The sequence below is a fragment of the Bradyrhizobium manausense genome, assembly GCF_018129685.1.
GTDB lineage: Bacteria > Pseudomonadota > Alphaproteobacteria > Rhizobiales > Xanthobacteraceae > Bradyrhizobium > Bradyrhizobium manausense_D.
In genome coordinates this window covers 1,064,045-1,120,317 of sequence record NZ_JAFCLG010000001.1, presented here as the reverse complement: position 1 = coordinate 1,120,317, position 56,273 = coordinate 1,064,045, and the positions used below count along the sequence as shown (strand labels likewise).

Sequence of the window (56,273 nt, the reverse complement as noted above, 5' to 3'; positions counted from 1 at the left end):
CGGTCGCCGGCAGCACGGTGACGGCGACGCCGGCCTTCGCCAGTTGCGCCGTGGCGGCCTTCAGCCGCTCCGGCGGCAAGGCCGAGAGTTTTGTGACGTGACCGATCGCCACACGCCCCCCGTAATTGCGCTGCTCGGTCTGCCGGCAGACCTCCTGGAGATGCGACCAGGAGGGATCGAGATCGAAGTCGAGATGGAGATCGACGTCGAGGTCGAACTGCCGCGCGAGGTCGAAAATGCGCGCCAGATGCGCGTTGGGATCGGTGTCGGTATAGGGGCAACCGCCGATCGCGTCCGCGCCATCGCGCAGGGCCTCGACCAGCAGCTCCTCCGCTCCGGGATCGTTGGTGAGGCCTTCCTGCGGGAAGACGCACAGCGACAGATCGATCGCCCAGGCGTAATCGCGCTTAAGCTGCTTGATCGCCTCGAAGCTGCGCAGCCCGATGCGCGGGTCGATCTCGACATGGGTGCGCATCCGCGTCGTGCCGTGCACGATGGCGCGTTCGAGCACTTTGGCGCCGCGCGCATAGACATCCTCGCTGGTGAAATCCCGCTTCATCGCCGAGACGGCGCGGATGGCATCACCGAGCGTTCCGTGGATGTGGCCGCAGCGCTCGAGCAGGCAGGCCTTGTCGAGATGGATGTGGCTGTCGACGAAGCCGGGCAGCGCCAGCCGCCCCGCGACGTCGATCTCGACGGCCTCGCAGGCAAGCCTTGGGTCGAGCCTTGGGTCAAGCCTTGGCTCAAGCCTTGGCTCGATCGCGGCAATGCGTCCGTTCCTCACGCCGATATCGACGGGTGCGGCGGACGATCGCAACAGGGCGTTGCGGAAGATCAGGTCGAAGGCAGGCGGGGCGGCCATGGCACGGAATCTGGTTGGCGGGCTCATCGCAGTCGGCGAGGTCCTGATTGGGCGGCAATGTAGCGGAAACGAAGGGACGGCCGCCATATCGAAAGCCGCGATAGCTGGTAGACGCGGGCTGGTCTGGCGGCTGGCGCACGCCTGGGCTATCACGCCTCGATTGCGCCCGGCATGGCGGCGCCCCCCTTTTCAGGAGCTCCCGATGCGTCTGGCTGCCGTTCCGCCGGCAAGGGTGTGATGGCGCTGGTCGACAGCGACACGCTGAACGTCGAAGGTTATTTCGAAGAGACCAAGCTCGCGCGCATCCGCGTCGGCGACAAGGTGCAGGTTCGCCTGATGGGCGAGAGAGGCACGCTGTCGGGCCATGTCGAGAGCATCGCCGCCGGCATCGAGGACCGCGACAGTGCCGAGGGCGCAAGCCTGCTCGCCAACGTCAACCCGACCTTCAGCTGGGTGCGGCTCGCCCAGCGCGTGCCCGTGCGCATCGCGCTGGATCGGGTGCCGGACAACGTGTCGCTCGTCGCAGGGCGCTCGGCGACCGTGGAAGTGCTGAACTAGGCTGTGCACTCATTAAGGAGCTGGCCGCCTGATGTCCGCTCAACCCCTGACAGCGGCGGGAAAGCGGACGTCTGCCGAGGTCGCTGAAGGGCCACTACTGAACTCATGCGCAGCAGCAAACCACATCTCTATTCGATCACCGCGTCCGCCCGACTGAGGAGCGTCGTGGGAATAGTTAGGCCGATCTCGTTCGCTATTTTCAGATTGATTACCAACTCAAATTTAGTTGGCTGCATGACCGGCAAATCAGAGGCCTTTTCACCTTTAAGTATACGACCGACATAAATGGCCGCCTGACGCCAAGTGTCTGTCTTGTCGGGGCCGTAGCTAATCAATCCTCCGGTGTCTACCTCCTCGCGCCCAGTGTAGATACCCGGAATTTTGTAGTGCAGGGCTTGGCTGGCAATTCGGTCATGGCCAACAAAGCCAAAGAACGGGTCGGTGCTCACGATGAAGGCTTCGATCTTCAACTGCGCCATGGTCTCAAATGCCACATCCACGTCGCTGATGGTGCTGGTATTGAGTACGTGAAGATGTTGCTCCAGGGCCGTTGCCGCTGCCTTGCCTTCCTCGATCTGGCGCTCCGCAAGTGTGCCCTGGGGATTAACCAGCAGCGCCACCTCAGTTGCCCGCGGCAATATCTCTCTTATTATCTCCATTCGCTTCGCGAGCAACGCGGCACCTATAAAGGTGGCGCCTGTGACGTTTCCACCGGGGTGATTAAGGCTATCGACAAGGCCGTCTGCGACTGGATCTCCGCCATAAGCAAAGACGATGGGTATGGTCGTGGTCGCCGCTTTGGCGAGGCGTGCCGGGACCGGTGATCCCGTCGCAAAGATGGCGTCCACCTGGCTCCTGACCAGACTTTCCGCGAGCGCAGGCAGCCGGTCGAACTGGCCGTTGGCTGAGCGTTCGACGATGGTGAGATTGCGGCCATCCTCGTAACCGGCCTCCTTGAGACCGGCATGGATTGCATTCATTACCCAAGCTGGTCGCGCCAATGCCAGCAATCCCATCACTGGCATTGCTGTTTGTCCGGCGCGTGCCGCAATCGACCAGGCGGCGGTGCCTCCTGCTAGTGCAATGAATTTCCGCCGCCTCATGCGGTACCTCATTCGCGTAGGTCAGCCTTGCTGGCGGGACGTTACATCATTCACTTGCGATTGACATCCGTTCCAAGCCATCTATGCGGCCGCTTCGGGTCAAACTCGACAAACTCAGCGTGAGCATAATGTGTCCGCTTTCGCGCACATCGCGGCCGTCCCGTCGGCTGGCTCGGCGCTAGTGAGTCCGCGCCCTGGTTGTCTCTACGCGTTCGAATATTTCTTCAGCTCAAACCGCGCGATCTGGTTCCGGTGCACTTCGTCCGGCCCGTCGGCGAGGCGAAGCAGGCGTGCGGTGGCGTAGGCTTGCGTCAGGCCGAAATCGTTGGACGTGCCGCCGCCGCCATGCGCCTGGATGGCCCAGTCGATGATCTGGCAGGCCATGTTGGGCACGGCGACCTTGATCATCGCGATCTCGGCTTTCGCCACCTTGTTGCCGACCGTGTCCATCGCGTAAGCGGCATTCAGCGTCAGCAGCCGGGCCTGCTCGATCATGATGCGGGATTCGGCGATGCGCTCCTGCGTCACGGTCTGCTCGGACACCGGCTTGCCGAAGGCGACGCGGCTGCGCACGCGCCGGCACATCTTTTCCAGCGTGCGTTCGGCAAGCCCGATCAGCCGCATGCAATGATGGATGCGGCCGGGGCCGAGGCGGCCCTGCGCGATCTCGAAGCCGCGGCCTTCGCCGAGCAGCATGTTCTGTTTCGGCACGCGCACATTGGTGAAGATGACTTCGGAGGCGCGGTCGGGCACGCCGTAGAAGCCGAACACGGGCAGGGGCCGTTTCACTTCGATGCCGGGCGTGTCCATCGGCACCAGGATCATGGATTGCTGCTTGTGGCGGTCCGGATTGTCGGGATCGGTCTTGCCCATGAAGATGCAGATCTTGCAGCGCGGGTCGGTTGCGTTGGTCGTGTACCATTTGCGACCGTTGACGACGTAATGGTCGCCGTCGCGCACGATCGAACTCTCGATGTTGGTCGCATCCGACGATGCGACCGCAGGTTCGGTCATGGCGAAGCAGGAACGGATTTCGCCCGCGAGCAGCGGCTTCAGCCAGCGCTCCTTGTCTTCCGTCGTACCGTAACGCTCCAGCACCTCCATGTTGCCGGTATCGGGCGCCGAGCAGTTGAACACTTCGGGCGCGAGATGCGACCGCCCCATCACCTCGCAGAGCGGGGCGTATTCGAGATTGGTGAGGCCTGCGCCATGGGTGGACTCCGGAAGGAACAGGTTCCAGAGACCTTCGGCTCGCGCCAGCGGCTTCAGCTCCTCGACCACGGGATAGACCTTCCACGGCCCGAGCTCTTCGGCCTCTCGGTAGAACCGCTCCTCGTTCGGATAGATGTGCCGGTCCATGAAGCTCTCGAGCCTGCGCTTGAGCTCGACCACCTTCGGCGACATCGGGTAGAGCATGTGTCGTCTCCTCGATCGACGGGCAGCGTGACGGCTTTGTCCTGAGCAGGACCGGCCTAGCCGACGCGATACCCTTTGAACTTTTCGCGCAGCGCCGATTTGAGCACCTTGCCGGTGCCTGTCATCGGGAATTCGTCCAGGAATTCGACCGCATCCGGCATCCACCAACTCGCGATCTTCGGACGCATGTGGTCGAGCAGGGTTTTCGCGTCGACGGTTGCGCCCTTCTTGCGGACGACCAGGAGGAGGGGGCGTTCCTGCCACTTCTCATGCGCAATCGCGACCACTGCGGCTTGCAGCACGTCGGGGTGGGACAGGGCGATGTCCTCGAGCTGGATCGAGGAGATCCATTCGCCGCCGGACTTGATCACGTCCTTGGAGCGGTCGGTGAGCGTGACATGACCGTACTGGTCGATCACGGCCATGTCGCCGGTGATCAGCCAGCCATCCTTGTCGAGCCCTTCATCGAGCTTCATATAGCCGGAGGCGACCCAGGGGCCGCGCGCGCGCAAGTGCCCGACCGTCTTGCCGTCGCGGGGCAGTTCAACGCCGGCGTCGTCGACGATACGCAAGGTCGTGCCGAAGCAGGCGCGGCCCGAGACCTGGCGCCGGTCGAAGATCTCGGTCTCGCTGAGATGCTCCGAACCCGGACGCAGGCCCGGCATCGAGCAGCCCAGCGCCTCGGTCATGCCCCAGGCCTGGACATAGTCGATCTTGTAGTCGCGCTTGAGCTTCTCGATCATCGCGCGCGGGGGCGCCGAGCCCGACGACAATGTTGCGCGCAGGGTCGAGAATCTGTTGCCGGTGCGGCCCAGCCAGTCGAGCAGGATCAGCCAGAAGCTCGGCACGCCGGCCGACACCGTCACCTTCTCGCCCTCGAGCAGTTCGTAAAGCTTGTCGGGCTCGTAGTTGCGGCCGGGCAGCACCAGCTTCGAGCCGGTGTAGGGCGCGGTGAAGGGCATGTTCCAGCCATTGCCGTGGAACAAGGGTGCCATCGGCATCATGACCTCGCGCACGCCTTCCATGTGGCCCGGCAGGAAGTCGAGGCCGGAGCAAACCATGGTCTGAAGCAGGGCGGCGCGGTGCGAATAGATCACACCCTTGGGATTCCCCGTCGTGCCCGAGGTGTAGCAGATGGTCGATGCGGCTTTCTCGTCGAACAGCGGCCAGGCAAAGCCCGCGTCGTTCTCCCTTTCAAGAAGATCCTCGTAGCAATGCACGTTCGCAAGCTTCGTCTCCGGCATGCGCTCGCGCGATGACATGATCACGTAGGCCTCGACCGTCGTCAGTTGCGACGCGATCGCTTCGACGATCGGCAGCGTCGCGCGGTCGACGAAGAGAAGGCGGTCTTCGGCATGGTTGATGATGTAGACGAGCTGCTCCGGAAACAGCCGCGGATTGACGGTGTGCAGCACATAGCCCATGCCCGGCGCTGCGTAGAACATCTCGAAATGGCGATGCGTGTTCCAGGCCAGCGTGCCGACGCGGTCGCCTTGATTGAGGCCGAGCCGCTTGAGCGCCAGCGCCATGCGCTTGATGCGTGGGTGAGCATCGGCATAGGTATAGCGATGGATGTCGCCTTCGATCTCGCGCGCGACGATCTCGGCCTCGCCGTGGTAGTCGGCGGCATACTGGATCAGGCCGCTGATCAAGAGCGGCATGTCCATCATCAATCCCTGCATCGTCCCCTCCGAAAAGTCGTTCGCTTCAGTTCATGTCGTTGCGTGACGCATGTGCGATTGCATTCAAGGTAGCGGAACGCCGCGTTACGTCCACGCAAAAAACTGGTGACGCGATTGCATGCGTCACTTTTTCAGGGCTAACTGGCACGAATTGACGGTCGAAGCAGTGCCGCGGTGGAGGAGATCGATGTCAGCGGAAAGACACAAGACCGGCGCAGCCGGTGCGCCTAGCGTCGACATCGAGGCCTTGCGCGCGCGCTATCGCGATGAGCGCGACCTGCGTCTGCGCTCCGAGGGCAAGGCGCAATATGTCGAGGTGGCCGGCGGCTTTGCCCGCTATCTCGACGATCCCTGGGCCGATCCCGGATTTGCGCGCGCGCCCCTCAGCGAAGAAACCGAGGTCGTCATCGTCGGCGGCGGCTTCGGAGGCCTGCTCTGCGGCGCGCGTCTTCGCGCGGCCGGCATCGCCGATTTCCGTATCGTGGAAAAGGCCGCCGACTTCGGCGGCACCTGGTACTGGAATCGCTATCCAGGAGCGGCCTGCGATACCGAGAGCTACATCTATCTGCCGCTGCTGGAAGAGACCGGCTACATGCCGGTGCGCAAATATGCGCGTGCGCCAGAGATCTACGAGCACTCCCGTCGCATCGGCCGTCACTTCGCGCTTTACGATCGCGCGCTGTTTCAGACCGTGATCTCGCGCATGCAATGGGACGAGGCCGAGGGACGCTGGCTGGTCGAGACCGATCGCGGCGATCGCATCCGCGCGCGCTTCGTCATTCTCGCCGGAGGCCCGCTCAGTCGTCCGAAGCTGCCGGGCATCCCCGGCATCGAAACGTTCAAAGGCCACAGCTTCCACACCAGCCGCTGGGATTATGCCTATACGGGCGGCACTGCCGAGGGCAATCTCGATGGTCTGGCCGACAAGCGCGTCGGCATCATCGGCACCGGCGCCACGGCAGTGCAATGCGTGCCGCATCTCGGTCGATCGGCGAAGGAGCTCTACGTGTTCCAGCGCACGCCGTCCGCGATCGGCGTGCGCGCCGACCGCCCGACGGATACCGCCTGGGCGGAAAGCCTCAAGCCCGGCTGGCAGCGCGAGCGGATGGACAATTTCACCGCCGTGATTTCAGGCGAGCCGTTCGAGCAGGATCTGGTGCAGGACGGCTGGACCGGCCTGCTCGGCGAGATATTGCTGGCGCCGCGCCGCCAGCCACAGCCGGTGACCTCGATGGAAGAGGCGCTGAAGGTGATCGAGCAGGCCGACTATCGCAAGATGGAGGAGATCCGGGCCCGGGTCGATGCGATCGTGAAGGACGGGGCGGCCGCGGCGGCGCTCAAGCCCTGGTACAAGGCGTTCTGCAAGCGGCCGTGTTTTCACGACGAATACCTCGACACATTCAATCGGCCCAATGTGCATCTCGTCGACACCAAAGGCAGGGGCGTCGAGCGCATCACCGAGAATGCGGTCGTCGTCGACGGCAAAGCCTATGAGCTGGACTGCCTGATCTACGCCAGCGGTTTCGAAGTCGGCACCGACTATGCGCGCCGCATGGGTTTTGAGGTTTACGGCCGCGACGGCATGAGCCTGTCCGAGCGCTGGCGCGATGGCGTCAAGACGATGCATGGCTTTTACAGCCGCGGCTTTCCGAACTGCTTCCTGATCGTGACGGTGCAGGCCGGCCAGAGCGCCAACTTCCCGCACATCATCGACGAGCAGTCGCAGCACATTGCCTATGTGATCGCAGAGGCGCGCAAGCGCGGTGCAAGGACCCTGGAGCCGACCCTCGCTGCGGAGAACGCCTGGGTCGACGAAGTCGTCAAGGCCGCGGTCGGCCGCCAGACCTATCTCGCCGAATGTACGCCCGGCTACTATAACAATGAAGGCGTGTTCGATCCGATCGCCGCGCGCAACAGCCAGTATTGGCGCGGGCCGATGGCGTTCCTGCGGCTGCTGGCCAATTGGCGCAAGGAAGGCCGTCTGGACGGACTGGAATTGACCTATGGGGCGGACGCTGGCGGCACGCCTGTCCCGGCGTGATGTGATGATTTCGGCCCCGTCAGGCGCAACGCGGCTCTACGTGATCGTTGGCGATCCCATTGCCCAGGTGCGTTCGCCCGCGGGGGTGTCGGCCGAGTTTGCCGCGCGCGGTCACGACGGCATGCTGGTGCCTGTCCAGGTCGGGGTTGCGGACCTGCCGGATTTTCTCTCGGTGGCGAGCCGGTTGAAGAATCTCGACGGCATCGTTGTGACGATCCCGCACAAATTCGCCTGCTACCAGATCTGCACCAGCGCGACCGATCGCGCGCATTTCCTGCGTACCGTCAACCTGATGCGCCGGCGCGCCGACGGTTCGTGGCATGGCGACATGGTGGACGGGCTCGGCTTTCTCGGCGCCGCACGGGCGAAGGGCGTAGATCCCAGGGGGATGCGGGCGCTGCTGGTCGGCGCCGGCGGTGCCGGCTCGGCCATCGCGCTTGGACTGGTCGAGGCCGGCGTCCGGGAGCTCGCGATCCATGACAGTTCGGCAGAGCGGCGGGATGCGCTGATCGGCCGGCTCGATCAACTCGGCAAAGCACCCGTGCGGGTGGGCAGTATCGACCCCGCCGGCTTCGATTTCGTTGCCAATGCGACGCCTGCCGGGATGAACGACGGCGACGCGCCGCCGGTCGATGTGAGCGGGCTGGCGCCCTCGACCTATTGTGGCTGCGTCATCACAAAGCCCGAGATTTCGCCTTTCATCGCGGAGGCCCGGAAGCTTGGCTGCGTCACAGCGACGGGAACCGACATGTACCAGCAGCACCAGAGCATCATGGTGGACTTCCTGCTCGGGATCGACGGCGAACGATGAGCCTTTGATTCATGTCAAGCGCATTGCTTGCCTTGATTGCACCGGTCGGGGCTTGAGCAGGCGCGGCTGACGTAGGATCATGCCCGGGCGCGAGCCGGTCGCGCAGTTTGAGAAGAGGATACGCAGGAATGACCAAGGGCAGGACCGTTGCGACGGCGATGATCGGCGCGGCTGCGCTGTTGTTGTCCTTGGTGCCCAGCGTCCATGCCGCGCAATGCGGCAACGGGCCCGGCGGGTTCGAGGCCTGGAAGCGCGAGTTCAGCGCGGAGGCGCAGGGCAAGGGCATCGGCCAGACCGCGATCTCGGCGTTGATGCAGACCAATTACGCCAGCGCGACCATCAATGCCGACCGCAGCCAGCACAGTTTTTCGCTGTCGCTCGACCAGTTCCTGGCCAAGCGCGGCGCGACCACCATCGTGGCGCGCGGCCGGTCGCTGAAGCAGTCGCAGGCCGCGATGTTCGCTTCGATCGAGCAGCGCTACGGCGTACCGCCGGGCCCGCTGATCGCGATCTGGGGCATGGAAACCGGTTTCGGCAGCCAGCGCGGCAACCAGAACATGCTCTCGTCGATCGCGACGCTGGCCTATGACTGCCGCCGCCCTGAATTCTTCACCGAGCAGCTCTATGCGGCACTGAAGCTGATCGACCGCGGTTCGCTGTCGGGCTCGACCCGCGGCTCCATGCATGGCGAGGTCGGCCAGACCCAGTTCATGCCCAAGAACATCCTCGCCTACGGCACCGGCAATCTCGATGTCGCCGCCAACGCGCTGAGCTCGACGGCGAATTTCCTGAAAGCCAATGGCTGGCGTGCGGGAGCCGGTTACCAGCCCGGCGAGCCGAATTTCGCCGCCATCCAGGCGTGGAATGCAGCCGGCGTCTACCAGAAGGCCATCGCGCTGATGGGCCGGCAAATCGATGGGGGTGGCGGGGCGGCAGCAGCGCGCTGAGGCGCTCCGCAAGGCGTGACTGGACCGTGCGTGAGAAAGTTGTAGCAATCAGGAACTGACGGCACGAGGTTTGCTTAGATCAAGTTCAGGGCTGGGCATGAGGAGAACTCAACATGGCTACCCAGATCGTGATGGATCAGACGGGCGATACGCGCCACGAGTTTGATCCCGAAAATGCCGAAGCGTTGGCGCGGGCCGAACAACGCTTTCGGGAGTTGACCGGCGCGGGCTTTACCGCCGCGTACCGGACCGGGCCGGGCGAAGTCACGCGTATCAAATCGTTCGACCCGACGGCGCGGGAAACGCTGTTCTATCCCCGCCTGGTCGGCGGTTGATCTGAACGGCCCATGATCGCGGTCTTCAGGCTCCGCGCGCCCGCGCGGGCGCGTTTGCACGCGCTCCGCGAGCTCTACCGGCGCTTCTTCGGCGAGAATACGCCGGAAGCGCGGGGAAGGCGGCTGCTGTCCGAATGGCTGTCCGATGAGCAGCGCGCTCAGTTCGAGCAGCACCGGCATTTCGACGTCATCGGTTGCGACAGCGGCAAGCGCTATCGCATCCATTACGGCACCGCCGCCAACGTCCACGAGGTCGACGCATCAGGCAATGCTACGATGGGGTGGTGCTTCGTCCCGTCAGGTTTCCTCGTGCCCGGCGACGTGATGCTGGCGCAGAAGATTGCGCTCGAGACGGACGAGAAGGGGGCCTTAGCGCTCGCCAACCGGTTTCCGCCGGCGACGCATTCGGAGCACTTCTACCGGCGGCCGTTCTAGCGACGCGCGTTGACTAGTGCGTGGTGCGATAGGCATCCAGCGCATGCGCCGCAAAGACGGCAATGCTGCAAAGCGCGAGCAGGACAGAGATGAATTCGATCATCGTTCGTCCTCCCCAAGCGGCTGGGCGACGAGATGCTGGCAGCAGGCATATTCGTAGATCAGGTCGAGGAAGAATTGCATGACGCACGTCCCTGTATGATTTTGACGGTTAGATAACCGTCCATCTGTTTCAGGCGTGTTTCGTCGAACTGGGAAACGGGTTTCGCGGGGAACCGGGATCTAGCCCGCGAGCGGCCGAGCCGCTACATCCCAAATCCAATCCATCCCCTTAGCCGTGCGCAACGCGCGGGCGGCACGTCACATTTCGAGGCAAAATCATGGCACAGGTCGCCTGGTTCGACGATCTCACCGTCGGCATGCGTTTCAAATCCCCCGAGGTTGTGGTGAGCGAGGCCGACATCAAGCGGTTTGCCGCCGAATTCGACCCGCAGCCAATGCATCTGGATCACGAGGCCGCCAAGGACACCTTGTTCAAGGGCCTGGCGGCCTCGGGTTGGCACACCGCCGCGATTGCCATGAACCTCGCAATCCAGACCCGTCCCTTCGGGCCGCACCCGCTGATCGGTGCCGGCGTCGACGGGCTGCGCTGGACGCTTCCGGTGCGACCGAACGACCGCGTGCACCTGGTCGGCGAAGTCATGAGCCTGACGCCATCGAAGTCGAAGCCGCAGGGCATCGCCTTGGTGAAATGGACGATGTTCAACCAGAACGGCGAGGAGGTTTACACCTTCACCCCGATCGCGATTGTGCCGCGGCAGCCCTAGGCGATTTACGCCGTTGAGCTCCGGCCGGGGGGACCGGCCGAAGCTCTTGCGGCGTGCCGGGAGAGGTGATCAGTTTGGCCCCGGGGAAAACGCTGGAGGCCGACATGAAAAGATTCCGTCTTGCCGCTGCGCTGCTTGTGGGCGCCTTGAGTGCCGCGCCTGCGGTCGCGCAACAATCCAAGGTCGGTGACTGGACCATCGAGAAGCGCACGCAGGACACTCACTGCAACGCCAGCCGCGGCTACAAGGACAAGGACAAGGACGACGAGAACCGCGACTACGTCATCGTCATCACCTATTCCGACAAGGCCATCGTGATCGTGATGATCTATGACGGCTGGGAGTGGGACAAGGTCGGCGAGATCCTGAAAGCCGACGTCGGCACCGACGATGCCGACATCATGTCGAAGGCGAAGTGGGAAGTCATGGACAAGACCACGGTGCGCGGCATCTTCGAGTACGACCAGTCGATCATGGATCGCCTGTCGAAAGCCAAGCGTCTCACGCTGGACTTCGAGGACGATGACGACGACAGCATCGAGATGCAGATCCCGCGCGCGGGCGAGGCGCTCGCCGCGCTGAAATTCTGCGAGGAGAACCGGAAATAGCTGTCGGTCGCCGGCGCCGCACGGCTTCATGCCGGCGAGGGTCCGCAGCAGCACATCCAACACCGGCGTCAGGAACAGACCGAACACGGTGACGCCGATCATGCCGGAGAACACGGCAAAGCCAATGGCGCGGCGCATTTCTGAGCCGGCGCCGCTGGATAGCACCGGTGGCAGTACGCCCATGATGAACGCCATCGACGGCATCTGGATCGGGCGCGCGAAGCCGAGGCGTAGTCGAAGCCCGCATAAGGCGCCAAGACTGGACGAGCCACCGTCCGCCGGACAAAGTGACATCCATGTTCACCCTGACATTTCTCGGCACCTCGGCCAGCGTTCCATCCGCAGAGCGCAACCATCCTGCGCTTCTTCTTGAGGTCGCGGGCCAGCGCATGCTCATCGACTGCGGTGAAGGCACGCAGCGCCAGCTGCTGCGGAGCGGCGCCGGCTTTCGCCGACTTGATCGCATCCTGCTCACGCATGGTCATCTCGATCACGTGCTCGGCATCCCCGGCCTGTTCTCGACATTGGGACTACGGCAGACGTCCGAAATGATGACGATGCATGGCGGGCCCGGCACGCTCGATCTCGTCATCCGCATGCTGGCAGGCCTGTGGGGCGAGGGCCGGGCGCCGATTCCCGTACGGTTCGCGCCGCTGTCCGAAGGGCAGGTCGTCGACGCCGGCGATTTCACCATCGCCTGTTTTCCGGTCCGCCATCGCGACACCGACAGTTTTGGCTTCGTCTTCCAAACTCCCGCGCGCCGCCACCTCTTGCCCGATCGACTGTCTGCGCTTGGTGTGCCTGATGGTCCCATGCGCGGTGAGCTTGCCGCAGGGCGGCCCATCACCATTGAAGGCGGCCGGACGATCGATCCTCAGGATGTTCTGGGGCCGCCGAGCGGCGGCAAGAAGCTGGTCGTGATCGGCGACATCGAGACCACCGAGGGTCTGTCAAAACACCTGGAAGATGCCGATCTGCTGGTCATCGAGGCGACGTTTTTGGATCGGGATGCGTCGACAGCACGGGACTATGGCCATCTCACTGCGGCAGAGGCGGCCCGGCTTGCTGCGTCGAACAATGTGCAGCAGCTCGTGCTCACGCATCTGTCGGGCCGCTATGAGGACGACGAGATCCTGGCCGAGGCGGCAGCGATTTTTCCGAAGGTCCGGATCGCCGCAGACTTCGATCGTATCGTTGTTTAGGCAGTCCGTTGCATGGCCATTAATGTTACCTGTCAAGGTTGACGCGACTTCATTCCCGCAGCCCTGCGCCTGCACGATATTTTCGAGGATCAGAAATCGGCTTGTATTGAGAGTAGTTATGTCCCGTTCCGTTGAATTGATCGTAGAAGGCTATGTGAGGCTGAATGATCGCGACGCGCTGGAAGATATTCTGGCGCACCGTCAGGATCTGCTTCGGCAGCTGGTCACTGTGACCGGCGTCGATCCCAAGCAGACCATCGCCCAGGTGAGTGAGGAAATCACCATCATCGAGACCGGACTTGCATCGCTCGTGCCGGAATAGAAGTCGGGCTGCGTTCGACTGGAGAGGCGATCAGCTCAACAAGCCTGACTTGATCGCGAGCTCCTGCACCTTGTTCGTCAGCTGCATCAGTTTCGGCAGCGCCTGGTCGCGAAAAGTCGGCATGTCCATGCGGATTGCGTCCACCGTGACGCTCAATCCTGCGATCACGGAACCCTGCGCGTCGAGGATGGGCGTCGCCAGGGTGCGGAGGCCGTAGGCGTTCTCGCCGTCGGAGACGGCATGGCCCTTCTTCTTCACCTGATCGAGCCGGGTGAGCAGGGCGTCGAGGTCGGTCAGCGTCCGCTCCGACAGCTTGACGCGCGGCCGAGATTCCAGCCGCTGGATTTGATCCTCGCGCTGAAGATGCGCCAGCATGGCGTGGCCGAGCGCCGCGCTGTAGGCGGGGATGCGCGTGCCCGGCCTGCGGTCCATCTTGTAGCGATCGAGGCCTGCACTGACGCGCGCGAGATAGATGACGTCGCCACCATCGAGGATGCCAAGCGAGGCTGCATCGCCGGCCACAGGCACGAGATCGCGCAGCAGAGGCTCGACGATGGCGCGCAGAGAGCCGTGCGACAGCACGGTGTAGCCAAGGTCGAGGCAGGCGACGCCGAGGCGGAACCGGCGGCTCTGCGGCACCGCCTGGAGATAGCCGAGCTCGATCAGGGTCTGGATCAGCCGGAACGCCGTGCCGCGGTCGAGATCCGCGCGGGCGGCAACTTCACTCAGCGTGAGTTCGAAGGCCTCGCTGGTGAAACTCTCGAGCACGGCAAAGGCCTTGCCGACAGAGGCGACGTAATTCTTCGGATTATTCTTGGGATTCCTGCTCTCGGGGGCTTTCAGAGCCGCTTCCGATGATAGCTTCGCTGCCTTCTTTTCGACCTTGGCCATGTCTGTATGCCCTGCCATGACAGCCGCAGCCCTTGACGCCGTGGCAGCCTGATCTTACCAACGGGACAGATTATAACAAATGTTCGCATTCCGAACAACATCGATCTGACGATCGGAGGAAGCCTTGTCGATATCGTCGCTCCACCCCCAATCCTTGCATCCAAATGGCGTGTTCTCCGCTGCGCTGACGCCGCTCGATGCCGAGCTCGCGCCCGATCATGCGCGCTTCCTCGCGCATTGCCGTTACCTGCTGGACGAAGGCTGCGACGGCATCGCCATGCTCGGCACAACGGGGGAGGCGAACTCCTTTTCGGCCTCCGAGCGCACCGCGCTGCTGGAGGCCGTGATCGCCGGCGGCATCAAGCCGAACCAACTGCTGCCGGGCACCGGCGTCGTTGCGTTCACCGAGACCATCGCGTTGACGCGCCACGCCCTGTCGGTCGGCGTCGAGACCGTGGTCATGCTGCCGCCGTTCTACTACAAGAACGTCAGCGACGACGGCGTCTATGCTGCCTATAGCGAGATCATCCAGCGTATCGGCAATGCCAGGCTGAAAATCGTGCTCTATCACATCCCGCAGATGTCGATGCAGCCGATCTCGCATGCGCTGATCGAGCGACTGCGCAAGGCCTATCCGTCCACCATCGTCGGTATCAAGGATTCCTCCGGCGACTTCGCCAACATGACCGCGATGGTCGAGCGCTTCCCCGGCTTCTCGGTTCTGACCGGCGCCGACCCTCTGCTGCTGCCGCTGTTGCGCAAGGGCGGCGCGGGCTGCATCACCGCGACTTCGAACCTCGTAGCGCGCGATCTCGCCTATGTCTTCAAGCATTTCCGCGACAGCGACGACGACGCGGCGCTCAAGGCGGCGCAGGCGCGGATCGTGAAGGCGCGTGAATTGGTCTCGCGTTTTGCGCAGATGCCTTCGCTGAAGGCCCTGATGGCCGAGCGGACCGGTCACGCTGGCTGGCAGCGTCTGCGGCCGCCCCTGGAGAACTTGCCGGCGGCTCAGGTGAAAGAGCTGCTTGCGAATGCTGGGGCACTCGCGGCTGCCGCGTAGGGCGGACGGGAACCGCATGACGATGACCACCGTCCGCTTGCTTGCCGACGACCTCACTGGCGCGCTCGACACCGCGGCGGAGTTCGTCGGCCTGTGCGGACCGTTCGACGTTATCTGGTCGGACGCGCCGGCGGCGTCCGCTTCCCGGAGCCTTGCCATCGACAGCGGTACAAGGGAGCGTTCGAAGGCTGAAAGCGTCGAGATCGTCGCCCGGCTGGCGCCGCTGCTTCGTGATGGCACGATCGCCTACAAGAAAGTCGACAGCCTGCTCCGCGGCGCCTGGACCGCCGAGCTTGGGGCGTGCTTGAGCACCCGCCATTGGGCGTCCTGCGTGGTCGCGCCTGCCTTTGACTATCAGGGGCGTCGCACCGTCGGCGGTCAACAATTTGCGCGGACGCAACAGGGCGATTGGCATCGGGTCGGCGGCAATCTCGTCGATCAACTGAAGCAGGACGGCATCGAGGCGCAACTGGCGGGCGCCGATACGCTGGCGCAGGGCGGCGTCCAGGTGTTCGATGCCGAAAGCGACTTCTGTCTCGACCGCGTCGTCGAGATGGGACGGCGCATGCCGGGACCCGTGCTGTGGTGCGGTAGCGGCGGTTTGGCCGGCGCGCTCGCCCGCAATCATCGGGCTGATACGTCGCCCGATTTGAAACGGCCGGTGCTCGGGCTGTTCGGCTCCGACCAGGCGGCCACCGCGTCGCAGCTTGCGGCCTGCGGCGAGGCGACGGTCGCGCTGGCCGAGGGTGAAGACGGCGTGGCCGTTCGGCGCAAGCTGGCAGACGACAATGTGGCCCTGGTAAAATTCACGCTTTCCGAGGGCCTTCCACGTTCCGAGGCGGCGCGGCGCATCGCGCATGAATTGACAATGCTGACCGCGGCGCTCGATCCGCCGGGAACGCTGATCGTTGCCGGCGGCGAGACGCTGAAGGCCGTATGCCTTGCCCTCGGCGCGCAAGCGCTGCAGGTCACGGGACGCATCGTGCCGGGTCTGCCGCGTTCGACGCTGCAAGGCGGCCGCTGGGCCGGCGTCGATGTCATCTCGAAATCCGGCGCGTTCGGCGCGCGCGGGCTGTGGCGCGATCTGCTGCGCGACAATCATCTGCTCAACATGGAGAGTCCGTCATGACCTCTCGTCATCTTGCCATCACCATGGGCGATCCCGCAGGGATCGGGCCGGAGATCATCGTCAAGGCCTGCGTCGGCCTGAAGGAGCGGATCGCGAGCGGCGATCTGCGAATCCTGATCATTGGCAGCGGCGCGGCGCTGGACGGTGCGAAGGCCGCGCTTGGCGCCGACATTGCCATCCCGCAAGTGACAGCCGACGATCGCGATTGGCCCAATCTCTGCTACCTGCAAGCCGACGCCGAGGGAGATCCGATCAAGCCCGGGCTGCTCAGCGCCGATGGTGGCCGCTTTGCCTACAAGGCGATCGAGCAGGGCGTCCGTCTCACGCAGGCTGGCCGCACGGCAGCGATCGTCACGGCACCGCTCAACAAGGAAGCGCTCAACAAGGCCGGCTATCACTTTCCCGGCCATACCGAGATGCTGGCGCATCTCACCGGCGTGCGTGGCTCGGTGATGTTGCTCGCCCATGGCAATATGCGCGTCAGCCATGTTTCGACGCACGTGGCGCTGGAGGACGTGCCGAAGCGCTTGACGCCGGAGCGGCTGCGCATGGTGATCGATCTCACCAACGACGCGTTGCACCAGCTCGGCATTGCCAAGCCCAAGATCGCGATCGCCGCGCTCAACCCGCATGCCGGCGAGGGCGGACTGTTCGGCCGGCAGGACATCGACGTCTCCATGCCGACGATTGCGAAGGCTGTCGCCGACGGTCTCGACGTCGTCGGCCCCGTGCCCGGCGACACCATCTTCGTCAAGCTGCGCGCCGGCCAGTACGATGCCGCGGTCGCGATGTATCACGACCAGGGGCACATTCCCGTCAAGCTGCTGGGCTTCCAGGTCGATCCCGCCACCGGCCGCTGGCAGGAGCTTTCCGGTGTCAACATCACGCTGGGCCTGCCGATCATCCGCACCTCCGTCGATCACGGCACCGCTTTCGATATCGCCGGCAAGGGCATCGCCAACGAGCACAGCCTGATCGAGGCGATCGACTATGCCGAGCGGCTTGCTGCCGGCGCTTCCAAGTCACGAGATAGGTAACGGGATCGAGCCAGAGATGACCAACGCCTTCACGCCCATCGAAATCCTCCGCCCCACCATCCTCGAATTCGGCAACGGCACGATCACATCAGCTGCGCGTTTTGCCGAGCGGATCGGTGCCAGGCGGCCACTCGTGATCTCCGATCCGTTCAACGCGCGCCGCGTCGACACGTTGGCGCTGCCGGGTGCAGTGAAGGTGTTCGGCGAGGTCAAGCCGGAGCCGGACCTGCCCAATCTCGAGAAGGCGGTGGCGATGGCGAAACAGGTCAAGCCCGATCTCGTCGTCGGCTTCGGCGGCGGCAGTGCGATGGACCTCGCCAAGCTGGTTGCCGTGATGTGCACGTCCGACGTCGCCTTTGCCGACCTCGTCGGGCCGGAAAAGGTCGCCGGCCGCAGCGTTTCGCTGATGCAGATCCCGACCACCTCGGGCACCGGCAGCGAGGCCGGCACCCGCGCGCTGGTGACCGATCCCGTGAGCCAGAACAAGCAGGCGGTGCAGAGCCGCTTCATGCTGGCCGACATCGCCATCGTCGACCCCGATCTGACGGTGACGGTGCCGAAGGAGATCACGGCGGCCACCGGCGTCGATGCGCTGGCGCATTGCGTCGAGGCCTATACCAGCCGCAAGGCGCATCCGACGATCGACCTCTATGCGCTCGAAGGCGCACGGCTGGTCGGCCGCTATCTCGAGCGCGCGGTGGCCGATGGAGACGATCGCGAGGCCCGCGCCGGTCTTTCGCTGGCGTCGCTCTACGGCGGCTATTGCCTGGGTCCGGTGAACACCACCGCCGGTCACGCCGTGGCCTATCCGCTCGGCACGCGGCACCACATCGCCCATGGTCTTGCTTGCGCGATGATCTTCCCGCACACGCTGGCGTTCAACATGCCGGCGGTCGCGGAGAAGACGATCGCCGTGCTCGGCGCGCTCGGTTTGCCCGAGCGGAACGATCCGATGCACGCATTCGAGGCGACCTACGCATTCTGCAAGAATCTCGGCGTCGAGATGCGGTTGTCGGCGCTTGGCGTGCCCAAGAGCGATCTCGGCGTGATGGCCGACGAGGCGCACGCGATCAGGCGCCTGCTCGACAATAACCCGCGCGATCTCGGCCGCGATGCGATCCTGAACATGTACGAGGCGGCGTTCTAGCCGTCTTCCGCCACTGCGGTGCTTCCTTGCGGAAGGTGAGCGAGCCGCCGAACATCCCGACGGAGGGGGCAGCTGCACGTCCGAGCGCTGTGGAAATCGAAGGTTTGATCGATCCACCGCCGCGCTTGCCAGCCCAGGGCTGAGCAGGTAGAAGGCTGCCACGCCTGAGCCGTGATTTGCGCTATCAGCGCTTCCGGCCGCAGTCGGACAAGTCAGTAAGATATTGAATTTGTTCGACTATTCCGTTGGGGAATGGTGTAACGGTAGCACAACAGACTCTGACTCTGTTTGTCTTGGTTCGAATCCAGGTTCCCCAGCCAATTTCAGGTGGTCCCAACAGGTCAGGATGCCCTCGGATCCATCCGGCCGGCGCTTCACCGCTCGCGACGGTTTGCCTCACGCAAAAAACGCGTCTTCGCGCGTCGGATCGGCGCGCGCATCATCGTCCTTGGGAGACCCAACCCAAGGAGATCCGTGATGCCTTATGTCGATGGTTTCGTGCTCGCCGTGCCGAAGGACAAGATCGAGGCCTACAAGGCGCTGGCGCGAACGGCGTGCGCGGTGTGGATGGAGCATGGCGCGCTCGATTACGTCGAATGTATCGGCGATGACGTGCCCTATGGCGAACTCACGTCGTTTCCGCGCGCCGTGATGGCGAAGGAGGATGAGCTCGTGGTGTTCTCCTGGATCATCTATCCGGACCGGAAGACCCGCGATGCGGTCAACGCCAAGGTGATGGCCGACGAGCGGTTCAAGAGCTTTGGCATGCCGTTTGATGGCAAACGCCTGATCTATGGCGGCTTCACGATGCTGCTGCGCGCGAGTGACATGGCCGGCTGAGCGCACGCTTTGTCCGTTGCCCGAGGACTCTTCGCTGTTGCATCCAGCCCCAATCGAGGAACGCTCGTCCTACCTGCAATTTCTCCATCTGGGCGAGGCCGGGCTCGCCGGGCCGATGAACGCCGTCATTGTCGGGCGCCAAATGGCGCCCGGAGCCGAGCGAGACGTCCGCGTGACCCGCTGGGCACGCGAGACATTCGACCGTCGGCTGGCCTTGGTGATCCGCCGCCTCGCGGATTGCCCTTATCTTGCCGGCGACCGGTTCACTGCCGCCGATATCTCGGTGAGCTACGCCCTCCTGCTTGGCCTGCGGACCGGCAATTATGTCCCCGGTTCGATCGAGCGGGATTATCTCACCCGCACGACGGCACGCCCTGCCTATGCCCGAGCGATGGAACGCTGCCAGGCCACCAAGGCTTGGGCGGCGAGATCGCCGGGATTGTAGTGCCTGCCTCGTCGCCCGCGGGGAAACTTGCCGTGAGATGGCTGCGCCCGCCCCTGGGCATTGCGCCGATCCAGGTGGGCCATCTCAGATTGAACGGTGCCGCACGCGCCGTGCGGAATTGCCGCCTCCTGATGCAGCATCGTTGCAATCCCTTTCACCTTGCCGGTGATAATCCGGCATGCCATCTTCGCAGCGCCAGGCATAATCAATCGGAGGCGGGCGTTTCGCTCACGCTCTCCAAGAAATCTGGGTCGGGGAAACCCCTTTGGGAGGTCTGATTTCATGACATTGAAGCACGTCACGGGGCTGCTGTGCGCGGCCGCGCTGTCCCTTGTGCTCGCCGCCGGCGCGCGCGCCGAGGACAAGGTGGTCAAGATCGGCGTCATCATGCCGATGTCCGGCGGCACCGCCTCGATCGGCGCGCACGCCAAGGCGGCCATCGAGGTCGCCATGGACATCATCAACACCGCTCACCCCGAGCTCGGCGCATTGCCGCTGGCGAAGAACGCAGGCCTTGCCGGCCTCGGCGGCGCCAAGATCGAGGCGGTCTTCGCCGACAACCAGGGCAACCCGGCGACAGGGCAGAACCAGGCGCTGCGATTGATCACGGAAGACAAGGTCGCGGCCGTGTTCGGCGCCTACCAGTCCGGCATTACGCTGACCTCGAGCGCGATCGCCGAGAAATACGGCATTCCCTATCTGAACTCGGAATCGGTCGCCGCCAATCTCACCGAGCGCGGCTTCAAATGGTTCTTCCGGACCACGCCGATCGCCACCGACTTCGCCAAGGCCTATGTCGACTTCCTCGCCGATCTCAAGGCGCAGGGCGCAAAGACCGACAGCGTCGCGCTGGTTCATGACAATACCGAATACGGCACGTCGGTCGCGAACACGATCGCGATGGCCTTCAAGGAGAAGGGCCAGACCATCGCCGCCGACGTCGCCTATCCCGTCAACGCAACCGACGTTCAGGGCCAGGTGCTCCAGCTCAAGGACAAGAAGCCCGACGTCGTCATCATGATCAGCTACACGTCGGACGCGATCCTGTTCGCCAAGACCATGCAGTCGCTCGACTACAAGCCGGCCGTGCTGCTCGCCGACGATGCCGGCTATTCCGATCCGTCCTTCATCAAGGCGGTCGGCAAGATTTCTCAAGGCGTGTTCAACCGCTCGTCATGGGCGGTGGGGCCGTCGGGATCGCCGTCCGCCATCATCGCCGACATGTACAAGAAGAAGAGCGGCGAGGAGATGGACGACACGGTCGGCCGCCAGATGCAGGGCTTCTTCGTGCTGGCCGACGCGATCGACCGCGCCGGCTCGACCGATCCCGCAAAAATCCAGGCGGCGCTGAAGGCGACGGATCTGAAGCCCGAGCAGTTGATGATGGGCTACAAGGGCGTGAAGTTCGACGACAAGGGTCAGAACACCCTTGCCTCCGGCCTCATCATCCAGCTCCAGGACGGCGAGAACTATGTCGCGGTGTGGCCGAAGGCCAGTGCCGAGAAGCCGCCGGTGCTTCCCTACAAGGGCTGGTGAGATTTTTCGAAGGCGGGGCGCTCAGCCCCGCCTTTTTTGATGCCATTTGATCAGAGCAACGCGGCTGATGTCTTTTGTTCTCGTGCAGGTGATCGTTGGCGGGCTTCTGCTTGGCGCCGTCTACGCCCTGTTTTCTTCGGGCCTCACGCTGGTGTGGGGCATGATGAACATCGTCAATTTCGCGCATGGCGATTTCGTCATGCTCGGCATGTATGTCGCCTATGTCGTCTACACGTTGATGGGCGGCGGGCCGATCCTCGGTGCGCCGCTGGCGACCCTGGTGCTCGCCACCGTCGGCGTCGTCGTCTATTTTGCCCTGATCCGCGACATCATGAAGGGGCCGATGCTGGCGCAGATCCTCGGCACCTTCGGGCTCGCGCTCCTGCTGCGCTATTCCGTGTTCTGGTGGTTCGGCGCCAACTTCCTGTCGATGCCGCCAAACATCGTCGGCGGCACCTATGCCTTTTTGGGTCTGCGGATCGAGGCTTCGCGGCTGTTGGCCGGCGTGGTCGCGCTGCTCGTGACGCTTGGCCTGCACCTGCTTTTGACCCGCACCTCGCTCGGCTCGAAAATGCTGGCGGTGGCCGAGGATCAGACCGCGGCGCAGCTGATGGGCATCCGTCCCGACACCATGCAGGCGATCGCGTGGGCGATTGCGGCTGGCGCGACCGGACTGGCCGGCGCGCTGATCGCGAATTTCTTCTACATCGTTCCGACTGTCGGTGAGACGCTCGGCATCGTCGCCTTCGTCACGGTCTCGCTCGGCGGTTTCGGCAGCGTGCCGGGCGCGCTCGTCGCGGGTCTGCTGATCGGCGTGATCGAGTCGCTGTCCGGCTATCTGATCGGCGCCGTTTACAAGGACATTGTCGTCTATGTCCTGTTCCTGTCCTTCCTCTGGTTCCGGCCACAGGGCCTGATGGGGAAGATGTGATGCGGCGCCTGATCTGGCTCTCTGTCGTCGCAGCCGCTGCGATCGCCTATCCGTTGCTGCTGTCCTCGCCGTTCCAGCAGCGCCTGGGTGCGCTGGTGCTGCTCTATGCCATCGCGGCCTCCGCCTGGAATATCGTCGGCGGCTATGCCGGGCAGGTCTCGGTCGGGCATGTCGTGTTCTTCGGCTGCGGCGCCTATGCCGCGATGGGGAGCTATGCCAAGTTCGGGCTGTCGCCATTGCTCGGGATTCCCGGCGGCATTGTTATCGCGGTCGGGCTTGCCGCGATCATCGGCGTGCCGACGCTGCGGCTGTCAGGGCATTATTTCAGCATGGCGACGATCGCAGTCGCCGAGACGATGCGGCTGATCGTCACCAACACCGACTGGCTAGGAGCGGCCGTCGGCCTCTCCGGGCCGACGGTCCCGCGCAACATCTTCGATCTCTCGTTCCTGTCGTCGCTGCCGTATTACTATCTCTTCCTCGCCGTGCTCGTGATCACGCTTCTCATCACATGGTGGATGACCAACAGCCGGATGGGATTTTATCTGCGTGCGATCAAGGATTCCGAGCGTGCCGCGCGCTCGCTCGGCGCGCCCGCGAGCCGCACCAAGCTCTACGCCTACATGCTGAGCGCGGCGCTGACGAGCGTGGCTGGCGCGCTCTATGCGATGATGTTCGGCTTCGTCGATCCCGAGTCCGGTCTCGGCATCCTGATCTCGGTGAAGATTCTGATCATGGCGGCGCTGGGCGGAGCAGGGCTGCTGTTCGGGCCGCTGGTGGGGGCGGCGATCCTGGTGCCGCTGGAGGAGATCTCCAACTCCTGGCTCGGCGGCAAGGGCGCAGGCCTCACCTTCGTGCTCTATGGCGCGATCATCGTGCTGATCGCGCGCTTCCAGCCGGGAGGCTTGCTCAGCCTGCTCATGCGGCGCAGGAAACCAACCACCGAGACGGGGGCAAGCCATGCTCCTTGAGGCGCGCGGGATCACGAAGGCGTTCGGCAGCTTCAAGGCGGTGGACGACGCCTCCGTAACGCTGGAGCAGGGCGACATTCTCGGTCTGATCGGCCCGAACGGTGCGGGCAAGTCGACATTCTTCAATTGCTTGACCGGCGATCTCAAGACCACGTCCGGCAGCGTCCTGTTCGGGGGACGCAACATCACTGAGCTGACGCCGGAGCTGCGTGCCGGACTTGGACTTGCGCGCACCTTCCAGGTGCCGCAGACCTTCGAAGGCATGACGGTGCTCGAGAACGTCATGATCGGCGCATTCCTGCGCACGTCGCATCGCAAGGAGGCCGAGACAAAAGCCCGTGCCGTGCTGGAGCGCGTTGGCATGATCAGGCTTGCCGATGCGCCGGCACGCTCGCTTGGCACCCCCGGCCGCAAGCGGCTGGAGATCGCGCGTGCGCTCGCGACCGAGCCGAAAGTGCTGCTGCTCGACGAAGCCATGGCAGGCCTCAACGCGCATGAGGTGAAGCTCGCGATCGATCTCGTCCGCGACATCCACCGTTCCGGCATCACGCTCGTGATCGTCGAGCACATCATGGAAGTGATCATGTCGCTCGCAAGCCGCGTCATGGTGTTTCATCAGGGCAAGGAGATCGCCCGCGGTTCGCCGCGCGAGGTCACCTCGAACCCGGCCGTGATAGAAGCCTATCTCGGCAAGCGCGCTGCGAAGGCCGCCGCCGGTCATACGCCGGTCGAACTGATGGGCGGGCCGGGCCTATGAGCGGACCGTTGCTGAGGATCGAACATCTCGAGGTGCGCTACGGCGACCTCATCGGCATCTCCGACGTCTCGCTGGAAGTGCCCGAAGGCAGCGTCGTCGCGCTGCTCGGCTCCAATGGCGGCGGCAAGACCACGACGCTGAACGCGATCGCGGGCCTCATTCCGGTGCATTCAGGCACGATCAGCTTTCGCGGCGAAGACATCGCCGGTCAAAAGGCCTTTGCGATCGTGCGCAAGGGGCTGGCGCTGTCACCGGAGGGCTGGCGGCTGTTCGTGCAGCAGAGCGTCGAGAACAACCTCAAGCTCGGTGCGGCGCCGCTGCACGATAAATCGCACCAGGCGACGCTGCTGGAGCGCGTCTACGAGATCTTTCCGCGGCTGAAGGAGCGTCGTAACCAGCGCGCCGGCACCATGTCCGGCGGCGAACGGCAGATGCTGGCGGTCGGCCGTGCGCTGATGAGCGATCCGAAGCTGCTGATGCTGGACGAGCCGTCGCTCGGCCTTGCGCCGGCCGTGGTCGAGTCCATGTACGAGACCTTCGGCCGCCTGCATCGCGAGGGGCTGACGATCCTGCTCGCCGAGCAGTCGATCGAGCTCGCGCTGGAAGTCTCGGACTTCGCCACCGTGCTCCAGGTGGGCAAGAGCGTGCTGTCAGGCACTGCGGCGGCGCTCGCGGAGGATCCGCAGGTGCAGAAGGCTTATTTGGGCGTGGACTGACCGCTTTCCGCCTCGAGCAGCAGCAGCAAACAACCGGCGAGTCGCGTCTCCATCTCTTTCGACCGAAGCGACAACGGTCCGGGATCGTTGAGGATCGCGTTCACCAGTGTGCCCAGCACGACCTGAAAGCCGAACGCGATGGTGCGGGTCTTGGCGGCCGCGCGGCCCTTGCCCATGGCCGGCAGCAGGAGAGGGGTGGCGCGTTCTGTGGTTGTCTTGGCGAGCGCTTTGAATGGGGTCCATTTGTCTCGCCGAGTGTCGTCGTGCTGAAGCGCGGCGCGCAGCACGCCTTCGTGGCGGTACATCCAAACGATGATGCCGCCGACGACGATGTGGCAAAGCTTGTCGAGGCCTGTATCCGGTGACGGTGGCTTGATCTCGCCGAGCCGTTGTTCGCCGTCTCGTGCTGCCAGCGCCATCAACGCGTTGAAATAGGCCTCCTTGCTTTCGAAACGGCTGTAGAAGGCGCCGACGGTCGCGCCCACCTCGGCGCACAGCGCCTCGATCGAGAGTTCGGCGAGGCTGCGCGTCCGCAGCATGTCGGCGCCGGCCCGCAGCAACGCCAGCGTCGTCTCGCGACTGCGCTTCTGGCGTGACGGAGCGACGCCCGGCAGGTCGAAATCGCGGGATCCAGACTCATCGAACGATGGTCGCGTTCGCGCTTGCATCCGTCCTAAATCATAATCATAATTCGGATTATAATTTAAGATGAGACGCGCCGCGGGTCAACCGCGATGGCCAGACAGGGAGCAACAAATGAGCGCAGGCAGCGGCACGCCGTTCCGTGGCACCGTCGGCAAGACGGTTGCAGAGTCAAAGCCATGGTGGCCGGAGGCGCCGAGGCCGCCCGCGGGCGCGCCGAACATTCTGGTCGTCCTGTTCGACGACGTCGGCTTCTCCGATTTCGGCTGCTACGGATCGGCGATCAAGACGCCCACCATCGACAGGCTCGCGGCCGAGGGCCTGCGTTATTCCGGTTTCCACACCACCGCGATGTGCTCGACGACGCGCGCGGCGCTGCTCACCGGGCGAAATCATCATTCGGTGGGTGTCGGGTGCCTCGCCAATTTCGATTCCGGCTATCCTGGCTATCGCGGCAAGATCGCGCGCGAGGCGGGCACGCTCGCCGAGATGCTGCGCACCCACGGCTATCGCAACTACATGGTCGGCAAATGGCACGTCACGCCCCTGACCGAGAGCGGTGCAACGGGGCCATTCGACGGTTGGCCGCTGGGCCGTGGGTTCGACCGCTTCTACGGCTTCCTCGACGCCGAGACCGACCAGTACGCGCCTGAGCTGGTCTCTGACAACACGCACATCGATCCTCCCGGCACCTATGCCGACGGCTATCATCTGACCGAGGATCTGATCGACCAGTCGATCCGTTTCATCGGCGATCATGTCGCCGACCGTCCTGATGTTCCCTGGCTGACCTGGCTTGCGCTCGGGGCCTGCCACGCGCCGCATCAGGCGCCCATGGATATCATTCGCAGCTACGACGCCGCCTTCGCGCACGGCTGGGACGTCGAGCGCGAGCAGCGTCTGGCGCGCCAGAAGGCGATGGGACTGGTGCCGACAGACACGCGGATGCCGCCGCGCAACGACGGCGTAAAAGCGTGGGAGGAGCATTCGGCCGACGAACGCCGGGTGTTCACGCGGCTGCAGGCGGCCTTCGCCGGCATGCTCGACCATTCCGACCGGCATCTGGCGCGCCTCGTCGCGTTCCTGGAGACGGCAGGCATCCGCGACAACACCGTCATCATCGTGATGTCCGACAATGGCGCGAGCCAGGAGGGTGGCCCGCTCGGCTTCGTCAATGCGATGGGGCCGTTCAACTTCAAGCCGGAACCGATCGCGGAGAAGCTCGCCCGCATCGACGATATCGGGGGGCCCGACACCCACAGCAATTTCCCCCATGGCTGGGCCATGGCCTCCAACACGCCGCTGCGGCGCTACAAGCAGAACACCCATGGCGGCGGCATCCGCGATCCCTTCGTCATCAATTGGCCGAAGCGCATTGCAGCCAAAGGCGAGCTGCGCCACCAGTTCGTCCACGCCTGTGATCTCACGCCGACGCTGCTCGAGCTGATCGGCATCGCAGCGCCAGCCGAGATCGCCGGCTGCCGCCAAATGCCGCTTGAAGGCGAGAGCTTTGCGCGCTCCATCGCGAATGCGTCAGCGCCGTCGAAAACATCAGCGCAATATTTCGAAATGTTCGGCCATCGCGGCCTCTGGCAGGACGGCTGGAAAGCGGTCGCCTACCATCCGCCGGGCACGCCGTTCGAGAACGACAAATGGGAGCTGTTTCACCTCGATCGGGATTTCTCCGAGACCGACGATCTCGCCGCGAAAGAGCCGGAACGGCTGGCGCAGATGATCGCGACATGGTGGGCCGAAGCGGAAAAGCACAACGTGCTTCCGCTCGACGACCGTTTCGGTCCGCGTTTTGCCGAGAACGCCGCACGCTTCCACGGCGCGCGCCATCATTTCGTCTTCCACCATGGGATGGGCCATGTGCCGACCGATGTTGCTCCCGATGTGCGCAGCCGCAGCTACACGATTGAGGCGCATGTCGAGATCGAGGACGCCGGTGGCAGCGGCGTCCTGATTGCGCACGGCGATGCGACGTCGGGGTATAGCCTCTATGTCAAGGACGGCCATCTTGTGCACGACCTCAACATCGGCGGCAGCCATCAAATCGTGCGCTCCGACCGCAAGGTGCTGGGCGCGCGTCGCCTTGGCGTTCACGTCGAGCGTCTGCTGCGCAAGGAGCCGCCGGCCAGGGGCTCGCGCACCGGGGTTACCGAGTACACTCTCCTGATCGATGGCGAGAAGGCCGGCTCGCTCCAGACCCAGCTCGGTTTCCATACGCTGATCTCGTGGTCGGGCCTGGACATCGGCCGCGACCGCGGCAGCCCGGTGTCGCACTACGAGTCGCCCTTCGAATTCGACGGTCGATTGCTTCGCGTCACCGTCACCATGCACAACGATCAGACGCTCGACGGCGAGGCCGTCGGAAATGCCCAGATGGCGCGGCAATGACGAGGCGAGAAAGGCGTGCGCCCCGACGGAAAACGGAGGAGACCGTTACTTGATCTTGTCGTAGGCAGCCGCGAAATCGGTCAGCGGCATTGGGATCGCGATCATTTCCTTCGCCATGTTCTGGAAGGAGACCTTCAGTTGCTTGCCCGAGCGCAAGGCAGCGAGCAGGTCCGGCGCGATCGGCGTCGAGGCGTAGCAGCCGCGATTCTCGCAGGTCTGGATCTGCAGGTCGACCGTCTTGCCTTCGTCCACTTGAAGCTTGGCGCCGAGCGGAAGATTGAGGCCGAGCGGCAGCTGCAGCAGTGCGACCGGCGTGCGGGTGTCCGGCGCGATGCGGATGTTGATGAGGACGATGGTCTGACCGGTCTTGGTCAGGACGGCGCTCTGCTCGATCGCGCATTCGAGCGGCGCATCGCGGCTCGCGCTGGTGCAGCGCGCGATCCAGCCTGGTTGCGGCGGCGTGCCCTCGGTCTGGGGTTGGGCCTGCGGCTGGGTCGGCGCGGGCTGTGCGGCAGCCGGGGCAGCGGGAGCTGCGTTCTTCCTGGCGCCCTGCTGGGCATACGCAACGCTCGTCGACATCAGGGAAGCGACGGCGAGAGCGACAAGTCTGGATTGCATGGGCATGGCGAGACCGCGTTGGCGTGAACCGAGGGTCTCGCTGTAGCGTTGCGAAGCGCGCGACGCAAGTTACTCGGCGGCTTCCTTGACGGTGCCGTGCTCGGACGCCAGGTGCCCTTCATCTTCGGCCGAATGGCTCTTGAACAGGTTCGAGAACTTGTCGAGATAGAGATAGACGACCGGCGTTGTGAACAGCGTCAGCGCCTGGCTGACGATCAGGCCGCCGACCATGGCGTAGCCGAGCGGCTGGCGGATCTCGGCGCCGGTGCCGTGGCCGAGCATCAGCGGCACGCCGCCGAGCAGCGCTGCCATCGTCGTCATCATGATCGGGCGGAAACGCAGCAGCGCGGCCTGCCGGATCGATTCCTCCGGCGTCTTCCCGTCGCGCTCGGCAGCGATGGCGAAATCGACCATCATGATGCCGTTCTTCTTGACGATGCCGATCAGCAGGATGACGCCGATCAAGGCGATGAGGCTGAACTCGAAGCCGGCCGCCATCAGGATCGCGAGCGCGCCGACGCCGGCCGAGGGCAGGGTCGACAGAATCGTGATCGGGTGGATGTAGCTCTCGTAGAGGATGCCCAGGATCAGATAGACCACGACCAGCGCCGCGAGGATCAGCAGCGGCACGGTGCCGAGCGATTGCTGGAACGCCTGCGCGGTGCCCTGGAAGCTCGAATTGAGCGTCGGCGGCGCGCCGAGTTCGGCCATCGCCTTCTGAACGGACTCCGTGGCCTGGCCGAGCGCCACGCCCTGGGCGAGGTTGAAGCTGATCGTGATCGCCGGGAACTGGCCCTGGTGGCTGATCGAGAGCGGGCGGACCGGATCGGTGGTCCAGGTCGCAAAGGTCGACAGCGGCACCTGGTCGCCGGTCAGCGGCGATTTCAGGTAGAGCTTGTTCAACGAATCCAGGTTGCCCTGCAACTCAGGCAGGATTTCCAGAATCACGTGATAGCTGTTGAGTTGCGTGAAATACTGGGCGACTTGGCGCTGGCCGAAGGCGTCATACAGCGTGTCGTCGATCAGCTGCGGCTGGATGCCGTAGCGCGAGGCGGTGTCGCGGTTGATCTTGAGCTGGACCGTGGTGCCCTGGGTCTGCTGGTCGGTCGCAACGTCGCGCAGCTCCGGCAGCGTCTGCATTTTGGCGAGGATCTTGGGCGCCCACGAATTGAGCTCGCCGAGATCGGCGTCCTGCAAGGTGAACTCGAACTGTGTGCGCGTCGGACGGCCGCCGAGGCGGACGTCCTGGGCGGCCTGCATATAGAGGCGGGCGCCGGCGACCTTTTCGAGCTTGGGGCGCAGCCGCGCGATGATCTGCTGCGCGGATGCCTCGCGCTGATCGCGTGCCTTCAGCGTGATGAACATGTTGCCGTTGTTGCCGGCGCGGCCGCTGCCGCCGATGTTCATCGCCACCGACGCGACGGCGGGATCGGCGATCACGATCTGGCCGAGTTCGACCTGGCGGCGCTGCATCTCGGCGAAGGAGATGTCCTGCGAGGCTTCCGAGGTCGCGGTGATCAGGCCGACGTCCTGCTGCGGAAAGAAGCCCTTCGGGATCAGGATGAAGAGGTATACCGACAGGCCGAGCGTGGCGAAGAAGATCACCAGCGTTGTGCGCCGCCAGGCCATGGCGTGGTCGAGCCCATATTCGTAGCCGCGCAGCATCGCGTCGAAGGCGCGCTCGCTCCACTGATAGAACTTGCCGTGGGTGACCTCACCATGGGCGCGCAGGAAGCGCGAGGCCATCATCGGGGTCAGCGTGAGCGACACGAACATGGAAACAAAGATCGTCATCGCCAGCACCACCGCGAATTCGCGGAACAGGCGGCCGATGATGCCGCCCATCAAGAGCAGCGGGATCAGCACCGCGACCAGCGAGATCGAGATCGAGACGATGGTGAAGCCGATTTCCTTGGAGCCTCTGAAGGCGGCGGCGAGCGGCTTTTCGCCTTCCTCGATGTAGCGCGTGATGTTCTCGAGCATCACGATAGCGTCGTCGACCACGAAGCCCACCGCGATCGTAAGCGCCATCAGCGATAGATTGTCGAGCGAATAACCGAACGCCCACATCAGGGCGCAGGCGCCCAGCAGCGCCAGCGGAACCGTCACGGTGGGAATGACCGTCGCCCAGAAGCTGCGCAGGAAGACGAAGATGACCATGACCACGAGGGCGATGGTGAGGATGAGCGTGAACTGGACGTCCTCGACGGCCGCGCGGATGGTCGTGGTGCGGTCGCTGATGACCTCGATCTTGATCGCGGGCGGGATCGCCGCAACGAGTCGGGGGAGGGTCGCCTTGATCCTGTCGACGGTCTCGATGACGTTGGCGCCCGGCTGTTTGAACACCACCAGGAACACGCCGCGCTTGCCGTTGGCCCAGGCCGCTTGTTTGGCGTCTTCGGGACCGGTGACCGCCTGGCCGATGTCCCTGATCCGTAACGGGCCGCCGTTGCGGTAGGCGATGATGACGTCGTTCCAGTCCTTGGACTGCAACAATTGGTCGTTGGCGTAGATCGTGTAGGCGCGCTTGTCGCCGTCGATATTGCCCTTCGGGCTATCCACCGTGGTGATGCCGATTGCACTGCGGACGTCTTCGAGCGACAGGCCCTTGGCCACGAGTTTCGCCGGATCGATCTGCACGCGGACCGAGGGCTTCTGCTGGCCGCCGATGAACACTTGGGCGACGCCGGAGATCTGGCTGATCTGCTGGGCGAGCTGGGCGTCGATCGAATCGCTGACGGTGGTCAGGGGCAGCGTGTCCGATGTCGCGGACAGCAGCAGGATCGGCGAATCGGCCGGGTTGACCTTGCGATAGGTCGGCGGCGAGGGCAGGTTCTTCGGCAACTGGCCGCTGGCGGCGTTGATGGCGCCCTGCACATCGTTGGCGGCGCCGTCGATGCTGCGGTTGAGGTCGAACTGAATGGTGACCGACGCGGTGCCCAGATAGCTCGTCGAGGTCATCTGCGCGATGCCTGGAATCTGGGCGAACTGACGCTCCAGCGGCTGCGCGACGGACGAGGCCATCGTCTCCGGGCTGCCGCCCGGCAAATTGGCCGTGATCTGGATGGTCGGGAAGTCCACCTGCGGCAGCGGCGCGACCGGCAGCAGGGGATAGGCGACGAGACCGACAAAGAGAATGCCGGCCATCAGCAGCGATGTGCCGATGGGATAACGGATGAAGGGTGCCGAAATCCCGCCTTCGGTCATTCCTGCTGAACCTTGCTTTTCTGAACCGGATCCGAACTCGCCACGGCCGTCGAAACGAGACTGCCGGGCTGCACCTTGTACTGACCGCCGGTGATGACCTGCTGACCGGGGCTCAATCCCTCCTCGACGACCGAACGTCCGTCGATGGAGTAGTTCACCTTGATCTTGCGCGCCTCGGCCTTGTTGTCCTGGCTGACGGTATAAGCGTAAAGGCCATTGGTCGAATGCAGGACGGCGTCATCGGGGACGATGGTCGCATCCTTCAGGGTCCGTACCAAGAGGCGTGTCGACACTGATTGCCCCGGCCAAAGCGTATGTTCCTTGTTGTCGAACACCGCCTTGAGCCTGATAGTCCCGCTGGTCGTATCAACCTGGTTGTTGATCACGGCGAGCTTGCCTTCGGCCAGCGTCTTCTTTCCGTCGGTGGTGAACGCGATCACCTTGAGCTCGCCGGACCTCTGGCCCTCGCTGATATAGGGCAGCTGGTCCTCCGGCGCCGTGAAGATCACGGTGATCGGTTCGACCTGGGCGATGGTGACGATGCCGGTCTGGGTCGAGGCGTTGACGATGTTGCCGATGTCGACCTGGCGCAGGCCGGCGACGCCGGTGATCGGCGACTGGATCTGGGTGTAGTCGAGCTGGGTCTGGGCGTTGGCGATCGCGGCTTCGTCGGCGGCGATCTGGGCGGCGAGTTGGGCAACGGTCGAGCGCTGTGTATCGACCCGCTGCACGGTCGCGAATTCGCCGAGCTTCATCGCACGTTGGAGTTCGAGATTGGCATTGGCCAAGCTAGCCTCGTCCTGCGCCTTCTTGGCTTTGGCCTGGTCGAGCGTGGCGTGATAGGGGCGGGGATCGATCGAGACCAGAAGCTCGCCCTGCTTGACCATTTGGCCCTCGGTGAAGGCGATCTTGTCGATCTGGCCGTCGACCCGGGTCCGGACTTGTACGGTGTTGAAGCCCTGAACGGTGCCGAGGCCGGTCAGATAGACCGGAAAGTCGGCTTTCTGGACCGGCGCGATGCTCACCGGCACCGCGGGCGCCCGCGGCGGACCCTTTTGGGCCGTCTGGACCTTTGCGGCCTCAGCCGCCTGATATCTCTGCCAGCCGTAATAGCCGCCACCGGCCACAGCTGCGATGATGACAATCCACAGGATTGGCCGCGACTTTTTCATATGTGAGCGTATCGGCTTGTATGCCCAAAACAACGAATTGCGGGGCTATCAAAGGGTTCCAGAACGGCTTGTATAATACACGCCAAGTTCCAGTGTAAACAGCACTATCCGTTGATAATCCTAAACAATTGGAAAGCTTTGCACCCCGTAGGCAAACGGGTGATGCGCCGGTGTGCAGTGCTTCATTTTCCCGTGGCGAACGACGAGCGTGCAGACGAGAGGAAATGCTCGCGGGCGGCGTAGGCGCAGCGTGCGAGAGATGCGCGCGCACACGCCTGGCGAGTGGCGCGGATTTGGCTTTGCGAGAACGGTTCTAATCCGCCTGAGCCGCGTTTCGGTTGTCAGCCAAATCAGCCTCGTCCATATCAGCGCCGCCACATCGGGAGTAAGGAATGGACGAGCTGAACGGCAAGCTGATCGCGTGCCAGATTCTGATCACCGGGTTGATCGCACGCGTCGCCAACGAGCAGCGCGATCCCTTGCGCTTCCTCACCGACTTCCGCGACGAGATCAAAGCCGTCGTCGGCGGCGTCAACATCGCCGGCATGGACAACTCCGATCGCGTACGCGCGACCGCGCAGCGCACCGTCGACGAATTGTTCTCGCTGATGAAGCCGCCAAGCAGCGACTGACGAGCAGCGACTGAGGCTGCGCGAGACGATGTGCGGAGACAAGCGCTGCACTGTCCTGCTGGATCAATCTGTCGCGCGACAGTTCGGCTGTTCGAAATCGAATTCTTAGATTCGCGTTGATCAGACCTATTCAAGTGCTGGTGCGGCCCTCGTCGCATTGACCCTATTTTTTGCGGCCGATAGCACCGCCTCATCACTCGTCGCGCGTGTTGTGCATCTCCAGTTTAGAGCGCTTACGAACGCGAGTTTAGAACGGTTTCAAACTCGAACTTAGAATCGTTTTGATCTGGATGGATTCAACGTCGTTGATGCCGTGATTGCGTTGACCCGCTTTGCCTCGCTCGATACGACCTGTGTGTCGCGCTGTCACGGTGCGACAGACTGCAGCAATGGGAATGGGGCGTAGAATGGGTATGGCGATGGCACCGCGGTCGTTGCGTTCGACCGCGGCACGGCAAGCATTTGTCGGAAATTTCGATGGCGCGGCTGGCAAGACTGCTTCCACTGTCGCAAGCCTGATTGCGGTTGCGTCGGTCTCGAGCGGGGCGCAGGCACAGCAGACAAACCTGCCGCCCGTGAATGTTGATGCGCCGAAGGAGCGGCCGCGCTCCACCGCGGCGAAGCCGACGCCCGATCAGGTGCGCGCCCGCAACGCGCTGCGTCGTGCCGCTCAACAACGTCAGCAGGCGGCCCAGGCGCCGGTCGTCAACCCGAGTCCCGGTGCTCCGGACCGCAATCCCTATGCGGATCCGGCTGCGCCCTACAAGGTCGATCACATGCAGGCCTCGGGGAAATTCCCGGAGAAGCTGGTCGACACGCCGCGATCCGTGACGGTGCTGTCGAAGGAGCTGCTGGAAGACAAGAGCGCCACGTCGTTGAAGCAGGCGATCCTGAGCACCGCCGGCGTCACGCTCGGCACCGGCGAGGGCGGCAATGCCTTCGGTGACCGCTTCTTCATTCGCGGCTTCGACGCGCGCAACGACATCTTCATTGACGGCATGCGGGATGCCGGCGTCAGCGTTCGCGAGAACTTCTTCACCGAACAGGTCGAGATCCTGCGCGGTCCGGCCTCGTCCTTCGCCGGCCGTGGTACGGCAGGCGGCGCGATCAACATCGTCACCAAGCAGGCCACGACGGAGAAGAGCTTTTACAACATGGACACCACGTTTGGTACCGACCAGACCAAGCGTGTGACGCTGGACGTCAACCAGGTCGTCGATCCCACCTTCGCAATCCGTACGGCAGGCCTTTTCCAGGATGCCAATGTTGCGGGCCGAAGCAGGGTGACCGACAACCGCGATGGCGCCTTCGTGGCCACCACCTGGAAACCGACCGATGCGATCAAGATCACGAGCAACTACATCCACACTGAATTGACCGGAATGCCTGACTTCGGCGTGCCGTATTATCGGCCAAGCACGGCTTCGACCGCCGGTGGCCCGTTCCCGGACTTCGGTGTCAATCGCAACAATTTCTACGGCTTCGTCAATCGCGACTTCTATCGGACCGGCCAGGACATCGGCACCGTCAACGCCGAGGTCCAGATCACGCCTGACCTGATGCTCAGCAACAAGATCAGGGAGTCGCACTCGACGCAGAACTACATCGGCACATTGCCGGAGTCGCCGAAGCTTGCTGCGGGAGCTCCGTTCACGGCCTATACGCTCACGGCCAACCCGCAGAGCCGCTACCAGGCGACGGACGTGTTCGCCAATCAGACCGAAGCGACCTACAAGTTCAACGATGTCGCCGGTTTCAGGCACACGCTGCTTGCGGGCATCGAATATGACAGAGAACGATCGTCGATCGACAGCTACACCGGGCTTGCCTCCGAGATTACGACGGGAACGACGCCTTTCACCGGCGGCGGATCGACGTCCGGCGTCAGCGTCTTTTATCCGCAAGCCACCGACAATCCGTTCCCGGTCCCGGGTGGCCTCACGGGCAGGCCAACCAAGATCGGCATCGACACCACGAGCGGATACGTCGTCGATTCCGCGAACTACCGCGACTTGCTGATCCTCAATGGCGGCTTTCGCTATGACGACTACAGCCTCAAGACATCAGGATACTCGACGGCCGGTGCCTTTGGTCAGCAGTCGGCGGAATTCCTGATCCCGAGCTTCAACCTCGGGCTCACGTTGAAGCCTTTGCCGAACGGCAGCGTCTACGTCGCCTACGCGACCTCTTCGAATCCTGTCGGCGCCGAGTTCGACGGCACCAGCACGGCCTATGGCGGCGTCAATCCCACTTTGGCCGGCGGGAACACCCAGATTTTTGGCCCGGAGAAGAACAAGGCGATCGAACTCGGCACGAAGTGGGAGCTGCTCGATCGTCATCTGTTGGTGACGGCCGCGTTGTTCCAGACCGAGAAGGAAAACGCGCGCGAGGCGCAGAATGTCGGGAGTGCGGCTGCCGCAGCGCCGCTCGGCTGCACCTATGCTCCCGTTGCTCCCGCGACCACCGTGTCCTGCATCACTGCCGGCGCAGCCTACCGGATCCGCGGCATCGATCTCGGCGTGGGCGGCAACATCACCGACAAATGGAGTCTGTCCGGCGGCCTAGTGTTGATGCAGTCGGAGGTGATCAAGTCGCTGGCACCGTCGGCCAATCTTGCGCTTTATCCGACCAATGTTGGCCGGCCGCTTGCCAACATCGCTCATCAGTCGTTCAGCCTGCTCTCGAAGTACCAGTTCAACGATGTCTGGGAGCTGGGCGGGCAGGCGGTGTACCGCTCGCAAATCTACGGCGGCACCTTGCTCGCGGCCAACCAGGGCACGTCGATCCCGGGCTATTGGCGATTTGACGCGTTCACGGAGGCGAAGATCAACAAGAACTGGCGGTTGAAGCTGGCGGTGAACAACATCTTCGACAAGCGATACTACGACGCGCTTTACCAAAGCGCCGCGCCCTTCGTCCTGGAAGCACCCGGACGCGCCGCGTATCTGACGATCTCGGCGCGCTACTGACGGAGATATGACGAGGTGTCATGCTGACATGTATAGACGGCGTTCTGAGCAAGGATGATGTGGCGGAGTTCCGCCGCATCATGGACGCCAGCGAATGGGAAGACGGCCGTTCCACCGCGGGCGCGCAGTCGGCAATGGTCAAGCGCAACGAGCAGTTGCCGCCGGATAGCGAGGTCGCGCGCAGGCTCGGCCATCGGATCATCTCGGCGCTGACGGCGAACCCGCGATTTCTCGCCGCTGCGATCCCGCTCCAGATCTTTCCGCCGCTGTTCAACCGCTATGCGGCGGACAGCGGCCACCATTTCGGCCTGCATGTCGACAACGCGATCCGCGGCGACCGCCTGACCGGGCTTCGCATCCGCACGGATCTGTCGGTCACGCTGTTCCTCAGCGAGCCCGAGGATTACGACGGTGGCGAACTCGTGATCGAGGACACCTACGGTTCGCACGACGTGAAGTTGCCAGCCGGGGACTGCGTGCTCTATCCCTCGACCAGCCTGCATCTGGTCACGCCTGTGACCCGGGGGGCGCGGGTTGCGTCTTTCTTCTGGCTTCAGAGCATGATACGTGACGATCAAGCCCGTAGCATGATCTTCGACCTGGACACCGCCATTCAGGCCTTGGTGGCACGGTTCGGGCGTGATGATCCCGAAACGGTCAAATTGACGGGTATCTATCACAACCTCATTCGCACCTGGGCCGAAGTATGAAGATCAAGTCTTTCCAGCCAAGCCTCGCTGCAGCCGTGCTGCTGACGGCTGGCTGGCTCACAGTCCCTGTTTCTGCCCAGACACAGAGCCCGGCAGCCACGCCGCCGGCCGTTCAGGCGCCTGCCGCCAGTCCAGCGCCCGCGCCGCCGGCTGCCGCGCCTGCGCCTTCGACCCCTCCCGCCGCGGCCGCTCCTTCTCCCCAGACGGTATGGCCCTCTGCTTCGGTCGCGAAGCCCGGTACCGTGACCGTTGGCGTGCCCGGCATGAAGGAGTTGTCGCCCTGGGTGATGTTCATGTCGGCGGACGTCATCGTGAAGGCGGTGATGATCGGGCTCGCCTTAGCCTCGCTCGTGACCTGGACGGTCTTCATCGCAAAGTCGATCGAGCTGTCGGTCGCCTCCACGAGGCTGCGCTCGGCACTGAAGAAGATCGCCGAGGTGCGCTCGCTTGCTGAAGCGCAGATGGCGCTCGGCACCAAGCGAGGCGTCCTGCCGTCCTTCCTGGCAGCTGCACTGCGCGAGGCGCGGATGTCGGCCGGGCTCTCCAGCGACAGCGGCATCAAGGAGCGCGCGGCCTCGAGCTTCGCCGAGATCGTGCGCGCCGAAGCGCGCCGCATTCGCATCGGCATGGGTTTCCTCGCGACCATCGGCTCGACATCACCCTTCGTCGGTCTGTTCGGCACCGTCTGGGGCATCATGAACAGTTTCATCGGCATCTCGAAGTCGCAGACGACGAATCTGGCTGTGGTCGCGCCCGGCATCGCCGAGGCGCTGCTTGCCACCGCCATCGGCCTCGTCGCCGCCATTCCTGCCGTCATCATCTACAATCACTTCTCGCGCGTGACGAAAGGCTATCTGGAGCTCGTCAGCCGCGCCTCGGGGGCTGCGGCGCGGCTGTTGTCGCGCGATCTCGATCGCAGCCACGGCGGTGCGCATTCGCGCGCGGCGGAGTGAGCCATGGCGGTCTCGCTCAACGACGTCGATGACGACGACGATTTCTCGGAAACGCATGACATCAACGTCACGCCGTTCATCGACGTCATCCTGGTGCTGCTGATCATCTTCATGGTCGCTGCCCCACTGTCGACGGTCGATCTGCCGATCGACCTGCCGACGTCGAGCGCCACGCCGCAGAAGAAGCCGGACAAGCCGACCTATGTCAGCATCAAGCCTGATCTGACGCTGGCGATCGGCGAAAATGCGGTCAAGCGGACGGACCTCGTCAGCTCGCTCGACGCCATCGCCGACATGGGCAAGGACAAATATGTGTTCCTGCGGGCCGACAAGTCCGTGCCTTACGGCGAGTTGATGGGCGTCATGGAAATACTTCGATCCGGCGGCTATTCTCGCATCAAGCTGGTGGCGCTCGAGGGACCTGCTGCGGCGGCTGGGCCGGCGCAAGGGGCAGTCCAACCCTGATGGCGGTGCGATGACCGACCCTGTGTTCGAAGCCAAATCCTCGCGGACGTTGTGGATCCTGGCCGCCGTCGCCGCGATCGGCCTGCATCTTGGCGGGGCCGCGCTGGCGCTCGCCAACCTGCGTGCCGACGACGGTAACGATGGTCTTGGCGCCAACGGCGCGGAATACGCCGTGGAACTGACCTCGCCAAAACTCCCCGACACGGATCTGCCGCCCGGCCCGGACAGCGAAGCCTCGCAGTACCAGCCGCAGCAGAAGCAACAGCAGGCCGAGGTGAAAGAGACCGACCTGCCGAAGGAAGTCCCCCAGGAGGCCGAAGACCCGGACCGCCTCGTCACCGAGAACGACTCCAAGAAGCCGGTCGAGGAGACTACGAAGGTTGCCAAGGTCGAAACCCAGGCCGTCGAGGAGATGCCGAACGCCCAGGAATCGGCGCGACAAGCATTGAATGAGAACGCGCGCGAGGACGAGAAGGCCGCCGCGCCTCATCAGGGCATCGGCAAGGATATCGGCGAGCTGACGGCCAATTGGGGCAAGCGGATCAGTGCCTATTTCGAGATTCACAAGCGCTATCCCAAGGACAGGATCAATACCAAGGACAAGATCAAGACGACGACGGTCAAGCTCAACCTGGTCCTGAATCGCCGCGGCAATGTCGTTTCGGTCGAGGTCGCGGAGTCCTCGGGCGATCCCGCCTTTGACGAGGCGGCTATCTCGATGGTGCGCCGCTCTGATCCGGTGCCGGTTCCACCGGCCGAACTGACCGAGGATCAGTTTTCGTTCAACCTTCCGGTGAACTTCAAGAAGCCGGCGAAATAGCTCGATGGCGCTCAGCGCCAGTAGAACTTGATCCCGACATAGACCACGACCAGGCAGGCAAAGATCAGCACCACCGGGAGGGGGCGCTTTCCTCCCACTGCGGTAGTACCGAAGAAGCCGGCCTTCTTGGGTTTGGGCGCGGGACGCCGGAAGGCGGTAACATTGTCCGCCACGGGCTCGGCCGGCCGGGTTCTGACGTCGGGTGGGTTCCCTCCGCCGCCCATTTCCAGATAATAGGATTTGTAGACCTCGGCGATGGCGGCTTCGGTCGCTTCGGCCTCGCTCATGCGATCCAGCAGCTTCTTGTAACCGTCGAGGAAGCCTTGCGCGTCCGGGGGCAGCGCCGACAACCCATTCAGCTTGGCCATCATCTTCCAGGTGGCGAAATCGGCGCGGGCACGGGTGTCGGCACGTCGCGCGATCAGCATATCGGCAGCTTTGACCAAGTTGGCCTCTAGCCCTTCGGCTTTGTCTTCAAGTGCAGGGTCGGGTGTGTGGCTTCAACTACGCATTGCCGGTCGCAAAGAGAACAGCTTGAATCACATGACCGGTCAACGTTCGCAGTATTGCTGAAATAACATCAAGATTTAGACCGAACTGGGAACCCGCCAGCGGCAGCAGGATCAGGAGCGCGATCAGGATCATCATGCCGTAGGGCTCGAGCCTGGACAGGGGCACGGCGAGCGGCCGCGGCAACAGCCCGACCGCGACCCGCCCGCCATCGAGCGGCGGGATCGGCATCATGTTGAAGACGGCCAGCACGGCGTTGATCAGCAGGGCATTCTTGAGGTTGTCGAAGATCCATTGCGCCGAACCGGCCGGCACCCAGGGCAGGGCGTGGAGGGCAAGGCCGGCTGCGAGCGCCAGCAGGATGTTGGTGACGGGACCGGCGAGGGCGACCCAGACCATGTCCAGCTTCGGATGGTTGAGATTGCGAAAATTCACCGGCACGGGCTTGGCATAGCCGAACAGGAACGGCGAATGCGCAAACAGCAGCATCGCCGGCAAAATGAGCGTGCCGAACGGGTCGATGTGGCGGAGCGGGTTGAAGCTGACGCGACCGAGCTGCCAGGCGGTGTTGTCGCCGAGACGGTGCGCAACGAAGCCGTGCGCGGCTTCATGGAAGGTGATGGCGAGCAGGACCGGCAGCACCCACACCGAGAGGTCATAGAAGGAAATGTTCACGCCGCATCTAACCCGGTTTGCCTGTCGCCTTGCAGACGACCAACCGGAGGTGCAGCAACGCTTCAGGTCAACATAGGATGGCCGGTTCCGAAATGCCACGCTGCAAAACGTCGGCGAGCAGCGCCGCCGGGCGCGTCAGATCGCGCGCGCGATGGAGGCGGATGTCCGCCGCCGGCAGCGGCGGCAGGCCATCGCGCGGACCGAGCGGGCGCAGGCGGGGCGGCAGGGTGCCGGCCTTGACCACGGTGACCGCAAGGCCCTGCGCTGCGATCGATTCCACGGCCGCCAAGGTTCGGCTGACGAAGGCCAGCCGCCACGGCCGGCCGATGCGATCGAGCGCCTCCGCGGCCCATTGGCGAAACAGGCAGCCCGGCGGATAGAGCGCGACGGGCAGGGTGTCTTCCGCCGTGACGCGGCAAGAGGCATCGGCTGCCCACACCGCCTGCTCGCGCCGCAACAGTTCGCCATCGCCACGTCCTTGCGGATGCATGGCGATAACGAGGTCATAGGCCTCGCCGAGCCGGGCCGGCATGGTCGCGGTCAGCCCGGTCTCGATCTCGATCCGCACCGCCGGATGGATTTTGGCAAAGCTCGCGAGCAGGGGCGGAACGACGATGGTGCCGTAATCGTCCATCACGCCGAGGCGGATGACGGCTTCCGGCTTGCGCGCGCGTAACGCGCCGACCGCTTCCGCATGAAGCGCAAGGATGCGCTGTGCATAGGCGCGCAGTTCGTCGCCCTCCGCGGTCGGCACGACGCCGGAGCGATTGCGCTGAAACAGTTTCGTGCCGAGCCGCTCCTCGAGGCGCCTGACCTGCACGCTGACCGCCGACTGGGTCCGGTTGAGCCGATTGGCCGCGCGCGTGAACGAGCCATGCTCGGCGACGGCGAGAAAAGCCTTGAGCAGGTCGGGATCGAGTTCGGGCGCGGTCATCACCGAACGTTATCCCAGCATGACGGAAATTCCATTCCCCGTTTCGGCACGCCCCTTATGCTGTCCGCGAACGCGTCGGCCGGGGAGGAATTGTGGGCGAGATTTTCGGAGTTTTGGCTGCCGTGCTGTCGAGCGCGCTCGGCGGCACCTCGATCGGCGCCACGCGCTATCTGGTCGGCAGCATCGATCCGCTGGCAATCGGCTCGTTCCGGTTTGGCATCGGCTTTCTGCTGCTGCTGCCGCTGACAATGCTGCGTGGCGATCGCTGGCCGGGGCGAGGCGAGTGGCGTGCCGCTGTCGGGCTCGGCATCCTGTTCTTCGCGCTGTTTCCGATCCTGTTCAACGCATCGCTGATCTTCACGACGGCCGCGCGCGGGGCGCTCGCGCTGTCGACGCTGCCGCTGTTGACGCTCGTGATCGGCGCGGTGCTCGGCAGCGAAGCCCTGAGCTGGCGCAAGTCGATTGGTGTCATGGTGGCAACGCTTGGCGTTGCCGTCGCGCTGCTTGCCGATCTGGGCTCGGCGCCGCCGGGCGCCTGGCGCGGTGATCTCCTGATGATGGCGGCTGCGCTGTGCATGGCGCTGTACGGCATCTGGTCGAAGCCGCTGATCCGGCGCTCCAGCCCGATCGGATTTACGACCATGAGCATGGCCGCGGGGGCTGCCTGCCTCATCCTGCTTGCAGGTTTCCGAGGCAGCTTCGCGCCCGTCGCAAGTTTCGGCACGCCGCAATGGCTGGCCGCGCTCTATCTCGGCGCCTTCGGTGCCGCGCTGACCTTCTATCTCTGGGCGTTCGCGCTGGAGCGGACGACGCCGACGCGCGTGGCGATCTCGGTGACGGTCAATCCGGTCACGGCATCGCTGGTCGGCACCTGGCTGCTGAACGAGCCGCTGCGCTGGAATCTCGCGGCCGGCATCGTCGCGGTGTTCGCCGGGATCTGGTTGGCGACGACGACGGGGCGGCGCGTTCAGGCCGCAACTGTCACCGTTTCAAATCAGCCCTGACGTCAGGCCGGTATCGTCCCCTGATACTGCTTCAGGCCGTCGTCGAGCTTCACCCAGGTGAGCTTTTCGGAGACCCAGATGTGCTCGGTGGGCGCGAAGGCATTGCGGTCGTCGAAGGTCGCGAGCGCAACGCCCGCCAGCGTGCCGTTGCGCCGCCAGGAGAACAGTCGTGTGCCGCAGGTCTTGCAGAACACGCGATCGATCGCTTCGGACGACTTGTAGCGGCCGGTGTCACCCTCGACGGTCAGCATTTTCTGGTCGAACTGGGCGCGGGCGAAATAGGGCGAGCCCATCGCCTTCTGGCACATGCGGCAATGACAGACGCGCACGTTCAGCGGCTCGCCTTCGGCCTTGAATCGCACTGCGCCACAGAGGCATCCACCTTCGCGGATCATGGCTCAGACCACCCGCCATCCGCTGACTTGCCGCGCCATGTTCCAGTTAAGTTCATCGAGTTCGTCATCCATCTTGGTATTCGGCCGGCTCACATTGGTGAAGGCGGCCCAGCAGAAGCCGCCATGGGTCCTGACCGCGATCGTGCTGGTCCCGGGCAGGCTGCCATTGTGCCACCAATTGCCCGATTTGTTGATATTAAAACCTTTCGCATAGTCCGGGCTGTAGCTCGGTGCCGTCGTCATGATTTCGATGGTGCGCGGGCGCAGGATGTTCGCCGGCCGCGAATAGCCGTCGACATGCATCAGGAATTGCACGAGATCCGTCGGCGTCGCGATCCAGCCGCCATGGGAATCCATCCGGCGGACGTTCATGTCGTAGGGACTCTCGACCTTGCAGTAATAGGCGACTTCGCCCTGTTGGCGCTGATCGCGTGTGTTGCCTGATATCGACATGTTGGTGATGCCGCAACGGCCGAGCACTTCCGTGCGAACGTGCTCGGCATAGTGCTGGCCGGTGAGCTTCTCGATGACCCTGCCCAGCACGCAATAGCCGAAATTCGAGTAGGCGTAATGCTGGCCCGGCGGATGGTCGAGCGGCCGGTTGGCCAGCGTCCACGTGATCAGCTGCGCGTGGTCCATGTGCGGATGCGTGAACATGGGATCGCGGTTGTCATTGGTCCAGCCGCCGCCGGTGTGGGTCAGGAGCTGCTCCAGCGTGATCTGGTCGATACCGGGCGAATAGGGCGGGCCGCCGTAATCGGTGCCGAGCAGCGCGCCGGGCCCGAACACGCGGTCGCCGAGCCTGACGCGGTTCTGCTCGATCAGCCGGAACAGCGTGACCGAGGTGATCATCTTGCTGACGCTGGCGATGCGGAACAGATGCTGCGGCGTGACGGCTTCGTTCTGCTCGCGATCGGCAACGCCGAAGGCGGCCTGGTGCACGATCGTCCCGGCATAGCCGATCGCAAAGGAGAGCCCCGGGACGTCGAACTTGTCCATGAAGGCTTGCGCCAGCCGGCCCATCGCGGCGCGCTCAGTCGGCGAGGGCGGACGGATGCTCGGCGGGTTCGGCGCGAGCTGCGCACGTGCACTCCACGAGAACAGCGGCAGCGCGCCGGCGCCCGCTGCGAGCTTCACAAAGTCCCGACGTCCGAGCGACATGGTCTGCCTCCTCGGGCGGACCATCGATGTCTCAGTAGGTCGCCCGGCCTCCGGAAATATCAAAGACCGCGCCTGTGGAGAAGGCACAATCCTGAGATGCGAGCCACGCCGCCATCGCCGCGAGCTCTTCCACCAGCACGAAACGCGCCTTGGGTATTTTCGACAGCATGAAATCGATATGCTGTTGCGTCATCTGGTCGAAGATCGCGGTCTTCGCCGCTGCCGGCGTCACCGCATTCACCAGAATGTCATGTGCGGCGAGCTCCTTGCCGAGCGACTTCGTCAGCGCGATCAGGCCGGCCTTCGAGGCTGAATAGTGCGCGGCGTTCGGATTGCCTTCCTTGCCGGCGATCGAGGCGATGTTCACGATGCGCCCGTATTTCTGCTTGAGCATCACGGGCACGACGGCCTTGCAGACGATGAAGGGACCCTCGAGGTTGATGCGGAGGACCTTTCGCCATTCCTCGAGATCGGTTTCCCAGACGGGCTTGTTGACACCGGCGATGCCGGCATTGTTGACGAGGATGTCGATCCTGCCGAATGCGGCAAGCGTCGCATCGCGTGCCTGCTCGACGCCTGATGTGTCGGTGACGTCGACCTCGAAGACGCGGACGTTGTCACCGATCTCTTTCGCGGTCTTCTCGGCCAACGCTGAGTCAAAGTCCCAGATCGCGACCTTGGCGCCGGAGGCGACGAAGCGCTCGGTGATGGCGCGGCCAAAGCCCTGCGCGCCGCCGGTGACGATCGCGACGCGGTCGTTGAGATCAATCTTGTTCATCAGACGTGATCCCTTTGGGCGTCAGAGCATGTAGCCGCCGTCGACGACGAGATCGACGCCGGTGGTAAAGGCGCTCTCGTCGCTGCCGAGATAGATCGCCATGTTGGCGATTTCGTCGGCGGTGCCGAGCCGGCCCATCTTCTGGCGGGAGATGAACATCTCCTTGCCCTGCGAGCCTTGCGCGGCGGCGCGATCGAGCATCGAGGGGGTCTCGACGGTGCCGGGGCAGATCGAATTGCAGCGGATGCCCTTGGTGATGAAGTCGAGCGCGACGGCGCGCGACAGCAGCGACACCGCCGCCTTCGAGGAGCTGTAGACGTAGCGGTTCGCCGGCGGCCGCAGCGCCGCACAGGACGAGATGTTGACGATGCTGCCGCCGCCGCCTGCGATCATGTCGGGCAGGAAGGCCTTGATGGTCCGGTGCATCGACTTGACGTTGAGGTCGAACGAGAAATCGAAATCCTCCTCCGAGCATTCCAGAATGGTGCCGTGATGCACGAAGCCGGCGGCGTTGAGCAGGATGTCGATCTTGCCGATACGTTTTGCGAAAGCGTTGACGTCGGCGGTGTTGCGGACGTCGAGCTTGGCGACTTCGGCGATGCCTTGCCTGGCCAGATCGGCGATGCCTGTTTCGTTGATGTCGGTGGCGATGACGGTTGCGCCCTCGCGCGCGAATGCGAGCGCGCATGCGCGCCCGATGCCGGCCGCTGCTGCCGTGACGACGGCGCGCTTGCCCTTGAGGCGGTCTGCCATTTTGTTTTTCTCCTCACCTGAAATTGGTCTGTTGGTTTCTCGTCATTGCGAGGAGCTCTTGCGACGAAGCAATCCAGACTGTCTCCGCGGACATATCCCTGGATTGCTTCGCTTCGCTCGCAATGACGGTGCGGCTGCTAGTGATTATCCCGCGGCACGCCAAACGCGGAGGCGATGTTCTGGTAGCGCGTGGCGAGCTCCATGCAGGCGCCGGTCGATTGCTGGCCGACGGTGTTGCGATAGATCTCCTGCCAGGGCGTCTGGTTCGGCGGATGCTTGAAGCCGCCGGCGGCCTTGAGCTCGGCGTGGCGCTTCTTCAGCTCCTCGTCGGAGATCAGGATGTTGGCGCTGCCCTTGTTGAGGTCGATGCGGACCTTGTCGCCGTTCCTGAGGATCGCGAGGCCCCCATTGGCGGCCGCTTCCGGCGAAGCATTCAGGATCGACGGCGAGCCCGAGGTGCCGGACTGGCGGCCGTCGCCGATGCAGGGCAGGGACAGGATGCCGCGTTTGATCAGTGCGGCCGGCGGCTGCATGTTCACGACCTCGGCGCCGCCGGGGTAGCCGATCGGGCCGGTGCCGCGGATGAACAGCACGCAGTGCTCGTCGATGTCGAGCGAGGCATCGTCGATGCGCTCGTGATAATCCTCCGGGCCCTCGAACACGATGGCGCGGCCTTCGAAGGCATTGGGGTCCTTCGGGTTGTTCAGGTAGCGATCGCGGAATTCCTTCGAGATCACGCTGGTCTTCATGATCGCGGAATCGAACAGATTGCCCTTCAGCACCAGGAAGCCGGCATCCTTCACCAGCGGCTTGTCATAGGCCCGGATCACGTCGTTGTCGGGGGCGGGCGCATCCTTGCAGTTCTCGCCGATGCCGCGGCCGTTGACAGTGACCGCGTCCTCATGGATGCGCTTGTGCTTCATCAATTCGCGCACCACGGCCGGCACGCCGCCGGCGCGGTGGAATTCCTCGCCGAGATAGAAGCCGGCCGGTTGCATGTTGACGAGCAGCGGCACGTCGTGGCCGTATTTCTGCCAGTCCTCGATCGACAGCTCCACGCCGATGTGACGTGCCAGCGCGTTGATGTGGATCGGCGCGTTGGTCGAGCCGCCGATCGCCGAGTTGATGACGATGCAGTTCTCGAATGCCTTGCGGGTCAGGATGTCCGAGGGCTTGAGGTCCTCCCAGACCATCTCGACGGCGCGCTTTCCCGTCTCGTAGGCGATCTGGCCGCGCTCGCGGTAGGGGGCGGGGATCGCCGCGCATCCCGGCAGCGAGAAGCCCAGCGCTTCGGCAAGGCCGTTCATGGTCGAGGCCGTGCCCATGGTGTTGCAATGACCGACCGAAGGCGCCGAGGACGCCACGATCTCCATGAACTCTTCGTAGTCGATCTCGCCGGCGGCGAGCCGCTCGCGCGACTTCCAGACGATGGTGCCCGAGCCCGTGCGCTCGCCATTGTGCCAGCCATTGAGCATTGGACCGCCCGACAGCACGATCGCCGGCAGGTTCACGGTCGCCGCCGCCATCATCAGGGCGGGCGTGGTCTTGTCGCAGCCGGTGGTCAGCACCACGCCGTCGAGCGGATAGCCGTAGAGAACCTCGACCAGGCCAAGATAGGCGAGGTTGCGGTCGAGTGCCGCGGTCGGGCGCTTGCCGGTTTCCTGGATCGGATGGGTCGGGAATTCCATCGCGATGCCGCCGGCCTCGCGGATGCCTTCGCGGACGCGGTGGGCCAGTTCGATATGATGGCGGTTGCAGGGGGAGAGATCGTTGCCGGTCTGGGCGATGCCGATGATCGGCTTGCCGGACTGCAACTCGGCGCGGGTCAGGCCGAAATTCAGATAGCGCTCCAGATAGAGCGCGGTCATGCCCGGATTATGCGGGTTGTTGAACCAATCCTGCGAGCGAAGATGGCGGCGGGTGCCGTTACCGGCGGGCGCGTGGCCATTGGTTGGCTTTTTTGTCATTGGTTTCTCCTTCAATGCAACCGCACCGGTCGACGTTTGGGATGTCGAGTGGTGCGCTGCCCGGCAGTGCGGGCATGATATGGCGGCCCGCCTGCTGGCGAACGTTCCCTCGTTGTTGCGATCTTACTCACGGCTCGTTGGTAACGCTATCATTTTGTGCGGCTGGCATCCATTCGCCCGCGCGGGGGCTCGCCGCCTGACGCTGCGTCTGCGAACTCTGCCGCTCGATCACCGTGAAGCCGAGATCGAGCACGGGCCGCTCCGGACGCTTGCCCTCGATCGCCTCGATCAGCATCGCGGCAGCGGTGCTGCCCATCTCGTAACGGTTGGTCCGTACGCTCGTCAGTGTCGGCACCGAGGCGGCCATGAATTCGAGATCGTTGAAGCCGACGATCGCGATCTGGTCGGGGATCGCGATGTCGCGGCGGCGGCATTCGAACAGGACGCCGAGTGCAAGATCGTCATTGGCGCAGAACACCGCGTCGATGTCGGGTTCGCGCGCGAGCAGATCGGCGAACAGCGCGCCGCCGAGCGTGACCGAGGTCGGCGTCGCCGTCGTCACGATCAGTCTCTGGTCGAACAGGCCGGCGTCCTTCATGGCGGCGCCGTAGCCGTCGAGCCGGCGCTGCACCCGCGGGTCCATGCGTGCGCCGACGAATCCGACCCTGTGGCGGCCCTGGTCGAACAGATGCGCAATCGCCGCGCGCGCCGCATCATAATGGGAAAAGCCGATCATCATGTCGACCGGATTGGGCCCGATCTCCATGATCTGCATGATCGGGCACTCGGCCGCCTCCAGCATCGCGCGCGATTCCGTGGTCTGATCGATGCCTGTGACGATCAGCCCCGCCGGCTTCTGCGCCAGAAACAGACGCAGCAGCTTCTCCTCCTGGAGGATAGAGTAGCGTGTGTTGGACAATTGGATCGAATAACGGCTGCCTTCGGAGGCGTCGTAGATGCCGCGTAGCACATCCGAAAATACGTTGTTGGTCAGTGACGGAATCAAGACACCGATCACTTCGGTGCGCTGCGACGCCAGCGCGCGTGCCGCAAGATTAGGCACATAGCCGAGCTCCCGGGCCGCGCTTTCGACCCGCGTTCGCTTGGCGACCGACAGCGCTTCGGGGTTGCGGAAGAAGCGGGACGCCGTAATCGGGCTCACGCCAGCGAGCTCGGCGACTTCCGCCAACCGAATCTTGCCGGACTTGGTGCGCTTTCGACCCATTTGTTGCTCTTAACACAGTCGTTCCCGCAAACAAAGGAACGTTGACAGCGCTACCAGCAGCGACTAACCAAAGACAAATTGCCAAAGCCGCACAAACTGCCGACAATGTCCCACGTTACGAAGGACTTCGGGTCGGCGAAGTTCAAAAAACAAGACGGTGGCGGCGCCACGGTTGCGTCGCCTAAGTCGGAGGAGGGAGCCTAGATGTCGTCTGTGCAAATCCGCGACGTGCGGAAATCGTTCGGCAATTTTGAAGTCCTGCACGGCGTGTCGATCCCGATCGAGGACGGCCAGTTCGTCGTCCTGGTGGGCCCCTCCGGCTGCGGCAAGTCGACGCTTCTGCGCATGCTCGCAGGCCTCGAGAACATCACGTCGGGCACGATCTCCATCGGCGACCGCGTCGTCAACAATGTCCAGCCCAAGGAGCGGGACATTGCGATGGTGTTCCAGAACTACGCGCTCTATCCGCACATGACGGTCGGCGAAAACATGGGCTTCTCGCTGAAGCTGCGCAACGCCGGCGCCGACGAGATCAACAAGCGCGTCAAGCGCGCCGCCGAAATTCTCGCGCTGACCCCATTGCTCGAGCGCTACCCGCGCCAGCTCTCCGGCGGCCAGCGCCAGCGCGTCGCCATGGGCCGCGCCATCGTGCGCGATCCGCAGGTGTTCCTGTTCGACGAGCCGTTGTCGAACCTCGACGCCAAGCTGCGCGTCGCCATGAGGACCGAGATCAAGGAGCTGCACCAGCGGCTCAAGACCACCACCGTCTACGTCACCCACGACCAGATCGAGGCCATGACCATGGCCGACAAGATCGTCGTGATGCATGACGGCATCGTCGAGCAGATGGGCACCCCGCTCGAGCTCTACGACAAGCCGGAAAATCAGTTCGTCGCCGGCTTCATCGGTTCACCGGCCATGAATTTCCTGAAGGGGCATATCCGCGTCAACGGCGTTGCGACCTTCGAAGGACCGAACGGCGTCAAGCTGCCGCTCAAGAGCGCGCCGGCGGCATCGGACGGCAAGCCCGTGGTCTACGGCGTTCGTCCCGAGCATTTCACCCTTGCCGACGACGGCGCCGATGCCGAGATCGTCGTGGTCGAGCCGACCGGCTCGGAGACGCAGGTGTTTGCGAAGGTCGGTGGCGAGCAGGTCGTTGCGGTGTTCCGTGAGCGGCACACGTTCCAGCCGGGCGACAAGGTCAAGCTGAAGCCCGATCCGGACGTGATTCACTTGTTTGACCAGGCGACAGGCAAACGCCTCTAGCGACTTCAGAACGACCAAATACAAATTAAAAAATAAGGGAGAAAACCATGAGCGATTTCGACAGGCGAAGTGTGCTTAAAGCCGGCCTGGGGGGCGCAGCGCTGCTGGCTGGCCCAGGTATCGTCCCCGTCCGGGCTGCGGAGTGGACCAATACGCCGGAGCCGAATGCTTCGATCCGCGTGCTGCGCTGGAAGCAGTTCATCCAGGCCGAGTTCGACAAATTCGCCGAGCAGACCAAGAAGTTCTCCGAGAAGACCGGCATCAAGGTCAAGCTCGAGGCCGAGAGCTGGGAAGACATCCGCCCCAAGGCTGCGGTTGCCGCCAATGTCGGTGCCGGTCCCGATCTCATCGTCGGCACGCTCGACGATCCCTTCAAATTTCCCGAGAAGCTGATCGACGTGACCGACGTCGCCGACTATCTCGGCAAGCAATATGGCGGCTGGTATCCGGTGGCCGAGCGCTATGGCAAGAAGGGCAACAACTGGATCGCCATCCCGCAGGGCGCGACCGGTGGTTGCCTGAACTACCGCATCAGCCACGTGAAGGCCGCAGGCTTCGAGGAATTCCCCAAGGACACCGACGGCTTCCTCAAGCTGTGCCAGGCCCTGAAGAAGAACAACACGCCGGCCGGCTTCGCGCTCGGCCATGCCACGGGCGACGCCAATGGCTGGTGCCAGTGGGCACTGTGGGCATTCGGCGGCAAGGTCGTCAACGACAAGAACGAGGTCGTGATCGACTCGCCCGAGACCATCGCCGCGATCGAATACGTCAAGCAGCTCTATGCGACCTTCATCCCCGGCGTGCTGTCGTGGAACGACTCGAACAACAACAAGGCGTTCCTGAACGGCGAACTCAGCCTCACCCTGAACGGCATCTCGATCTGGACGGTCGGCAAGAACTCTCCCGATCCGAAGCAGCAGGAGATCGCCAAGGACATGAACCACGCGCCGATGCCGATCGGCCCCGTGGGTGTGTCGACCGAGCAGCAGAACGTCCTCGTCTATTACGGCTACAAGCACTCGAAATATCCGAAGGCGGTGAAGGAGTTCATCAAGTTCATGATGGACAAGGAGAACTACGACGCGTGGGAAGTCGCCTCCAACGGCTACGTCTCGCCGCCGCTCCCGGCTTACAACGACAACCCGGTCTGGACCTCCGATCCCAAGATCACGCCGTATCGCGACTGCCTCAAGCGCTGCCGCGACAACGGCTATGCCGGTGATCTCGGCTACGCTTCGGCTGCCGTGATGGGCGACTTCGTTGTGGTCGACATGTTCGCCGAAGCCGCCTCCGGCTCGGCCACGCCGCAGGAAGCAGCCAAGCGCGCCGCCGAGCGTGCCAAGCGCTACTACCAGGTCTGATCAGCTCCAATCTGCGTGGCGTCCGGCGCGCCGGACGTCACGACTGTTCGTCGAGGGGAGTCCGATATGGCTGTTATGGCCGAGCCTGTTGCCGTGCCTGAAAGGCGTGGCAGCCTGTGGTCGCGAGCGTTTGAAAGCCGCAACTTTCTCGGCGCGATGTTCATGGTGCCGGCGATAGCGATCCTTGTTTTGTTTCTCGCCTATCCGCTGGCGCTCGGCCTCTGGCTCGGCATGACCGACACCAAGATCGGCGGGGTCGGGCGCTTCATCGGGTTCGGCAACTTCGTCTCGCTCGCGAAGGACTCCGTGTTCTGGCTGTCGGTGTTCAACACCATCTTCTACACGGTCGCCGCCAGCATCGTGAAATTCGCGATCGGCCTTTACCTCGCGCTGCTGCTCAACGAGCGCCTGCCGTTCAAATCGATGATCCGGGCCATCGTTCTCTTGCCCTTCGTGGTGCCGACCGTGCTCTCGGCCATCGCGTTCTGGTGGATCTATGACAGCCAGTTCTCGATCATCTCCTGGGTGCTGATCAAGGCCGGCCTGATCACGCGTTACATCGACTTCCTCGGCGACCCCTGGAACGCGCGCTGGTCGGTGGTCGCCGCCAACATCTGGCGCGGCGTGCCGTTCGTGGCGATCACGCTGCTTGCCGGCCTTCAGACCATCTCGCCGTCGCTCTACGAGGCCGCCAATCTCGACGGCGCTACCAATCTGCAGCGATTCCGCCATATCACGCTGCCGATGCTGTCGCCGATCATCGCGGTGGTGATGACGTTCTCGGTGCTGATGACCTTCACCGACTTCCAGCTGATCTACACCATCACGCGCGGCGGCCCGATCAACGCCACGCATCTGATGGCGACGCTGTCGTTCCAGCGCGCCATCACCGGCGGCAATCTCGGCGAGGGCGCGGCGATCTCGAACGCAATGATCCCGTTCCTGGTCGCGGCAATCCTGTTGAGCTTCTTCGGACTTCAGCGCTCCCGCTGGCAGCAGGGCGGAAGGGACTGACCATGAGCACCGCGGACGACCAAAGCGTCGGAATGGACTACCTCGAAAGTTTTCCGCGGAAGTTTCTCCGCGTCTACCTTCCGCTCGGCCTGATCGTCGTCTTCCTGCTGTTCCCGTTCTATTGGATGACGGTCGCGACATTCAAGCCGGACGCGGAGATGTACGACTACGAGAAGTACAATCCGTTCTGGATCGTGCATCCGACGTTCGAGCACATCACCAAGCTGTTCTTCGACACTGACTATCCGCTCTGGATGTGGAACACCGTGATCGTCTCGGTGTCCTCGACCTTCATCTCGCTGTTCGCCAGCGTCTGCGCCGCCTATGCGATCGAGCGCCTCCGCTACACCGGCTCGCGTTATGTCGGTCTCGCCATTTTCCTCGGCTATCTGGTGCCGCCCTCGATCCTGTTCATTCCGTTGGCGGCGATCGTATTCCAGCTCGGACTGTTCGACGGCAATCTGGCGTTGATCCTGACCTATCCGACCTTCCTGATCCCGTTCTGCACCTGGCTCCTGATGGGTTATTTCCGCACCATCCCCTACGAGCTGGAGGAATGCGCGCTGATCGACGGGGCCACGCGGCTGCAGATCCTGGTCAAGATCACCCTGCCGCTGTCGCTGCCGGGGGTGATCTCGGCGGGCATCTTCGCCTTCACCTTGTCCTGGAACGAGTTCATCTACGCGCTGACCTTCATCTCCTCGTCGGAGAACAAGACCATTCCGGTCGGCGCCATTACCGAGCTCGTCAACGGCGACGTCTACCATTGGGGCGCCCTGATGGCCGCGGCCCTGACCGGCTCGGTCCCCGTAGTTATCCTTTATTCCTTCTTCGTGGAGTACTATGTGTCGGCAATGACCGGCGCCGTGAAGGAATGACCCGCGCGGCCTGCCTGAGAACGCGCCAACATTTTTCGAGAGCGGCGCGTTCCGGCCAATAAGAAGGAGTTGAGCTCTTGCACATTCTGGTTCTGGGCGCTGCCGGCATGGTCGGCCGCAAATTGTGTGAACGTCTCTTGCGCGACGGCCGGCTCGGCAAGAGCGACATCACCAAATTGACCATGCATGACGTGGTCGAGCCCAAAAAGCCGGAGAAGGCCGGTTTCCCCGTCGTAACAGTCTCGGGCGATTTCGCCGTTCCCGGCGCCGCCGAGAAGCTGATCGCCGGCCGCCCGGACGTGATCTTTCATCTCGCCGCCATCGTCTCGGGTGAAGCCGAGCTCGATTTCGACAAGGGCTACCGCATCAACCTCGACGGCACCCGGATGCTGCTCGATGCCGTCAGGCTCGTCGGCGGCGGCTACAAGCCGCGCGTGGTGTTCACGTCCTCGATCGCGGTGTTCGGCGCGCCGTTCCCGGACGCGATCGGCGACGAATTCTTCCACACCCCGCTCTTGAGCTACGGCACCCAGAAGGCGATCGGCGAGTTGCTGCTGGCCGATTACTCGCGCCGCGGCTTCCTCGACGGCATCGGCATCCGCTTGCCGACCATCTGCATCAGGCCCGGCCTGCCCAACAAGGCGGCATCGGGCTTCTTCTCCAACATCCTGCGCGAGCCGCTCGCCGGCAAGGAGGCGATCCTTCCGGTGTCCGAGGACGTCCGTCATTGGCACGCCACGCCGCGCTCGGCCGTCGGTTTCCTGCTGCACGCCGGCACAATGGACCTCGCCACGGTCGGCCCGCGTCGCAACCTGACCATGCCCGGCCTGTCGGCGACGGTCGGCGAGCAGATCGCGGCCCTGAAGCGCGTCGCGGGCGAGAAGGTCGCAGCCCGTATCAAGCGCGAGCCCGATCCCTTCATCGTCGGCATCGTCGGCGGCTGGCCGCGCAACTTCAACCCCAAGCGGGCGCTCGAGCTCGGCTTCACCACCGCCGAGAAGACGTTCGACGATATCATCCGCATTCACATCGACGACGAACTGGGCGGCAATTTCGTTGCCTGACCTAGCGGACGAACAGCGTGGATATGACGATGGCGAGCGTAGCTTGCATCGGTGAATGCATGGTCGAGCTCCGGCAGGCTCAAGGTGGGCAGTCTGCCGGGCAGGGCGGTGGCCTGTTCTCGCGCGGCTTCGGCGGCGACACCCTCAACACGGCGGTGTATCTGGCGCGGCTCGAGGTCAAGGTCGACTATTTCACCGCGCTCGGCGACGACGGCATGAGCGAGGAGATGATCGCGGCCTGGAATGCCGAGGGCGTCGGCACCCGCCGCGTCGTGCGGCTGCCGGGCAAGTTGCCCGGCCTCTACATGATCCAGCTCGATGCCAATGGTGAGCGCCAGTTCTTCCACTGGCGCGACAGTGCGGCGGCGCGGCAGCTGATGAGCCTGCCGGAGACGGACGAGCTCCTCAACTCGCTGATGAGCTACGACATTGTCTATCTCTCCGCGATCACGCTTTCGATCTACGACGCCGCGGGGCGGGATCGTTTGTTCGCGGCGATCAAGCGCGCGCGCCTGCTCGGCACGCGTTTCGTCTTTGACACCAATTTCCGCGCGCGCGGCTGGCCGGATCGCGACGTCGCCCGCGAGGTCTTCGCCGCGGCCTTTGCCGCTGCCGACATCGTGCTGACCTCGGCCGAGGATCTGCTCGCGCTCTATCCTGGCGAAAGTCCCGAGCAATTGATGGCGCGCATCCCGACGCCGGAGTTGGTGTTCCGCCTTGCCGAGCCCGTCAGCCTGTTGCGCTTCCCGGGCGGCACCCACGAGGTCCACGCCGAGCCAATGACCAGGCCGGTCGTTGACACCACCGCAGCCGGCGACAGCTTTGCAGCGGCCTATATCGCAGCCCGGCTCGCCGGTTCCGATCCGGTCGAGGCCGCCCAGGCCGGGCACCGTCTCGCCAGCCTCGTGATCTGCTATCCCGGCGCCATCATTCCGGGCTATGCCATGCCGCCGAAGAAGCGGCACCGGCAGACCGCGTCGCGCCAAGCCAAATAGAAGATTTGGGACTGTGCAGGTGACCGCCGCATTGGCCACTTCCTAAAGCCGTAAGCAATGCTTGGAGCAAGCCATGGTGAGACACAAGGAAGCACTCACTTTGGTCGAAATGAGCGACTCAGACTTTTGCGAATATGGCTGGAAGCTAGCGCGTGATGATCCTGCCACGTCGGTACGGTTTGTTCGAGGCCGTAAGATGAGGACCTTGGCCGGGGTGTTCGACGAATTCTCTGCGGCCTGCCAGTTTCCATACTATTTCGGTGAGAACTATGCAGCTCTTGCTGAATGCCTCGGAGATTTGGATTGGCTTAATTCCTCGCGCTTCGTCCTTATGATTTCGGGATTTTCTGAGCTTTTGGCCGAAGAGCCAGTGGAAATGGCGGCCCTCGGTAGGGCATTGGCGACCAGCATCGACGAATACAACCGGTCAAGGCAAACCAGCGAGTCCGCCAAGAGTCTGTTTCGCGTTGTCGTCAATGGAGCTGCGCCTCACGATGTCAACCAAAGGTCATTTTTCGCTGCAGTTGCGACTGCCTAGGCCCTTGAGAGTTGCATCTGAAGAGCCGTTGAAGCATTGCCGGTTTGGCCGGCTTGCGTTAGGCCTAGCAAGGAATTGAGGCCCTATGACCACTTCTGCCCAACAGAACCACCTCGTCGCGCTGTTCAAGGCCGCGACTGTTATTCCCGTCCTCACCATCGAGCGGATCCAGGACGCCGTGCCGCTGGCGCAGGCGCTGGTGGCCGGCGGCGTGCGCACGCTGGAGGTGACCCTGCGCACCCCCATCGCGATCGAGGCGGCGCGGGCGATCATGTCCGAAGTCCCCGACGCCGTCGTCGGCATCGGCACCATTCTCAATCCGGCCGATTTCGTCCGCGTCGAGAAGCTCGGCGTCGCGTTCGGCATCAGCCCCGGCCTGACCCCCGACCTCCTGAAGGCCGCCACCCACAGTTCCCTGCCGTTTGCGCCGGGCATCGCCACGGCGTCCGAGCTGATGATGGCACTGTCCTACGGCTTCGACGTCACAAAGTTCTTCCCGGCCGAGCAGGCCGGCGGCATCAAGGGCCTGCGCTCGCTTGGCGGGCCGTTCCCGAACGT

General features: G+C 63.8%; 54 protein-coding genes, 1 tRNA gene and 2 pseudogenes (2 of these 57 running past the window's edge). 38 read left to right on the top strand and 19 right to left on the bottom strand.

The annotated features are described in order from the left end of the window. On the bottom strand, positions 1-862 hold the 5' portion of the coding sequence (locus JQ621_RS05550; RefSeq protein ID WP_212233375.1) for an amidohydrolase family protein. The gene continues 416 nt to the left of window position 1, outside the view; 862 of the gene's 1,278 nt are visible here — the first part of the coding sequence; the start codon lies at positions 860-862; the stop codon falls past the left edge of the window. 219 nt (positions 863-1,081) lie between these two features. On the opposite strand from JQ621_RS05550, the pseudogene JQ621_RS05545 reads away from it, so the two are divergent. Continuing rightward, a pseudogene (locus tag JQ621_RS05545) lies at positions 1,082-1,420 on the top strand (efflux transporter periplasmic adaptor subunit); the annotation flags it as partial. Between the two features lie 128 nt (positions 1,421-1,548). Here the strand turns inward: JQ621_RS05545 and JQ621_RS05540 are convergent. The 3 genes from JQ621_RS05540 to JQ621_RS05530 all read right to left on the bottom strand — a co-directional run bounded on the left by JQ621_RS05540 (position 1,549) and on the right by JQ621_RS05530 (position 5,621). Beyond that, the gene (locus JQ621_RS05540) at positions 1,549-2,523 is read right to left on the bottom strand and encodes an ABC transporter substrate-binding protein (RefSeq protein ID WP_212233374.1); all 975 of its coding nucleotides are present in this window, start codon (positions 2,521-2,523) and stop codon (positions 1,549-1,551) included. Between the two features lie 204 nt (positions 2,524-2,727). Next, complete coding sequence (locus JQ621_RS05535) at positions 2,728-3,939, bottom strand: acyl-CoA dehydrogenase family protein (protein WP_212233373.1); 1,212 nt, start codon at positions 3,937-3,939, stop codon at positions 2,728-2,730. 56 nt (positions 3,940-3,995) lie between these two features. Then, complete coding sequence (locus JQ621_RS05530) at positions 3,996-5,621, bottom strand: long-chain fatty acid--CoA ligase (RefSeq protein ID WP_212233372.1); 1,626 nt, start codon at positions 5,619-5,621, stop codon at positions 3,996-3,998. A 187-nt stretch (positions 5,622-5,808) separates the two neighbouring features. Between JQ621_RS05530 and JQ621_RS05525 the strand changes: the two genes are divergently transcribed. The 7 genes from JQ621_RS05525 to JQ621_RS05495 all read left to right on the top strand — a co-directional run bounded on the left by JQ621_RS05525 (position 5,809) and on the right by JQ621_RS05495 (position 11,625). Next, the gene (locus JQ621_RS05525; RefSeq protein WP_212233371.1) at positions 5,809-7,662 is read left to right on the top strand and encodes a flavin-containing monooxygenase; all 1,854 of its coding nucleotides are present in this window, start codon (positions 5,809-5,811) and stop codon (positions 7,660-7,662) included. Between the two features lie 4 nt (positions 7,663-7,666). After that, positions 7,667-8,473: a shikimate dehydrogenase family protein gene (locus tag JQ621_RS05520; RefSeq protein WP_212233370.1), complete on the top strand. Its 807-nt coding sequence runs from the start codon at positions 7,667-7,669 to the stop codon at positions 8,471-8,473. A gap of 128 nt (positions 8,474-8,601) precedes the next feature. Next, entirely contained in the window at positions 8,602-9,420 is an 819-nt protein-coding gene (locus JQ621_RS05515) for a lytic murein transglycosylase (RefSeq protein WP_212233369.1), read from the top strand. 113 nt (positions 9,421-9,533) lie between these two features. Further along, a complete protein-coding gene (locus tag JQ621_RS05510) occupies positions 9,534-9,755 on the top strand; it encodes a hypothetical protein (protein WP_027532266.1) in 222 nt (73 codons plus the stop codon). Between the two features lie 12 nt (positions 9,756-9,767). Beyond that, entirely contained in the window at positions 9,768-10,190 is a 423-nt protein-coding gene (locus JQ621_RS05505) for a hypothetical protein (RefSeq protein WP_212233368.1), read from the top strand. A 380-nt stretch (positions 10,191-10,570) separates the two neighbouring features. Beyond that, positions 10,571-11,017, top strand: coding sequence for a MaoC family dehydratase (locus JQ621_RS05500; protein WP_212233367.1), 447 nt, complete (start codon positions 10,571-10,573; stop codon positions 11,015-11,017). Positions 11,018-11,121: 104 nt separating this feature from the next. Next, positions 11,122-11,625 (top strand): hypothetical protein, encoded by a 504-nt coding sequence (locus tag JQ621_RS05495; protein ID WP_212233366.1) that lies wholly within the window; start codon positions 11,122-11,124, stop codon positions 11,623-11,625. A gap of 21 nt (positions 11,626-11,646) precedes the next feature. On the opposite strand, the pseudogene JQ621_RS05490 reads toward JQ621_RS05495, so the two are convergent. Then, positions 11,647-11,862: pseudogene (locus JQ621_RS05490) on the bottom strand (efflux RND transporter permease subunit); the annotation flags it as partial. Positions 11,863-11,921: 59 nt separating this feature from the next. Between JQ621_RS05490 and rnz the strand changes: the two are divergent. Both rnz and JQ621_RS05480 read left to right on the top strand, forming a co-directional pair. Next, on the top strand, positions 11,922-12,827 hold the full coding sequence (gene rnz / locus JQ621_RS05485; RefSeq protein WP_212233365.1) for a ribonuclease Z: 906 nt from the start codon (positions 11,922-11,924) through the stop codon (positions 12,825-12,827). Positions 12,828-12,945: 118 nt separating this feature from the next. Then, positions 12,946-13,149 carry a hypothetical protein gene (locus JQ621_RS05480; RefSeq protein WP_212233364.1) on the top strand — a complete coding sequence of 68 codons (204 nt, stop codon included), beginning with the start codon at positions 12,946-12,948 and terminating at the stop codon, positions 13,147-13,149. Positions 13,150-13,179: 30 nt separating this feature from the next. Here the strand turns inward: JQ621_RS05480 and JQ621_RS05475 are convergent, their stop codons facing one another. After that, positions 13,180-14,040 carry an IclR family transcriptional regulator gene (locus JQ621_RS05475; RefSeq protein ID WP_212233363.1) on the bottom strand — a complete coding sequence of 287 codons (861 nt, stop codon included), beginning with the start codon at positions 14,038-14,040 and terminating at the stop codon, positions 13,180-13,182. Positions 14,041-14,209: 169 nt separating this feature from the next. Here JQ621_RS05475 and JQ621_RS05470 point away from each other — a divergent pair, with 169 nt between their 5' ends. The 12 genes from JQ621_RS05470 to JQ621_RS05415 all read left to right on the top strand — a co-directional run bounded on the left by JQ621_RS05470 (position 14,210) and on the right by JQ621_RS05415 (position 24,609). Next, positions 14,210-15,100, top strand: a complete 891-nt coding sequence (locus tag JQ621_RS05470; protein ID WP_212233810.1) for a dihydrodipicolinate synthase family protein — start codon at positions 14,210-14,212, stop codon at positions 15,098-15,100. 22 nt (positions 15,101-15,122) lie between these two features. After that, complete coding sequence (locus tag JQ621_RS05465; protein ID WP_212233809.1) at positions 15,123-16,229, top strand: four-carbon acid sugar kinase family protein; 1,107 nt, start codon at positions 15,123-15,125, stop codon at positions 16,227-16,229. Continuing rightward, positions 16,226-17,266 (top strand): 4-hydroxythreonine-4-phosphate dehydrogenase PdxA, encoded by a 1,041-nt coding sequence (gene pdxA / locus JQ621_RS05460; protein WP_212233362.1) that lies wholly within the window; start codon positions 16,226-16,228, stop codon positions 17,264-17,266. Before JQ621_RS05465 ends, pdxA begins: the two co-directional genes overlap by 4 nt. Positions 17,267-17,282: 16 nt before the next feature. Continuing rightward, entirely contained in the window at positions 17,283-18,413 is a 1,131-nt protein-coding gene (locus JQ621_RS05455) for an iron-containing alcohol dehydrogenase (protein WP_249124673.1), read from the top strand. A 246-nt stretch (positions 18,414-18,659) separates the two neighbouring features. Then, positions 18,660-18,733 (top strand) — tRNA-Gln (locus tag JQ621_RS05450). 157 nt (positions 18,734-18,890) lie between these two features. Next, positions 18,891-19,253, top strand: a complete 363-nt coding sequence (locus tag JQ621_RS05445) for a DUF1428 domain-containing protein (RefSeq protein WP_212233360.1) — start codon at positions 18,891-18,893, stop codon at positions 19,251-19,253. Positions 19,254-19,290: 37 nt separating this feature from the next. Beyond that, positions 19,291-19,698, top strand: coding sequence for a glutathione S-transferase family protein (locus JQ621_RS05440; RefSeq protein WP_249124670.1), 408 nt, complete (start codon positions 19,291-19,293; stop codon positions 19,696-19,698). Positions 19,699-19,980: 282 nt separating this feature from the next. After that, complete coding sequence (locus JQ621_RS05435) at positions 19,981-21,234, top strand: ABC transporter substrate-binding protein (protein ID WP_212233359.1); 1,254 nt, start codon at positions 19,981-19,983, stop codon at positions 21,232-21,234. 67 nt (positions 21,235-21,301) lie between these two features. Continuing rightward, positions 21,302-22,165, top strand: coding sequence for a branched-chain amino acid ABC transporter permease (locus JQ621_RS05430; RefSeq protein WP_212233358.1), 864 nt, complete (start codon positions 21,302-21,304; stop codon positions 22,163-22,165). Further along, complete coding sequence (locus JQ621_RS05425; RefSeq protein WP_212233357.1) at positions 22,165-23,136, top strand: branched-chain amino acid ABC transporter permease; 972 nt, start codon at positions 22,165-22,167, stop codon at positions 23,134-23,136. The genes JQ621_RS05430 and JQ621_RS05425 overlap by 1 nt, the downstream gene beginning before the upstream one ends. Further along, positions 23,126-23,893, top strand: a complete 768-nt coding sequence (locus JQ621_RS05420) for an ABC transporter ATP-binding protein (RefSeq protein ID WP_212233356.1) — start codon at positions 23,126-23,128, stop codon at positions 23,891-23,893. The genes JQ621_RS05425 and JQ621_RS05420 overlap by 11 nt, the downstream gene beginning before the upstream one ends. Further along, positions 23,890-24,609, top strand: a complete 720-nt coding sequence (locus tag JQ621_RS05415; RefSeq protein WP_212233355.1) for an ABC transporter ATP-binding protein — start codon at positions 23,890-23,892, stop codon at positions 24,607-24,609. Before JQ621_RS05420 ends, JQ621_RS05415 begins: the two co-directional genes overlap by 4 nt. Here the strand turns inward: JQ621_RS05415 and JQ621_RS05410 are convergent. After that, positions 24,591-25,277: a TetR/AcrR family transcriptional regulator gene (locus JQ621_RS05410; protein WP_212233354.1), complete on the bottom strand. Its 687-nt coding sequence runs from the start codon at positions 25,275-25,277 to the stop codon at positions 24,591-24,593. The two genes, JQ621_RS05415 and JQ621_RS05410, sit on opposite strands and share 19 nt — an antisense overlap. Before the next feature lie 88 nt (positions 25,278-25,365). Between JQ621_RS05410 and JQ621_RS05405 the strand changes: the two genes are divergently transcribed. After that, the gene (locus tag JQ621_RS05405) at positions 25,366-27,651 is read left to right on the top strand and encodes an arylsulfatase (protein WP_212233353.1); all 2,286 of its coding nucleotides are present in this window, start codon (positions 25,366-25,368) and stop codon (positions 27,649-27,651) included. A gap of 45 nt (positions 27,652-27,696) precedes the next feature. Here JQ621_RS05405 and JQ621_RS05400 read toward each other — a convergent pair whose 3' ends face one another. The 3 genes from JQ621_RS05400 to JQ621_RS05390 all read right to left on the bottom strand — a co-directional run bounded on the left by JQ621_RS05400 (position 27,697) and on the right by JQ621_RS05390 (position 32,648). Continuing rightward, the gene (locus tag JQ621_RS05400) at positions 27,697-28,275 is read right to left on the bottom strand and encodes an invasion associated locus B family protein (protein ID WP_212233352.1); all 579 of its coding nucleotides are present in this window, start codon (positions 28,273-28,275) and stop codon (positions 27,697-27,699) included. A gap of 63 nt (positions 28,276-28,338) precedes the next feature. Next, entirely contained in the window at positions 28,339-31,476 is a 3,138-nt protein-coding gene (locus JQ621_RS05395) for an efflux RND transporter permease subunit (protein WP_212233351.1), read from the bottom strand. After that, positions 31,473-32,648, bottom strand: a complete 1,176-nt coding sequence (locus tag JQ621_RS05390) for an efflux RND transporter periplasmic adaptor subunit (protein WP_212233350.1) — start codon at positions 32,646-32,648, stop codon at positions 31,473-31,475. Before JQ621_RS05390 ends, JQ621_RS05395 begins: the two co-directional genes overlap by 4 nt. A 392-nt stretch (positions 32,649-33,040) precedes the next feature. Between JQ621_RS05390 and JQ621_RS05385 the strand changes: the two genes are divergently transcribed. The 6 genes from JQ621_RS05385 to tolA all read left to right on the top strand — a co-directional run bounded on the left by JQ621_RS05385 (position 33,041) and on the right by tolA (position 39,197). Continuing rightward, positions 33,041-33,280: a hypothetical protein gene (locus JQ621_RS05385; protein ID WP_212233349.1), complete on the top strand. Its 240-nt coding sequence runs from the start codon at positions 33,041-33,043 to the stop codon at positions 33,278-33,280. Between the two features lie 407 nt (positions 33,281-33,687). Further along, positions 33,688-36,249: a TonB-dependent receptor gene (locus tag JQ621_RS05380; protein ID WP_212233348.1), complete on the top strand. Its 2,562-nt coding sequence runs from the start codon at positions 33,688-33,690 to the stop codon at positions 36,247-36,249. 20 nt (positions 36,250-36,269) lie between these two features. Further along, a complete protein-coding gene (locus tag JQ621_RS05375; protein ID WP_212233347.1) occupies positions 36,270-36,959 on the top strand; it encodes a Fe2+-dependent dioxygenase in 690 nt (229 codons plus the stop codon). Further along, entirely contained in the window at positions 36,956-37,912 is a 957-nt protein-coding gene (exbB, locus tag JQ621_RS05370) for a tonB-system energizer ExbB (RefSeq protein WP_212233346.1), read from the top strand. The genes JQ621_RS05375 and exbB overlap by 4 nt, the downstream gene beginning before the upstream one ends. 3 nt (positions 37,913-37,915) lie before the next feature. Further along, positions 37,916-38,377 (top strand): TonB system transport protein ExbD, encoded by a 462-nt coding sequence (gene exbD / locus JQ621_RS05365; RefSeq protein ID WP_212233345.1) that lies wholly within the window; start codon positions 37,916-37,918, stop codon positions 38,375-38,377. Positions 38,378-38,387: 10 nt separating this feature from the next. Next, positions 38,388-39,197 (top strand): cell envelope integrity protein TolA, encoded by an 810-nt coding sequence (tolA, locus tag JQ621_RS05360; protein ID WP_212233344.1) that lies wholly within the window; start codon positions 38,388-38,390, stop codon positions 39,195-39,197. Positions 39,198-39,208: 11 nt separating this feature from the next. Here tolA and JQ621_RS05355 read toward each other — a convergent pair whose 3' ends face one another. The 3 genes from JQ621_RS05355 to JQ621_RS05345 form a co-directional block, all read right to left on the bottom strand. Next, positions 39,209-39,625, bottom strand: a complete 417-nt coding sequence (locus tag JQ621_RS05355) for a hypothetical protein (protein ID WP_212233808.1) — start codon at positions 39,623-39,625, stop codon at positions 39,209-39,211. A gap of 76 nt (positions 39,626-39,701) precedes the next feature. After that, positions 39,702-40,382: a site-2 protease family protein gene (locus JQ621_RS05350; RefSeq protein WP_212233343.1), complete on the bottom strand. Its 681-nt coding sequence runs from the start codon at positions 40,380-40,382 to the stop codon at positions 39,702-39,704. Positions 40,383-40,449: 67 nt separating this feature from the next. Beyond that, positions 40,450-41,316: a LysR family transcriptional regulator gene (locus tag JQ621_RS05345; protein WP_212233342.1), complete on the bottom strand. Its 867-nt coding sequence runs from the start codon at positions 41,314-41,316 to the stop codon at positions 40,450-40,452. Between the two features lie 92 nt (positions 41,317-41,408). Here JQ621_RS05345 and JQ621_RS05340 point away from each other — a divergent pair, with 92 nt between their 5' ends. Continuing rightward, positions 41,409-42,320, top strand: coding sequence for a DMT family transporter (locus tag JQ621_RS05340; RefSeq protein ID WP_212233341.1), 912 nt, complete (start codon positions 41,409-41,411; stop codon positions 42,318-42,320). A 2-nt stretch (positions 42,321-42,322) separates the two neighbouring features. Here the strand turns inward: JQ621_RS05340 and JQ621_RS05335 are convergent, their stop codons facing one another. The 6 genes from JQ621_RS05335 to gntR all read right to left on the bottom strand — a co-directional run bounded on the left by JQ621_RS05335 (position 42,323) and on the right by gntR (position 48,599). Beyond that, a complete protein-coding gene (locus JQ621_RS05335) occupies positions 42,323-42,715 on the bottom strand; it encodes a GFA family protein (protein ID WP_212233340.1) in 393 nt (130 codons plus the stop codon). Between the two features lie 3 nt (positions 42,716-42,718). Next, positions 42,719-43,876 (bottom strand): serine hydrolase domain-containing protein, encoded by a 1,158-nt coding sequence (locus tag JQ621_RS05330; protein WP_212233339.1) that lies wholly within the window; start codon positions 43,874-43,876, stop codon positions 42,719-42,721. 31 nt (positions 43,877-43,907) lie between these two features. Beyond that, on the bottom strand, positions 43,908-44,654 hold the full coding sequence (locus JQ621_RS05325) for an SDR family NAD(P)-dependent oxidoreductase (protein WP_212233338.1): 747 nt from the start codon (positions 44,652-44,654) through the stop codon (positions 43,908-43,910). A gap of 21 nt (positions 44,655-44,675) precedes the next feature. Further along, positions 44,676-45,407, bottom strand: a complete 732-nt coding sequence (locus JQ621_RS05320; protein ID WP_212233337.1) for an SDR family oxidoreductase — start codon at positions 45,405-45,407, stop codon at positions 44,676-44,678. 137 nt (positions 45,408-45,544) lie between these two features. After that, complete coding sequence (locus tag JQ621_RS05315) at positions 45,545-47,374, bottom strand: IlvD/Edd family dehydratase (protein WP_212233336.1); 1,830 nt, start codon at positions 47,372-47,374, stop codon at positions 45,545-45,547. Between the two features lie 127 nt (positions 47,375-47,501). After that, entirely contained in the window at positions 47,502-48,599 is a 1,098-nt protein-coding gene (gene gntR / locus JQ621_RS05310; RefSeq protein ID WP_212233335.1) for an HTH-type transcriptional regulator GntR, read from the bottom strand. 204 nt (positions 48,600-48,803) lie between these two features. On the opposite strand from gntR, the gene JQ621_RS05305 reads away from it, so the two are divergent. The 8 genes from JQ621_RS05305 to eda all read left to right on the top strand — a co-directional run. Continuing rightward, positions 48,804-49,865: an ABC transporter ATP-binding protein gene (locus JQ621_RS05305; protein WP_212233334.1), complete on the top strand. Its 1,062-nt coding sequence runs from the start codon at positions 48,804-48,806 to the stop codon at positions 49,863-49,865. A gap of 47 nt (positions 49,866-49,912) precedes the next feature. Then, positions 49,913-51,226 carry an ABC transporter substrate-binding protein gene (locus tag JQ621_RS05300; RefSeq protein WP_212233333.1) on the top strand — a complete coding sequence of 438 codons (1,314 nt, stop codon included), beginning with the start codon at positions 49,913-49,915 and terminating at the stop codon, positions 51,224-51,226. 66 nt (positions 51,227-51,292) lie between these two features. Then, positions 51,293-52,240, top strand: a complete 948-nt coding sequence (locus JQ621_RS05295) for a carbohydrate ABC transporter permease (RefSeq protein ID WP_212233332.1) — start codon at positions 51,293-51,295, stop codon at positions 52,238-52,240. Between the two features lie 2 nt (positions 52,241-52,242). Next, entirely contained in the window at positions 52,243-53,118 is an 876-nt protein-coding gene (locus JQ621_RS05290; protein WP_212233331.1) for a carbohydrate ABC transporter permease, read from the top strand. A 77-nt stretch (positions 53,119-53,195) separates the two neighbouring features. Further along, positions 53,196-54,182, top strand: coding sequence for a D-erythronate dehydrogenase (denD, locus tag JQ621_RS05285; protein ID WP_212233330.1), 987 nt, complete (start codon positions 53,196-53,198; stop codon positions 54,180-54,182). Between the two features lie 29 nt (positions 54,183-54,211). Next, positions 54,212-55,177 carry a sugar kinase gene (locus tag JQ621_RS05280; protein WP_212233329.1) on the top strand — a complete coding sequence of 322 codons (966 nt, stop codon included), beginning with the start codon at positions 54,212-54,214 and terminating at the stop codon, positions 55,175-55,177. Between the two features lie 73 nt (positions 55,178-55,250). Beyond that, a complete protein-coding gene (locus tag JQ621_RS05275) occupies positions 55,251-55,715 on the top strand; it encodes a barstar family protein (RefSeq protein WP_212233328.1) in 465 nt (154 codons plus the stop codon). Positions 55,716-55,800: 85 nt separating this feature from the next. Next, positions 55,801-56,273 carry the 5' portion of a bifunctional 4-hydroxy-2-oxoglutarate aldolase/2-dehydro-3-deoxy-phosphogluconate aldolase gene (eda, locus tag JQ621_RS05270; protein ID WP_212233327.1) on the top strand. Its footprint extends 178 nt past the window's final position, so 473 of the gene's 651 nt are visible here — the first part of the coding sequence; the start codon lies at positions 55,801-55,803; the stop codon falls past the right edge of the window.

Excerpts from the sequence above, each read along its gene's own strand:
- JQ621_RS05325 (WP_212233338.1), bottom strand. The coding sequence starts at position 44,654 with ATGAACAAGATTGATCTCAACGACCGCGTCGCGATCGTCACCGGCGGC.
- JQ621_RS05280 (WP_212233329.1), top strand. The coding sequence starts at position 54,212 with ATGGCGAGCGTAGCTTGCATCGGTGAATGCATGGTCGAGCTCCGGCAG.
- JQ621_RS05305 (WP_212233334.1), top strand. The coding sequence starts at position 48,804 with ATGTCGTCTGTGCAAATCCGCGACGTGCGGAAATCGTTCGGCAATTTT.
- JQ621_RS05380 (WP_212233348.1), top strand. The coding sequence starts at position 33,688 with ATGGGTATGGCGATGGCACCGCGGTCGTTGCGTTCGACCGCGGCACGG.
- JQ621_RS05445 (WP_212233360.1), top strand. The coding sequence starts at position 18,891 with ATGCCTTATGTCGATGGTTTCGTGCTCGCCGTGCCGAAGGACAAGATC.
- tolA (WP_212233344.1), top strand. The coding sequence starts at position 38,388 with ATGACCGACCCTGTGTTCGAAGCCAAATCCTCGCGGACGTTGTGGATC.
- JQ621_RS05315 (WP_212233336.1), bottom strand. The coding sequence starts at position 47,374 with ATGACAAAAAAGCCAACCAATGGCCACGCGCCCGCCGGTAACGGCACC.
- JQ621_RS05515 (WP_212233369.1), top strand. The coding sequence starts at position 8,602 with ATGACCAAGGGCAGGACCGTTGCGACGGCGATGATCGGCGCGGCTGCG.
- exbD (WP_212233345.1), top strand. The coding sequence starts at position 37,916 with ATGGCGGTCTCGCTCAACGACGTCGATGACGACGACGATTTCTCGGAA.
- JQ621_RS05435 (WP_212233359.1), top strand. The coding sequence starts at position 19,981 with ATGACATTGAAGCACGTCACGGGGCTGCTGTGCGCGGCCGCGCTGTCC.
- JQ621_RS05525 (WP_212233371.1), top strand. The coding sequence starts at position 5,809 with ATGTCAGCGGAAAGACACAAGACCGGCGCAGCCGGTGCGCCTAGCGTC.
- JQ621_RS05410 (WP_212233354.1), bottom strand. The coding sequence starts at position 25,277 with ATGCAAGCGCGAACGCGACCATCGTTCGATGAGTCTGGATCCCGCGAT.
- JQ621_RS05430 (WP_212233358.1), top strand. The coding sequence starts at position 21,302 with ATGTCTTTTGTTCTCGTGCAGGTGATCGTTGGCGGGCTTCTGCTTGGC.
- JQ621_RS05290 (WP_212233331.1), top strand. The coding sequence starts at position 52,243 with ATGAGCACCGCGGACGACCAAAGCGTCGGAATGGACTACCTCGAAAGT.
- JQ621_RS05300 (WP_212233333.1), top strand. The coding sequence starts at position 49,913 with ATGAGCGATTTCGACAGGCGAAGTGTGCTTAAAGCCGGCCTGGGGGGC.
- rnz (WP_212233365.1), top strand. The coding sequence starts at position 11,922 with ATGTTCACCCTGACATTTCTCGGCACCTCGGCCAGCGTTCCATCCGCA.
- JQ621_RS05520 (WP_212233370.1), top strand. The coding sequence starts at position 7,667 with ATGATTTCGGCCCCGTCAGGCGCAACGCGGCTCTACGTGATCGTTGGC.
- JQ621_RS05355 (WP_212233808.1), bottom strand. The coding sequence starts at position 39,625 with ATGCTGATCGCGCGACGTGCCGACACCCGTGCCCGCGCCGATTTCGCC.
- JQ621_RS05425 (WP_212233357.1), top strand. The coding sequence starts at position 22,165 with ATGCGGCGCCTGATCTGGCTCTCTGTCGTCGCAGCCGCTGCGATCGCC.
- gntR (WP_212233335.1), bottom strand. The coding sequence starts at position 48,599 with ATGGGTCGAAAGCGCACCAAGTCCGGCAAGATTCGGTTGGCGGAAGTC.
- JQ621_RS05295 (WP_212233332.1), top strand. The coding sequence starts at position 51,293 with ATGGCTGTTATGGCCGAGCCTGTTGCCGTGCCTGAAAGGCGTGGCAGC.
- JQ621_RS05400 (WP_212233352.1), bottom strand. The coding sequence starts at position 28,275 with ATGCCCATGCAATCCAGACTTGTCGCTCTCGCCGTCGCTTCCCTGATG.
- JQ621_RS05330 (WP_212233339.1), bottom strand. The coding sequence starts at position 43,876 with ATGTCGCTCGGACGTCGGGACTTTGTGAAGCTCGCAGCGGGCGCCGGC.
- JQ621_RS05505 (WP_212233368.1), top strand. The coding sequence starts at position 9,768 with ATGATCGCGGTCTTCAGGCTCCGCGCGCCCGCGCGGGCGCGTTTGCAC.
- JQ621_RS05415 (WP_212233355.1), top strand. The coding sequence starts at position 23,890 with ATGAGCGGACCGTTGCTGAGGATCGAACATCTCGAGGTGCGCTACGGC.
- JQ621_RS05535 (WP_212233373.1), bottom strand. The coding sequence starts at position 3,939 with ATGCTCTACCCGATGTCGCCGAAGGTGGTCGAGCTCAAGCGCAGGCTC.
- JQ621_RS05455 (WP_249124673.1), top strand. The coding sequence starts at position 17,283 with ATGACCAACGCCTTCACGCCCATCGAAATCCTCCGCCCCACCATCCTC.
- JQ621_RS05395 (WP_212233351.1), bottom strand. The coding sequence starts at position 31,476 with ATGACCGAAGGCGGGATTTCGGCACCCTTCATCCGTTATCCCATCGGC.
- JQ621_RS05375 (WP_212233347.1), top strand. The coding sequence starts at position 36,270 with ATGCTGACATGTATAGACGGCGTTCTGAGCAAGGATGATGTGGCGGAG.
- JQ621_RS05405 (WP_212233353.1), top strand. The coding sequence starts at position 25,366 with ATGAGCGCAGGCAGCGGCACGCCGTTCCGTGGCACCGTCGGCAAGACG.
- JQ621_RS05465 (WP_212233809.1), top strand. The coding sequence starts at position 15,123 with ATGACCACCGTCCGCTTGCTTGCCGACGACCTCACTGGCGCGCTCGAC.
- JQ621_RS05510 (WP_027532266.1), top strand. The coding sequence starts at position 9,534 with ATGGCTACCCAGATCGTGATGGATCAGACGGGCGATACGCGCCACGAG.
- JQ621_RS05495 (WP_212233366.1), top strand. The coding sequence starts at position 11,122 with ATGAAAAGATTCCGTCTTGCCGCTGCGCTGCTTGTGGGCGCCTTGAGT.
- JQ621_RS05335 (WP_212233340.1), bottom strand. The coding sequence starts at position 42,715 with ATGATCCGCGAAGGTGGATGCCTCTGTGGCGCAGTGCGATTCAAGGCC.
- JQ621_RS05475 (WP_212233363.1), bottom strand. The coding sequence starts at position 14,040 with ATGGCCAAGGTCGAAAAGAAGGCAGCGAAGCTATCATCGGAAGCGGCT.
- exbB (WP_212233346.1), top strand. The coding sequence starts at position 36,956 with ATGAAGATCAAGTCTTTCCAGCCAAGCCTCGCTGCAGCCGTGCTGCTG.
- pdxA (WP_212233362.1), top strand. The coding sequence starts at position 16,226 with ATGACCTCTCGTCATCTTGCCATCACCATGGGCGATCCCGCAGGGATC.
- JQ621_RS05385 (WP_212233349.1), top strand. The coding sequence starts at position 33,041 with ATGGACGAGCTGAACGGCAAGCTGATCGCGTGCCAGATTCTGATCACC.
- JQ621_RS05530 (WP_212233372.1), bottom strand. The coding sequence starts at position 5,621 with ATGCAGGGATTGATGATGGACATGCCGCTCTTGATCAGCGGCCTGATC.
- JQ621_RS05540 (WP_212233374.1), bottom strand. The coding sequence starts at position 2,523 with ATGAGGCGGCGGAAATTCATTGCACTAGCAGGAGGCACCGCCGCCTGG.
- JQ621_RS05320 (WP_212233337.1), bottom strand. The coding sequence starts at position 45,407 with ATGGCAGACCGCCTCAAGGGCAAGCGCGCCGTCGTCACGGCAGCAGCG.
- JQ621_RS05480 (WP_212233364.1), top strand. The coding sequence starts at position 12,946 with ATGTCCCGTTCCGTTGAATTGATCGTAGAAGGCTATGTGAGGCTGAAT.
- JQ621_RS05500 (WP_212233367.1), top strand. The coding sequence starts at position 10,571 with ATGGCACAGGTCGCCTGGTTCGACGATCTCACCGTCGGCATGCGTTTC.
- JQ621_RS05390 (WP_212233350.1), bottom strand. The coding sequence starts at position 32,648 with ATGAAAAAGTCGCGGCCAATCCTGTGGATTGTCATCATCGCAGCTGTG.
- JQ621_RS05420 (WP_212233356.1), top strand. The coding sequence starts at position 23,126 with ATGCTCCTTGAGGCGCGCGGGATCACGAAGGCGTTCGGCAGCTTCAAG.
- JQ621_RS05275 (WP_212233328.1), top strand. The coding sequence starts at position 55,251 with ATGGTGAGACACAAGGAAGCACTCACTTTGGTCGAAATGAGCGACTCA.
- JQ621_RS05345 (WP_212233342.1), bottom strand. The coding sequence starts at position 41,316 with ATGACCGCGCCCGAACTCGATCCCGACCTGCTCAAGGCTTTTCTCGCC.